Consider the following 44,491-nt stretch of genomic DNA (forward strand, 5'->3'; position numbering starts at 1 on the left):
CAAACGCTCTCCTAAAGGCGCAGCGAAAATGGGCCCCTAAAACCCCTTGATCAAAACGGATACTTTAGGTTCTTGTTCTTATGCATGTCGTTACCGCAAAACCGCTGCACACTTTTGCGCGACATGCATTAGGCGACGCGTGGTTGCGCCGGCCTGGGCTTGAGCGCGGTGGCGAGCACGATGCCGGCGACGATGAAGGCAGCGCCGACCAGATCGTAATCGTGCAAGCCCTCGCCGAGCAGCAGATAGGCGAGTATGGCGACGAACACCGTCTGCAGATAGAGCAGCATGCTCGCGCGGCTTGCGCCAAGCGTTTCCACGCTTTTGTTGTAGAGATAGTACATCAAGGCGCCGCCGGGGCCGGCCAGATAGGCGAGCGCCAGCACGCTGTCGACGTCCATGGTGGAGCGTTCGTCGATGAACAATTCCCAGAGATGGAAAGGCAGAGCGACCAGCGCGCCGGCGCCGAGCAGCAGCACGACCATCGGCAACAGTTCGATGCCGAATTTGGCACGGCGCAACAGAACGGTGTAGAGGCCCCAGCAGAAAGCGCTGCCGACGATCCACAATTCGCCGATGTTGAACTTGAGTTGCAGCAGCGCCGTCAGGTTGCCGCGCGCGACGATGAAAACCATCCCGGCCAGCGCAACAACCGCGCCAAGCGACTTCCACAGCCCGAGCGGCTCGCCAAGCACGAAACGGGCGAGCACCATCGTCATCACGGGCGACAGCGCCATGATGATGCCGGCCGTGGTGGCGTCGGTGTCGTTGAGGCCATGGTAGATCATGCCCTGGCACAGCGTTAGGCCGATTGCGCCGACGGCGACGACCTCCACGGCGCGCGTTCGCAAAAGCCCGATCATCGCCTCGTGATGACGGTGCACGATCGGCAGCAGGATGGCGCAAGCCAGCGCCAGCCGCCAGAAGCAGAGCCCCCAGGGCGGCATCTCGGGCGCCACCCATTTGGCCGCGATATAGACCCCGGCCGAAAGCAGCCAGCACAGCACGGCGGCCGGATAGCCGGTCATCGAGGATATGGGACTGACGGTTGGTTGCGCTGCTGGATGCGCTATCGGCACTGCCTGCATGTCACGCCCTCCCCCTTCGATGACGTCAGCCCGAGGGGGTAATATAGCCTGTGGCGATGGGGCGTGCATCCGTTTTGAGATGGTGGAGGTCGGAAGGGGACCGTGGCCGCTGCCGTGTGTGTCTTTCGGTGGAGTGCGAAGGTTCGTTTCCTTCAGGGGATGCGATGGCCGGAAAGGGGCCGACTGGAGACCGTCCGCTTCTGGATAGCGATTGCAAGAAAGTGGACTTACGTGTGATTTGGGGACACGCGGCGGCTACGGTTCAATCGTCCAGCCGGCTGGGAAAGACGCAGATAGGCACTATTCCCCACGCTATGGCCATCTCAGGCGCCCCCATAACTTCCCGGCAGGATATTCGGAAATTCAGGCGGCCTTTTCCACCTCGGCAGTGCCGCGGCGTAACATGAGTTTCTCGACTTCGATCATATGTTCGGTTCCCCAGGCGCAGAGCGGTTTTAAGGCTTCGGCGAGAGTCTGACCGAACGCAGTAAGGGAATATTCGACTTTCGGCGGAATCTCCTTGAAGTCGAGCCGATCGACGATTCCATCAGCCTCAAGTTCCTTGAGTTGCTGGATGAGCATCTTGTCACTGACATTGCCGATGGCGCGCCTCAGGTCACCATAACGTCGGGCTTCGTGGGCAAGGTGGAACAGGATCAAGGGCTTCCACTTGCCACCAATGGCAGCCAACGCCGCGTCCAGGCCGCAGATGAAGCCAGTTGTCGCCATTTCGTAGCTCCAATTAGTGCTCGTCAGAAGATACTTACTAAAAGGTGCATACTGGAAGAAAGGAAAGCAAGCCTCTAAGTCGAAGCGGTCATCATTTTCCAGGAGATAGAGATGGGCAGGCTTGAAGGTAAGATCGCCGTCATAACCGGTGGCAACAGTGGCATCGGTCTGGCCACCGCCAAACGGTTTGTGGCGGAAGGCGCCGAGGTTTTTGTTACCGGTCGTCGTCAGGAGGAACTGGACAGGGCGGTGCAGGAGATCGGTTCCGGAGTGATAGCGGTGCAGGGCGACGTTGCGCGCCTGGATGATCTTGATCGGCTGTTCGACGGGGTGCGTTCTAAGAGCGGACGAATAGACGTTCTCTTCGCCAATGCCGGGCTCGGAACGCTGGCTGCGCTTGGCGCTATCGACGAAGCATCGTTCGATTTAACGTTCGATGTCAACGTCAAAGGAACGCTGTTCACGGTGCAAAAGGCGCTGCCGCTTATGCGGGCCGGCGGATCCATCATCCTCACCGGCTCGACCACCGGCTCGACGGGAACACCTGCATTCAGCGTCTACAGCGCAAGCAAGGCTGCAATCCGCAATTTTGCCCGAAGCTGGGCGCTAGACCTAAGGGGGGCAGGTATCCGCGTGAACGTACTCTCTCCCGGCGCCACTGAGACGCCTGGCCTCAAGGGCCTGGCAAAGGCCGAAGAGAGGACGCGTTGATGGAGGGTTTTGCCACGCAAATACCGCTCGGTCGTGTCGGGCGCCCCGAGGAGACGGCGGCTGTGGCGCTCTTCCTTGCCTCGGACGAGAGTAGCTTCATGACCGGTAGCGAGGTCTTCGTTGACGGCGGAGCCGCACAAGTTTGACGGCCGATCGAACCTCGGCCTCGAGCTTTCTTGCTCGGGGCCATTCTCCGTTCCGCTACAATGCGTTGACGGACCGGCGGGATTCGAATGCGTACACCGAACAAGGGCTGGCACTTGGATGCCCCATAAGCAACGTCAGCTTTTGAAAGTTGGACAATGCAGCTTTGATGTCCGACGTTAGGCGCAAAGCTGCCGTCAACATCTCGGCAGACGTAGGTCGACTTTGCGTCCCCCTACCTCTCCTCCACAATCCGCAAATACGCCGCCGTGACAAACAGCACGATCAGGCCGAACAGTATCCGCCTTGCTCCTTCCGGCATCTGCAAAATGGTCAGCAGCGTCGTCAGCACGGTCAGGATCAAGGCGCCGATGATGGTGCCGGTGTAGCCGCCGCGGCCGCCGAAGATCGAGGTGCCGCCGATCACGGCCGCCGCTACCGAAGGCAGCACCAGCGGTTCGGCGAGCGACAGCGACGGCGCCTTGATCAGGCCGATATAGAGCAGGCCGGTGATCCCGGCGAGCACGCTGGAGATGACGTAGAGGGCGGTGATCACCTGCCAGTACTGCACGCCCGACAGGCGCGTCGCGCGCTCATTGTCGCCGACGGCGTAGAGCAGGCGGCCGAAACCGGTGCGGCTCAAGGTGAAGACGATGAGGGCGGCCAGCGGCACGAACAGGAGCAGCGCGTTGGGAAAGCCATAGGTTACGCCGGTGCCGAGCCAGGCGAGGAAGTCGGGGATTTTCGCGCCCGAGGCAATCACCGTGCGCTGGTAGACCTGCAGGCAGCCGGTGCCGATCAGGCTGGTGCCCAGCGTCATGATCAGCGGATGGACGCGAAAGACGCCGACGCCGATGCCGTTGACCAGGCCGATCAGCACCGCCGGCATCATCGCCAGCAGGAAGGCCACCGCCGGGTCCTGGTTGACGACTTGCGTGGCCATGATGAAGGCGCTCATCGTCGCCACCGTGCCGACCGAGAGATCGATGCCGCCGGTCAGCATGGTCATGGTCTGGCAGCCGGCGAGGATCGCCAGCGGTATGGCGAATTTGATGGTGTTGGCGATCCAGCGCTCGTTGACGATGCCGGGGCGCAGGATCTGCAGGATCACCACCAGGATGATCAGCAGGATGATCAGCGGGATCAGCGGCCGGTCGGCCATGAAGCGCTTTACGCGGCGGCCGAAGGGGACGGGGGTGATGGCGGTGGTGCTCATGGGGCGGCTCGCGATTGGGGTGGCGCGATGCGTCTTTCCCTTCTCCCCTTGTGGGAGAAGGTGGATCGGCGCGCAGCGCCGAGACGGATGAGGGGTGCTGGACGGAACGAGGCGTCGGTGTTTTCTGGAACACCCCTCATCCGACCTCGCTTCGCGAGGCCACCTTCCCCCACAAGGGGGGAAGGAAGAAGGGCATGCCGATGCACTCCCATCATTGCCGCCCCCGCATCGTAATAAACGCGCCGAACATCACCACGGCGACCATGATGGCGCCCTCGATGATGGCGGTGACGTTGGGGTCGATGGCGAGCAACGTCAGGTCCGTGCGCACCAGCCGCAGCACGAAGACGGCGACGATGGGCCCGAGCAGGCCGCCCTTGCCGCCGCCGAGCGCTACACCGCCCAGGACCACGGCCGCGACGCTGGCGAGTAGATAGGGGCCGGGGATGGGCGCGCCGATGCCGGTGCTCATGGTCAGCGCCAGCCCGCCAAAAGCAGCGAACAGGCCGGACAGCGCATAGGCGATGATGCGGGTGCGCGCCACCGGCACGCCGCTGCGGAACGCCGCCAGTTCGCTCGAGCCGATGGCGTAGATGGAGAGGCCGAGCTTTGAGCGCCGCAGCGGTATCCAGATGATGCACAGGCAAATGATCAGCACCAGCAGCGCCTTCGGCAGCCAGGCATCGATGGCGTCGGGCAGGCCAGGTATCGGCACGGTGCCTGATATCAGGCCCTTCAGCCATTCGGCGACCGCGCCGCCGGGCGCATCGAGCACCAGCAAGGCCGCACCCTGCAGGACGAAGAGAGTGGCCAGCGTCACGACGATGTCGGGCACGCGGGTGACGACGATGAGGATGCCGTTGACGGCGCCGAGGACAAAACCCATGGCCAGCACGAAGGGCACGACGAACAGTGCGTATTCCTCGCTGGCGCCGTTCATCATCGAGGCGGCGGTGACGCTGGTCAGCGCCATCATGGCGGCGACCGACAGGTCGATGCCGCCGGCGATGACGACCACGGTCTGGGCGGCCACGGCGAAGGCGTAGGGCAAGACGGCGCGCGCGAGCGAGCCGAAATCACTGCTGCCATAGCCAGGCTGGATCAGCTTGGTGATGATGAACAGGATGATGAGGAGCGCGAACAGGCCGGCGACCCAGCCCTGGCGGCGCAAGAGATGGTTCATGGCGTCGCCCCCGGTATGGTCGAATCCGAAGAGCTTGATGTCGGGTCGGCAAGGATGCCGACATCCGCCTTGGCGCCGCGCGGCAGGCCGTAGGCGGCGCGCATCAGCGCCGGCTCGTCGGCCTCCTCGACCGGGAAGATGTCGACAACGCGGCCGCCGAAGATGACGATGACGCGGTCGCAGACGCGCTGCACTTCCTCCAGCTCGGAGGTGTAGAACAGCACCGACTTGCCGTTGCCGGCGAGCTCGCGCAGCAATTTGTAGATCTCCTGCTTGGTGCCGACATCGATGCCGCGCGTCGGGTCGAAGCACAGGATGGTGCGGGCATCCGCCGCGATCCAGCGGGCGATGGTCACCTTCTGCTGGTTGCCGCCGGACAGGCGCTGCACCTCGCCTTGCGCACGGGTGTCGATCTGCAGCCGCTCGATGGCGCTGACCACCTTGGCGCGCTCCTGGCGCATGTTAATAGGCCCCCAGTTGCGCAAGGCGGCGCTGAAAGGCAGCGCGATGTTCTCGCGCACCGAGCGCTGCATGGCGAGCGCCTCGGCGCGGTCGCCCGGCACATAGGCGAGACCGGCGCGGATGGCGTCGATCGGGTGAGAGAATTTCACCGGCTGGCCGTCGACCTCGATGGTGCCGCCCGATGGCCGGATCGAGCCGGCAAGGGCTGAAAACAGCTCGTCCTGGCCCTGGCCTTCGAGCGCCACGACGCCGGCGACTTCACCGTCAGCGAGATCGAACGAGACATCGTTGAGCTTGGCGCCGACGCGCAGATTGCGCACGCCGAGGCGCGGGCGGGCAGGGGCAGGCGCTGCCTTCTGGCTGGCGGTGCGGGCGGCGACATGGGTCTTGACGATGCGGGCGCCCAGCATCAGCTCGACGATCTTTTCCTCCACACCCGGCACGATGTCGACGACGCCGACGGTCTCGCCGTCGCGCAGCACCGTGGCGCGGTCGCACAGCGCCGAGATTTCGACGAAGCGGTGGGAGATGAAGATCACGGCCCGGCCGCTGTCGCCCTGGCGGCGCACGACCTCCAGCACCTTTTCGGCAAGGTTGGCGGGAAGGGCTGCCGTCATCTCGTCAAGCAGCAGCACGTCGGGCTCGACGGCCAGCGCGCGCGCCAGGTCGAGCACGCGCAGCACGGCCAGCGGGATGTCGCGCGCGGTGTCGCGGATGTCGAGGTCGGGAATGCCGAGCTCGCGCACCCAGGCGCGGAACGGCTCGACCGGCGTGCCGGTCAGGCGCAGATTGGAGAGCACGTCGAGATCGGGGATCAGCGACGGCTCCTGGTATACGGGCAGCAGGCCAGCGCGGCGCGCGGCGGCAGGCGAACGCACGTCGCGGGCCTCGCCGCGGATCAGGATGCGCCCGGCATCGGCGCGGATGGCGCCGGTGAGGATCTTGACCAGCGTCGACTTGCCGGCGCCATTGGCGCCCATCAGCGCGTGAACCTCGCCCGGCAGGACGGAGAGCGACGCGTTGCGCAGCGCTGCGACCGCGCCGTAATTCTTGGCGACGCCAGAGGCGTCGAGGAGGGGGTTGGTGGTCAAATCTTGCGGTTCTCGTTTCATGCAGTCGAACAATTAGGAATGTCGGCGCTGCCCCTCACTGTCCTGCCGGACATCTCTCCCCGTAAACGGGGAGAGAGAGCTGGCCGCAACGCCGGTGACAAGCCCCCTCTCCCCGTCTCTATACGGGGAGAGGATGCCGGAAGGCAGGTGAGGGGCAGCGCCGACGGACGGTCCGAAGCCCAGCCTTACTCGCCCGGGCCCTTGCAGGCCACGATCTGCTCCTTGGTATACGTCGTCCAGTCCGGGATAGAGATGGAGACCGGCCATTCCGGGCTGAGCGACGGATCGGCCGCGGCCTTCAGCTTGGCCTTGCCTTCGTCGGTGGCGTTCTCCCAGAGCTGCGGCTCGACCAGCACGGTCTGCTGCGCCGGCTTCTTGCCGTCGAGGATCTGCAGCGCCAGCGTCACGCCGGCGCCACCGATCGAGCCGGGGTTGGTGACCGCGGCGCCGACGAGATCCTTGACCGAGGTCAGCTGGCCGACGAAGCCGGCATTGTCGGCGCCGACCACCGGCACCAGCGGCGCCTGCGATTCGACCAGCGCGTCGACGATGACGTTGTCGATGCCGGACGTCCACACGCCGTTGAACGGCGTGCCGGTGGCGAGGAAGGACAGCATCTGCTGCTTGGCCTGGTCCTGCTGCCAGCCGGTGAAGACTTCCTGGGCGACCTTCACGTCGGGGAATTCGGCCAACGCCTTCTTGAAGCCCTTGTCGCGGTCGGAGTCGGCGGAAGCGCCGGCGGCGCCGCGCATGTAGAACACCTCGCCCTTGCCGCCCATCTGCTGGAACAGCCATTTGGCGCCGAGATAGGCATATTGCTCCTGGTTGTTGGAGATGATGTAAGCCGACGGTTCGGTGACCGCCTGGTCGACGGCGACGACGACGATGCCGGCCTTGGTGGCTTCTTCCAGGCCAGCCTTGATGCCGGCCGGATCGGCCGGGTTGACGACGATGGCGTCGACCTTGGCGCTGATCAGGTTGCGGATATCCTCGAGCTGGCCCGCCGCGTCGGTGTTGCGGTGCGCGATGTTCAACTTGGCGACCTCGCCGGAGGCCAGTGCCTGCGCCTTCATGGCGCAGACCATCTCCTCGCGCCAGCCATTGCCCTGCACTGTGTTGGAGATGCCGATCGTGTATTTGCCCTCGGCGGACGAGGCGCCCACCGATGCCAGGAAGGCCGCGCCGGCAAGTAGCGGAATAGTGGGCAGCGGGACCATTGTCAGGTATTTCTTCATTTCAGACTTCCTCCACTTTGTTTTCAGTTTCAGGGCCTGATCCTGTCGAGCTGCGACAGGATCAAAGCCAAGCTCTTTGCGCCGTCATTTGACGAAGGGGCGCAGCACGTCGCGGGCGAGCAGGAAACCCCGCTTGACCTTGTCGTCGCTGCCTTCAAACCGCCGGTCCTCGTGCTCGATGATGATGGGTCCGTCATAACCGGCCCGGTAGAGGCCGGAGAAGATGACATTCCAGTCGACATCGCCGAGCCCCGGCATGCGCGGCACCTGCCAGCCTATGCCAGCCGAAAGAATTCCGCGCTCATACAACCCATCATGATCAATCATCAGGTCCTTGGCGTGGGCATGCAGCATGTAGGGTCCGAACTCCCTGATGAAGCGGGCCTGGTCGATCATCTGCCAGACCAGATGCGACGGGTCGAAGTTCATGCCGACATCGCCGCCCCAAGCTTCGAGAATGCGGCGCCAGATCTGTGGCGAATAGGCGATGTTGTGGCCGCCCGGCCATTCGTCATAGCTGAAGATCATCGGGCAGTTCTCGAAGGCGAGCTTGACGCCATGGTCGCGCGCATGGGCAACGATGGCGGGCCAGACCTTGAGCGCTTCCTCCCAATTGACGTCGACGGTTTTGGAAGCATCGCCGCCGCAGAAGGTGTTGACGACAGGCACGCCCATATTGGCGGCCAGCACGATCACCTTCTTCAGATGGCCGATGACCGCCTCGCGATGCGCGGCATCCGGGTGCAGCGGATTGGGATAATAGCCGAGGCCGGAGACGGTGAGGTTCTTTTCCGCCAACGAGGCGACGATTTCCCTGGCCTGCTCCGGGGACGTCGAAGCCGCGTCGATATGGCTGGTGCCGGCATAGCGCCGGCTGGCGCCGGACGATTTCGGCCAGCAGGCGATCTCCAGCGCCTCGAAGCCGACCGAGCTCGACCAGTCGGCGACCTCGCCAAGTGGCGTCTCCGCGAATGGTGCGGTGAGCAGTCCAAGCTTCATTTTGCCTCCCCTGGCCGCGAATTCACGACCTATCCTACTATGCCGATTGTACCGGCCGCTTCAACCTGTGGCTGTCGCCTTGTTCCAGATTGCGCTTGACGGCTGCCATCGGGCCGTCCGAAAGCAGTCCGTCAAGCGCTGATGTGACGCCCCTGCGGAACGCATCGTTCGCGGCAAGGCGCGGGTCGAAAATGGTGTCGATGGCAAGGATGCCGGCCGCCAGCGCTTGCGGGTCACGGCCGGTTGCGTCGGCTATATCAGCGATCTTACCGGCATAGGGGTCCGACACCGGCCAGCGCTTGCCGAACCGTGCCGAAGCCTGGATCAGATAGGCCATCCAGCCGGCGACCGGCACCGATAGCAGCGCGATGCTGTCGCCCTTCGCCAGGCGGTCGCGGATCGGGTTGAGCAGGCGCTGCACGATCTTCTGCGACCCGTCGGTGGCGATCTGGTGATTGCGGTGGCGGATTGCGGTGTTGCGCAGGCGCCCGAGGCTCTGCTCGACATAGGCCAGCGGCTCCACGCCCGGCACCGGCATCAGGGTCGGCAGCGTCTCCTCGACCAGCATGCGGCGAACGAAATCGGCGAGCAGCGGGTCGGCGATCGCGTCAAAGGTGTGTTCAAGGCCGGCCAGCACGCCGAGCGTGGCCAGCGTGGTCTGGGCGCCGTTCAGCACCCGCATCTTGAGGTGCTCGAAGGGCGTGACGTCGCCGACGAAGCTTGCGCCGACCAGATCCCAGCGCGGCACGCGGCCGGCGAACTTCTGCTCGATCACCCATTGCCGGAACGGCTCGCCGACGACGACGGCGGCGTCGTGATAGCCGAAACGCTGCGCCACCAGTTCGATGTCGGCCGGCGTGGTCGCCGGCGCAATGCGGTCGACCATGGCCGAGGGAAAGGCGACATTGGCCGATATCCAGTCGCCCAGGCCGTTGTCGCGCCGGCTGGCAAGGGCCTGCACGACATTTTCCAGGATGACGCCGTTGGTCGGGATGTTGTCGCAGGAGAGCAGCGTCACCGGACGCCCGTGCGAGGCCATGCGCAGCTCCAGCGCCCGCGCCAGTATGCCGGGCACGCTGCGCGGCGTCCGGGGGTTGGCGAGATCGTGGACGATATCGGGATGGTCGAGGTCGAGCGCGCCGCTCGAGGGAATGTGGCAATAGCCTTTTTCGGTCACCGTCATGGTCACCAGTTCGATATCCGGCGAGGAAAGCACCTCGAGCGCCGGTGCAGTACTGTCCTGGCTGTCGACGACCCTGACGATGCTGCCGATGACGCGCGGCTCGACCTGATTGTCTTGCCGGATCAGGCGCGTGTAGAGGCCGCCTTGCTGGCCCAGCGTCTCGGCGAGATGAGGCGGGCGGATGTTGATGCCGATCACGCCCCAGGAATCCAAACGGTGGGACAAGAGATCGTCGGTGTATTCTGCCTGATGGCAGCGGTGGAAGGCGCCGACGCCGAGATGCGCCATGCCAGGCGCAAGCGCAGCCCGGTCGTAGGATGGTTTCTGGACGGCGAGAGGAAGCCGGCTAAGCAATTGCGGGCCGAGCGTTTCGAGCGGTGCGGCAGCGACCCTCACCGGTTCGCTCCCACGACCCATTGCTCCTGGTCGATCAGCGCGCCGGTCATCGGTCCGGAGGCGTCGGAAAGCAGGAAGACGGCAAGGTTCGCCACCTCTTGCGCCGCCAGCAGGCGGCCAAAGGGCTGCGAGGCGTTGGCGGCGTCGAGCCAGCCGGGGCCGAGCCCAAGCGTCTCGCCCTGCATTTTGCGTTCGGCCGGCGTGTCGGTCCAGCCGACATTGATGCCGTTGACGCGGATGCGGTCGAAGCGGTGCGCGTTGGCGGCATTCCTGGTCAGCGTGGCGAGCGCGCCCTTGGTGGCGGAATAGACGGCCAGTTCCGGCGACCCGCAATGCGCGTTGATCGACAGGATGTTGACGATGGCGCCGCCTTGCCCGCGCTTGACCATATCGGCGATGGCCGCCTGCATCAGGAAGAAAGGGGCGCGGGCATTGACGGCGAAAAGGGAAGCCCAATCGTCGAGATCGGCATCGAGGAACGAAGCGCGGTCGGTGAGGCCGGCGGCGTTGACCAGCCCGTCGATGCGCCCGAAGCGGGCAATGCAGGCTTCCGCCAGCCGCATCGGGGCAGCAGGGTCGGCAAGCTCGGCGGCGGCAAAGGCGGTCGGCGTGCCGATGGCGGAAAGCTGAGCCGCGGCCTCCGCGCCGCGCTGTTCGTCGCGGCCGGTGATCAGCAGGCCGCCAGCGCCGCAACGCGCAAGCTCATCGGCGATCGCGCGGCCGATGCCTTGCGTGGCGCCGGTAACCAGCACCACCTTGTCGTTGAGCTGAAGCTCCATTCCTCCTCCCGGAACAAAGTTTCTATTTTTCTAGATATGGAACGATAGTTCCCGTTAGTCAATTATGCCAGTGACGATTTCAAGCGGCGCGCCGCGCGACCACGCCGTGCACGAGCGCCATGCCGACGGCGAGCGAGGCGGCCAGCGATCGGAAGCCGGCGAAATCCTGCTCGACCACTTCCAGCCAGGTGTCCGAGAGCTTTACCAAGGGAGAAAACGTGCTGTCGGTGATGGTGACGATGCGCGCCTTGCGCTCATGGGCGACCGCGACCAGATCCGGCGTGATCGAATTGTAGGGGCTGAAGGAGACCGCCAGCACCGCGTCGCGCGTGCCGATGCAGCCGACCTGGTCAAGCGCGGTGGAGCCGACATTGTCGACCAGCACATTGCGCACGCCCTGCTGCGACAAAGTGAGCGAGAGATAGGTGGTGACGGGAAAGGCGCGCTTGGAGCCGATCACGTAGATAAGCTCGGCCATCGCCAGGTGATCGACCATGCGCTCGAAACTGGCGATGTCGAAGCCCTTGTCGATGCGGCCGAGCGAGGCCTGCGAGGCGTCGACCAGGCCGTTCAGGAAATGCAGATTGGCGTTGGGTTCGGTGGCGGCCTGTTCCTGCCCGTCGCGCGTCCGTCCTTCGGGCCAGGAGCCCTTGACGTGGTCCTTGAACAGGCCCTGGAAATCGGAAAAGCCGGCATAGCCGAAGATCTGGGCGAAGCGCACCAGCGTCGAGGGCTGCACGCCCGCCTGCTCGGCGACCTGGGCGATGGTGCCCAGAGCGACATCGCTCGGATGCTGCCAGAGGAAGATGGCGACCTGGCGCAGGCGCTTTGGAAAATGCACCGTGCCGGACGACAGCACGGCGCGCAGTTCCTCGTAGGTCTGCGGTTTGGTGTAGCCGAGCGCGGCCAGCGAGCGGCCGCGTTTGCCGGTTGCCGCCTCGTCGGTAATGGATCGTCCTGGTGACTTGCTTGCCCCACTCATAATTTCAGGCTAGCGCGATACAATCGTTTTACAATATGGAAACTGGAAATCCTGTTCGAAAATGGTATGCCTGCCAACGTCGTCATCCTAGAGCGAAGCAGGAGCGGAGCTCCGTCGCGGAGACTTCAGGATGACGAAGCGACAGGTGGAGGAGCTTGAAAATGGTCTACGCAACAGCCGACGGATCGATGCGCCAGCGCTTGCGGGTCGGCATGGTCGGCGGCGGCCGCAATGCCTTCATCGGCGCCGTTCACCGGCTCGCCATGCGGCTCGATGACCAGATCGCGCTGGTTGCCGGTGCGCTGTCTTCCGATCCTGAAAACGCGGCCGCGTCCGCTGAAGAGATCGGCATAGCTCAGGATCGAAGCTATGCCGACTATCATGCGATGGCGCGGGCTGAGGCGGCGCGGCCGGACGGCATCGAAGCCGTCGTCATCGTGACGCCCAACCATCTGCACGCGCCGATCGCCACCGCCTTTCTCGAAGCCGGGATCGACGTCATCTGCGACAAGCCGCTGTCGACGACGCTGGCGGAGGCGCGAGCACTGGTGGCGCTGGCGCGGGCGAAAAACCGCAAATTCGTCGTCACGCTCAACAACACCGGCTATGCCATGGTCCGCCAGGCGCGCGAGATGGTGGCGGCGGGCGAACTCGGCCGCATCGTTTCGGTGCACGCCGCCTATATCCAGGACTGGTTGACCCTGCCGATCGACGCGCAAGGCCAGAAGCAGGCGGAATGGCGCACCGACCCGGCGCGGGCCGGGCAATCGGCGGTGCTGGCCGACATCGGCGTGCATGCCTTCAACCTGGCGAGTTTTATCTCGGGCTGCGAGGCCGAGGCGGTTTCGGCCGATCTGTTCACCGCGGTGCCGGGGCGGCGGCTCGACGACAATGCGCATGTGCTGGTGCGCTGGACGGGTGGGGCGCGCGGCACCATCCTGGCCAGCCAGACATCGCCCGGCCACTACAATGATCTCTCCGTGCGCATCTATGGCGACAGAGCCGGGCTCGAATGGTCTGGCGCGCGGCCGGAGGAATTGCGTTTCTCCCGATATGGCGAGGAAACGCGCACGCTGGTGCGCGGCGGCCATGGCTCGACCGAGGCGAGCCGGCGGGTGTCGCGCATGCCGGCAGCCCACCCCGAGGGCTATATCGAGGCCTTTGCCAATTTCTACCGCGATGCCGCCGACATCATCCGCGCCCATCGCTCGGGCGGCGTGGTCGATCCGGCGCAGGCCGCCCAGGTGCCCGACGTCGTCGACGGCGCGCGCGGCGTAAAGTTCGTCGCGGCAGCCGTCGCCTCAAGTTCCGCCGGCGGGACCTGGACTCCTGCCTTGTTTTCCTGAGTGTGTGGCCCCAATTGCTTTAAGCGCTATCTTTCATCTGTTTGACCGATGCGCCGTGCCGTTTGGGAAGTGAAATATACAGCCAGTAAGTGCGGCCATGGGCAAGTCTCTTGGGCCCGATCTTTTTTGGATGAAAGACTGACAAACCTTGTCGCATGTAGGATCACCTATCATCACAGCAAGAATTGCTTTTCTGGCCATCTTGGCTGTCGTCCTCCTGCTGACCCTTTCACCAGGGTGGCTTTTGCAGATGCTTGGCATCGCCATCAGCCTTGGTCATGACAAACTCAATCACGTCGCTGCGTTTGCCGTGTTGGCGACCATCGGATTTTTTGCCTGGCCGGACCACAGGGCAAAGCTGACTGTGCTCCTCGTGCTGACCGCCGCCGCGATCGAGGTTCTTCAAGGCTTGCAACCGATTGGACGCTACCGGGATGGCTGGGACTGGGCTGCCGGCTGCGTCGGCATGGCGTGTGGGTTGCAAATCGCGAACTGGACCAGGAATTTCACCGGCGCCCTGAGATACGACAAGCGAACATCCCTGTAGCTTCAGGCGCGGCACAACAATTTTCTCGTGAAGCTGTGCGGGTTGACTCGACTGTCCCGTTGCCTACGTAACCGGGTGGGCGATGGGGCAGAACGCAAATCCGATATCGGCAATGACACTTCTGCGCTTTCGAAAGCTTGCCCTTCTTCTGCCGGCGGGCATGTCAATCCTGTCTTCCTGTGTTATCCCCGACGATACGTCGGGCATCGCGAAGGTGGACGCCACCACGGCGGCGGCCCGCAAGGAGATGGTCGGCCTCAGCGAGGCCGACGTGCGCATGTGCGCGGGCTTTCCGACCGCTACCGCCGGCGCCGGCCAGTCGAGCCAGATCTGGACCTATCAGCGCGTGGTGCAGCGTGGCAATCTCAGTATCGTGGTGCCGACCTTGGCCGTGGGTGCGATCCCTGCGGTCGGAGGGTCCGTCAATGTCGCTCCCGGCGGCTATTGCAATACGCAGATTCGCATGGTCGACGGCCGCGTCGCCGAGGTCGCCTATGCCGGCGACAACAATTTGCCGAACAGCGTCGATGCGCTCTGCGTCAGTACGGTGGATGCCTGCGTGGCCTATGCGCGCCAGCGCAATCACAGGGCGACAGCCGTCTCCAGGTGAGCGGAGTGAAGTCAATTTAACTCAAAGCCGCGAAGACTGATGGTTCTGGGAAGATCCGCTGGTGGAGCTGAGGAGGATCGAACTCCTGACCTCGTCATTGCGAACGACGCGCTCTCCCAGCTGAGCTACAGCCCCGTCCAGCGGATGGCGCATTTATCGGGCGCGGCGGTTTGCTGTCAAGGCTGGGTTTTGCGCAAACGGCCTCGTTTCAGCCGTCGATGCGGCATGCGGCGGAAGCCGGCTCTTGCCGGTTTGGCGCGCAATGGCTACATGTCGGCAACAATTGGAGACCGGCATGATCGCCCTTATTCAAACCATCGTCATGGCGCTTGACCTTTATTGGTGGATTATCATCGCCTCGGCGATTTTTTCCTGGCTCTACGCCTTCAACGTCGTCAACTCGCGCAACCAGTTCGTCGGTAGCGTCGGCAACATGCTCTTCAGGCTGACCGAGCCGGCGTTGCGACCGATCCGCCGTTTCATGCCCGACCTCGGCGGCATCGACATCTCGCCGATCATCCTGCTGCTGATCCTGTTCTTCATCCGGCAGTTCCTGCTCACCACGGTGTTGTCGCTAGTCGTCTGAGCCGTTCGATGAGCGCGCCGTTTCGCACGCGTAACGACGGCGTCGACCTGTTCGTCCGGCTGACGCCAAAAGCGGCGATGGACAGGCTGGAAGGCATCGAGATTTCGGCGGACGGGCGAAGCCACCTCAAGGCCCGCGTCCGCGCCGTGCCGGAAAACGGCGCCGCCAATCAAGCGCTCGAGAGACTGGTCGCCAAGGCGCTGGGCGTGCCGGCCTCGGCCGTCTCGATCATCGCCGGTGGCACTGCACGGCTGAAGACACTGCGCATTTCCGGTGATGCGGCGGCGCTGGCGAGAAGCATTGAGCTGTTCGGCAGCGTCTGAGACGCCTCATTCCTTGCGCACCCCTCTGTCCTGCCCGTCCTCCGCAGCAACTGCGGAGGGTGGACCGGACATCTCCCCCTCAAGTGGGGAGATTGGCAGCTGCGCTGCTCAGACCAGCCCGCGCTTGACCATCATCGCTTCGGGTGACGGCATCTTGCCGCGGAAGGCGGTGTAGAGCTCCTCCGGATCCTTCGAGCCGCCAGCGGCGTAGATGTTCTTGCGCAGCCGCTCGGCCAGCGCCGGGTTGAACGGGTCGCCCGTCTCCTCGAAGGCGGCGAAGGCGTCGGCGTCGAGCACCTCCGACCACATGTAGGAATAGTAGCCTGCCGAATAGCCGTCACCGGAAAAGACATGGCCGAAATGCGGGGTGCGATGGCGCATGGCGATGGTGTCGGGCATGTCGAGTTTTTCAAGCGTTTCGGCTTCGAAACGAAGCGGCTGTTCCGGGGAATCCGGTCGCGCGTGATAGGCCATGTCGACCAGCGCCGAGGCGGTGAACTCGACCGTGGCAAAGCCTGCGCCGAAGGTGCGTGTTGCCAGCATCTTGTCGAGCAGGGCCTTCGGCATCGGCTTGCCGGTGTCGACATGCAGCGCGTGCTTTTCCAGCACCGCCGGCACCGTCAGCCAATGCTCGTAGAGCTGCGAGGGCAGTTCGACGAAGTCGCGGCTGACCGAGGTGCCCGACACCGACGGCCAGGTGACGTCGGTCAGCATGCCGTGCAGCGCGTGGCCGAACTCGTGGAACAGCGTCTTTGCCTCGTCGACCGACAGCAGCGCGGCCTCGCTGGCCGGCGGCTTGGCGAAGTTCATGATATTGTAGATGACAGGCTTCGAGCCATCGCCGAGCTTATAGCCGGACTTCAGCGCGCTCATCCAGGCGCCGGAGCGCTTTGATGGCCGAGCGAAATAGTCGGCAAGAAACAGGCCGCGTTCGCTGCCGTCGGCATTTTTCACCACGAAGACGCGCGCGTCCGGATGCCAGGCGGCGATGCCCTTCTTCTCCTCGAAGGTGATGCCGAACAGCCGTGTCGCCACGTCGAAGCAGGCCTCGATGATGCGGTCGAGCTGCAAATATGGCTTCAGTTCGGCCTCGTCGAAGGCGAATTTCTCGGCGCGCAATTTTTCCTGATAGAAGCGCCAGTCCCAAGCGGCGAATTTTTCGTTGCTGCCGGCCGCGGTCGCCAGACGCTGCAATTGCGTCTGATCGGAAGCTGCCTTTTCCAAGGCCTTTTCCCACACCGGATCGAGCAGCGTATGCACGGCCTTCGGTGTCTTGGCCATGGTGTCGTCAAGCTTCAAGGCGGCGAAGGAGGCGTAGCCGAGCAACTTCGCCTTTTCGGCGCGCAGCCGCAGCATGTCGCGCACAACTTCGGTGTTGTCGGTGGCGCCGCCGTTCTGGCCGCGCATGGTGAAGGCGCGATAGGCGGTTTCGCGCAGGTCGCGGCGCTCGGAGAAGGTCGTGAACGGCTCGTAGATCGAGCGCGAGAGCGTGACGGCATAGCGGCCTTTCTGGCCGCGCATCTCGGCCGCCTCGGCCATCGCGCTTTTCAGGAAATCCGGCAGGCCGGCAAGGTCGGCCTCGTCGAGGAACAACGCCCAGTCGCGCTCGTCGGCCAGCACGTTCTGGCCGAAAGTGGTGCCGAGCGACGACAATTCCTCATTGATCGCCGCCAGCCGCTTCTTGCCGTCGGCGTCGAGTTTTGCGCCGGAGCGGACAAAGCTCTTCCAGGTCTTTTCCAGCACACGCAGCGTCTCGGCGTCGAGCTTCAGGCTTTCGCGGCGCTGGTAGAGGTCGTCGATGCGGGCAAACAGCCGCTCGTTCATCGAGATCGCCGAGAAATGCCTGGACATTTTTGGCGAAATCTCGCGCTCCAGCGCCTGGATCGCCTCGTTGGTGTGGGCGCCAGCCCGGCACCAGAAGATCGACGAGACATGGTCGAGCGCCTCGCCGGCGAGTTCAAGCGCCGCCAGCGTGTTCTCTATCGTCGGTGTCCCGGCATTGCCCGATATCGCCTCGATCTCGGCCTCGTGCGCCTTCAGCGCCGCGTCGAAGACCGGCGAAAAATCGCCGTCGCCGATGCGGGCGAAATCAGGCAGGCCGAGCGGCCCTTGCCATGCGGTCAGCGGATGAGCGGCGAGGTCGACGGCTTTTGGCGACGGCATGGGCAATCTTTCGCTGATTGGCGGGGAGGCAAAGTCGTCACCGATGTAGGGCGCGGGCTCGCGGCGCGCAACAGCGCAGCGGGCCAATGATCCGGTCAGTAGCCGTCGCAGTTTTCCGCGATCGCCGCCTGCGAACTGGCGGTGATGCGGTGATCGGTCACCGAGAAGGTCTCCTGCATCAGCATGTCGTTGTTGGGAAAGTCGTAGCAGGCGATCACCGTGGTGACGCCGCCCTCGGTCTTTTCGATCCGGTGCCGGATCGCAGCACCCGCGACGGCGCCCTGCCAATCGTCGATCGAGGCGATGAATTCCTGCTTGTTTTGCACGACGCCGAGGTCATCGAGTTTAATGCGGACGTCTTCGGCAAGCAGGTCCGACAATTCGGTGCGATCGGCGACCAGAAGCGCGGAATACCAGCGGCCGATGATCGCGCTATCGTCGGCGCGGGCGGAAATGGCACAAAACAGCAGCGCTGCCAGAGCAAAAGCGACCGAACGGCAATCCCGTATCATATGCTGCCTCCTATGCCATCTCCAGCCGCTCGAAATCGCCGGTGTCCTTGTTCATTACCCAGAGCTCGCCGGTCGAGATGTCGAACCAGGCGCCGTGCAGCGACAGCCGTCCCTTGCCCTCCAGGATCGAAACACAAGGGAAGGTTCTGAGATTGGCGATCGAGTAGCGGATCGAGATGCGTTCGAGCGCGGTCTGGCGCTCCGTCGCCGTCATGAAGGTGCTGGACGACACGGTCTCGGCCGCCGGCGCGATCAGGCTCATCCATTTGCCGATGAAGTCGCCGGGCGAGAGCGGCGCGGAATTGGGGTCGAGCGCGGCGCGAATGCCGCCGCAGCGGCCATGGCCCATGACGACGATGTTCTTGACCTTCAGGCTCTGCACGGCGAATTCGAGTGCCGCGGACGTCGAATGGAATTCTCCATCCGGCGCATAGGGCGGCACCAGATTGCCGACATTGCGCAGCACGAAGAGCTCGCCCGGGCCGGCGTCGAAGATCGCTTCGGGGGCCGAGCGTGAATCGCAGCAGGCGACGATCATCGTTTCCGGCGCCTGACCTTCGCGGGCGAGGTCGCGGTAGCGCCCGCTTTCGGTGGGATAGCGGCCGCTCATGAAATTGCGGTAGCCGGTGAGAAGGTGTTCGGGGAGGTGAGGCATGGGCGGCGTCTGGACCCTTTCCGGGTTGGATGCGGCGCGGCCTGTCGATATTCAGGTGAGGCCGGCCTGCGGAGGGCACGGACTGACCTGAATCTCGACAGACCTAACTCTGGGAGAAGGCTCTAACGGCAAAAGGCCGTCGCGAGCAATGCCGAATTGCGGATGGCTCCGTCGCAATTGCGATGCGATGCGCATGGCTTGGCCTTGTTTGATGCATGTCACCCAAAGTCGCCGCGCACCCTCGGATCAAGCCCGAGGGCATGCTTTTGGGTGACATGCCTTACGCCCAGATGGCGACAGGAATGCCGAAACGATCGGAAAGCGGCGGATCCGGAGACGGTCTTGCCTCGCCATTGGCGATGCGAGCTGCAATCAGCATCATCACTGCGGCGTCGAGGAAATCGTCGGCCGCCGCACCGCGTGGCGGCGCCCGGTCTAGAAAAGCCTTGTCATAGCCATGCCGGCAAAGCAGCGCCTTGCGCTCCGCCATGCCGGCCGGATTGACCGCGCCCTTGATCTTTTTCGGCAAGCCCATGGCCCTGTCGCCGTTCAGCCGGCAGAAGGCGACTTCAGGGTGCGATTCAAAGACGCGGCCGCGCAACTCCGGCCGTGCGATCAGCAAGGCATCGATCTCGCGGATTTGGCAAAGATGCCGAAGGCCTGGATCGAAACGCCGCGCGGTGGATCGGAACTTGCCTTGGCCACCGCGCTTGCCCGGCGATGCGCGGCATACCAGGCCTCGACCGTGGTGAAGTCATCCGTGTCGGCATAGAGCGCGGCGCGCGAGGGAATGGCAAAGACACTGGATTGCCTGTTGCCAAGCAATGGTCGCACCAGCGCTTCCGGCCCGCGCCCCCCTTTTCGCGAAAAATCCGGCAGGCCGATCGGCATGTCGACGGCTACGAGCGCGTCAGGAGGCAAAGTGTCAAGCAGTGCCGCGAAGCTCGAAAAGACATCGACCGAAAATGACGCACCGGGGTTCCGAGGTGTCGAACCGGGATTACGAGGTGTCGAATCGAGGTTACGAGGTGTCGAACCGGCATCGCGGTGGACGGCGATCCAGCCGGCCTTGCAGCCGTCGACGCCGACGAGGACGGGGCTGCCGTCCGAAGTCACGCCCTTTTGTCCCGCTCCGGATGCAGGAGGTGGCGAAGCTGCACCATCGCCATCGGGTGCGACAGGCTCTGGGCATCGGTTTCGAGCTGCAATTCGTCGCCGCCGCGCTTGGCCGTGCGCGCCAGGATCTCGTAGACGGCCGCCGTGGTCGACTGCAGAGCCTTGATCGCCGGTTGCCCGGACAGGATGCGGGCGAGATAGACGGCCGCCGTCAGGTCGCCCAGCCCGTTGGGCGGCTTGTCGATGAGGCGATGTTCGGCAAGCAGCGCCTGGCGGCCGTCGAGCAGCAAATTGCCGGTGCCGCCCGCCATCATCGACGGTGCCGAAGTGACCAGCATGGTCGACGGCCCGGCATGAAGAGCGGCCGCCATGACCGATTTCAGGTCAGGAAGCTGGGCTCCCGCCATCCATTCCAGCTCATAGCGGTTGGGTGTGGCGATGTCGGCGATCGGCATCAGCCTATCGCGCAAGGCGATGGCGGTTGTTTCAGGCACGTAGGGGCCACCCTTGTCGCCCATCACCGGGTCGCAGATGTAGACGGCATCCGGCGTCCTGGCCCTAACGGCGCCGACCAGCGCGGCGACGGCGTCGGCCTGGCCGGCCTCGCCGAGGTAACCTGACAGCACCGCGCCGACTTCGCCCAGCCATGGCGCGCCTTCGAGATCGGCCAACAGCGCCTTGAACTGGTCGAGCGGCGGAACGATGCGGGTCGCCCTGCCATGGCCCGGGTGCCAGGGCAGGATGACGGTCGGTACCGCCCATACCGGGAAGCCCAGCGTCTCCAGCGCAAAGACGGCGGCGCGGTTGCCGACCGAGCCGCGCGCGACATGGCTGGAGATGACGATGACCGCGCGCGGCGCGTCGCTTTGTTTGGTGCTCACGGGATTCCTAACTTCGGGTGACGAAATACACGAGCCAGACCAACAGGCCGATGGCGATCAGCAACCCCAGCGTCCGCCCGATGCGGGTACCCCAATATTCGATCGGGTCCGACCGGTCGGCGTCCGCTGCCGCGACGTGATCGCGCGCGCCCTTCGCGGTCCGCGCGATGAACGAGGTGCCGCTGGGGTCGGTCTCGCGCGCTACGCGCTCGATAATGCGGCGCGATTCGCTGTCGTTGTCCTGGCGCTCCGCCATTGCGATATCCTGGGCAATGCCCTGTTTTCTCGGCGACCTTAACCCGTTCGCCCGGCCAATCACAGGGCCTGGCGACGAATGATAAGAACCAGTAGCGCTTCCCGGCCCCGGTCATTTTCTTACGCTCGGATTGTGGTAATGCTTCGCGTGCAAATCCTACCGAGGGACATAACCATGTTTGCCCAACGCCTTTCTTCACCGCTCGCTTTCCGTAGCCTGCCAGCCTTCCTGATGATGGCGATCATGCTGCCGCTGCTCGCCGGCTGCGGCTACAACACCATCCCGACGGCGGAGGAAAACGCCAAGGCCGCATGGAGCGAGGTGCTGAACCAGTACCAGCGCCGCGCCGATCTCATCCCCAATCTGGTCGAGACCGTCAAGGGCTACGCCTCGCACGAAAAGGATACGCTCGACGCCGTGGTGGAAGCGCGCGCCAAGGCGACGCAGGTGACAGTGACGCCGGAAACGCTGAGCAATCCGGAAGCCGTCAAGAAATTCCAGGACAGCCAGGCCGGGCTGACCAGCGCGCTGTCGCGGCTGCTGGCGGTGGTGGAGAATTATCCGGACCTCAAGGCAAACCAGAATTTCCTGGCCCTGCAGGCGCAGCTCGAAGGCACCGAAAACCGCATCGCGGTGGCCCGCCGCGACTATATCCAGGCGGTGAGGGAGTACAATCTGACGCTGCGGACCTTCCCGTCGATCATCTGGGCGACCTTGTGGTTCCGCGGCAACCAGCCGTTCGCCAACTTCACCATCGAGGAAGACAAGATGCAGACGCCGAAAGTCGATTTCGGCACCAACACGACGCAGGGCGGGTGATCGGCGTTAGAGAGCCCGGTACTGTTGTCCTTGTGCTCTGTCACACCCCCCTCTGTCCTGCCGGACATCTCCCCCGCAAGGGGGGAAATTGGCAGTTCTGCTTCTTTCGCCAATTTTCTGCGTTGCAGAAGGGCTGCCGGCGGTGATGGCATCCAATCTCCCCCCTTGCGGGGGAGATGCCAAGTGGTGGCAAAGAGGGCAGGACAGAGGGGGGTGGGACGGAACTCCGGCCTGACCGTTCTGCTCGCCTTCCTAAGCTTTCTCCTCCTCCCTCTGGTCGCTCTCGCCGCCGACCTGCCGGCCCTGACAGGACGGGTCGTAGACAACGCCGGTATCATCGATGCCGCGACCAAGGCGGAACTGACCCAGAAACTCGCCGCCTTCGAAGCCAAGGGTTCCGACCAGATCGTGGTGGCCACCATTCCCAGCCTCGACGGCGAGGAGATCGAGCCCTACGCCAACCGGCTGTTCCGGTTCTGGAAACTCGGCCAGGCGAAGGAGAACAATGGCGTCCTGCTTCTGGTGGCGCCGAACGACCGCAAGATGCGCATCGAGGTCGGCTACGGGCTGGAAGGCACGCTGACCGACTTGCACACCAAGCTGATCATCGAAAACGACATGGTGCCGGCTTTCCGCGCCGGGGATTTCTCCGGCGGCATAGCCAAGGCCGTCGACGATATGGTGATGGTTCTGGAAGGCAATCCCGAGGAACTGGAAGCGCGCGGCGAGCGCAACCAGCAGGCGCCATTCAACACTGACGATCTTTTCTTTACGGTGTTCATAAGTATCTGGGCGATCATCTTTTTCGGCAGCATCGCCGCCTCCATCCTGCCGCCGATCTTTGGCCAGAAGATCGGTCCCGGCCGCTATCGCTGGCTGGGCATGACCTTCGAGCCGAGCCGGCGATCTTCCCGTGGCGGCTGGTCGTCGGGAAGTTCCGGCGGAGGCTGGTCGTCGGGCTCGAGCGGTGGCGGCTTTTCCGGCGGCGGTGGCTCGTCAGGCGGCGGCGGCTCCTCGGGGAGTTGGTGAGATCATGACAGAACGCGTTCTGCCAGCCTCCAGCCGCTTCACCGCCACGATCGGCGCTGCCTTGACGGCCACGGCGGTGCTGCTGCTTGTCTGCTTCGCGGCGCTTGCCGCCGAATTGCCGGTACTGACCGGCAGGGTCGTGGATGACGCCGGCATCATCGATGCCGCGACAAAGGCGGAACTGACCCAGAAACTCGCCGCCTTCGAGGCAAAAGGTTCCGACCAGATCGTGGTGGCCACCATTCCCAGCCTCGACGGCCAGGAGATCGAACCCTACGCCAACCGGCTGTTCCGCTTCTGGAAGCTCGGCCAGGCGAAGGAAAACAATGGCGTCCTGCTTCTGGTGGCGCCGAACGATCGCAAGATGCGCATCGAGGTCGGCTACGGGCTGGAAGGCACGCTGACCGACCTGCACACCAAGCTGATCATCGAAAACGACATGGTGCCGGCTTTCCGCGCCGGCGACTTCTCCGGCGGCATAGCCAAGGCCGTCGACGACATGGTGATGGTGCTGGAAGGCAATCCCGAGGAGCTGGAAGCGCGCGGCAAGCGCAATCCGGCCGACGACAGTTCCGTCGATCCCATCGTCACGCTGTTCATCATCCTGTGGGCGACGATGTTCCTCGGCGGCCTGGCGATGGCATTCCTGCCGCCGATCTTCGGCACCAAGCTGTCGCCCGGCGTGTATAAATGGCTGGGCATGACGTTCCGCTATGGCCAAAGATCGGGCTACACGCGCAGGGGCGGCGGTGTCTGGACAACGGGCACTTCATCCGGCGGTGGCTGGTCGTCGGGAAGTTCCGGTGGCGGCTGGTCGTCGGGCGGCGGCGGATTTTCAGGCGGCGGCGGCTCGTCCGGCGGCGGCGGTTCTTCAGGAAGCTGGTGAGACAGAAGATGGCAACACGACCGATCAGCCCCGAGGATCATGACCGCATCGCCGCGGCGATCCGCGCCGCCGAGACAAAGACCGACGGCGAAATCTACTGCGTGGTGGCGCATGCCAGCGACAGCTATTTCTTCCCGGCCGCCTTTATCGCGACGCTCGCCATGCTCATCGTCAGCCTCGCCGTCGCCTACGGGCTGGAGGCCTGGTGGCTGTCGATTCGCCTGCCGCATTTCGTGCTCGCCCAGCTTCTGGCTCTGGCCAGCGTGCTCGTCCTGCTGTGGGCGCTGCCCGGCCTGCGCATCCATCTGGTGCCGCGCCGGCTGCGCTACCAGGCCGCGCACGCCAATGCGGTCAAGCAGTTCCTTGCCCGCAACGTTCACCGCACCACGTCGCGAACCGGCGTGCTGATCTTCGTGTCGATCGCGGAACACTACGCCGAGGTGGTCGCCGACGCCGGCATTGACGCCCAAGTCGGCCAGCATGTCTGGGACGGCGTCGTCCGCGATTTAACCGCGCATGCCGGCGACGACCGCCTCGCCGATGGATTCGTCAAGGCGATAGAATCGGTGGGCGTGGTGCTGGCCGAGCATTTTCCGGTCTCGGCCGGCGGCAGCAACGAGCTGGACGACCATCTGGTCGAAATTTAATGAGAGCGTTTGGAAACTCTACTCTGGCGGCCATCTGATGGCGTTTTCTGCGCTTCCGGTGCTCACGTACTTAAGTACGCTCCGCTCCGGTTCTCGAAACCACCACCATATGACTCACCAGAGCGAATTTCGAAACGGTCTCTAGTCCGTTCAAAGCACGCCCTGACACCGTCCCCCACGGTGTGCGATCACCTGTGTGAAAGCATGGCGGCCTGCTGACCGGACTCTTTGCAATCGGGCGATGCGGGTTTATGGTTAACAAATCATGAACACGCTGAGCATCGACATCAGGAAAGCCGAACCGCGCGACGCAGGCGCGATCGCCGACGTGCACCAGCAGGCCTGGAACGGCGCCTATGCCGGCATCATTCCGCATCGCACGCTGACATCGATGATCAACCGCCGCGGCGCCGACTGGTGGGCGAATGCCATCCGCCGCGCCGCCACCGTGCTGGTCGTCGAGATCGGCGGCAAGATCGCCGGCTACGCCACGATCGGCAAAAACCGGGCGCGCGAGCTCCGGCAGCAGGGCGAGATCTACGAACTTTACCTGCGCCCCGAATATCAGGGCATCGGCCTCGGCAGCCGGCTGTTCTCGGCCGCGCGGGCGCGACTGGCCGACCATGGCCTGAAAGGCATGGTGGTGTGGGCGCTGGAGGACAACCAGAACGCGCTCGCCTTCTATGCCGGCGCCGGTGGCCGCGACGTCGCCGAAGGCGTCGAGATCTTCGAGCAGAAGGCGCTGAAGAAGGTCGCTTTCGTCTGGGAATGACACCAACTTCGTCATCCTAGGGCGAAGCAGAGCGAAGCGACGCGGAGACCCTAGGATCCATGCCGTAACGTCTGAGCGCGGTGACGGCCCGGAATCTCTAGCCAGGGCCGCTGGACCTACCCCGTTCTGTGCCGCTGCATTCTTCGAGCGCCGTCGCGGCATGGATCCTAGGGTCTGCGCTTCGCTCCGCCCTAGGATGACGAAGTAGGGGGCAGCACTATTGCCGCATTGCACCATGCGCCTTGGCCCGCTATCGGTCTCCAAATCGAGAGAGGGACCAAAGCCATGCGTATCGAAGCCATAGCCACCGGTAAGAACCCGCCCGAGGACGTCAACGTCATCATCGAAGTGCCGATCGGCGGCGAGCCGATCAAATACGAGATGGACAAGGAGGCCGGCACGCTGTTCGTCGACCGCTTCCTGCACACCTCAATGCGATACCCCGGCAATTACGGTTTCGTGCCGCACACGCTGTCGGGCGATGGCGACCCGATCGACGTGCTGGTCTGCAACACGCGCGCGCTGGTGCCGGGTTGCGTCATCAATGTGCGGCCGATCGGTGTGCTGGTGATGGAGGACAATGCCGGCCAGGACGAGAAGGTGATCGCGGTGCCGTCGCCCAAGCTGACGCTGCGCTACGAGAACGTCACCGAATACACCCAACTGCCCGATATCACGCGCGACCAGGTGCAGCACTTCTTCGAGCACTACAAGGATCTCGAACCCGGCAAATGGGTCAAGATCGAGGGCTGGCACGATTCCAAATTTGCCAAGAAGATGATCGTCGAGGCGATCGAGCGAGCGAAGAAAAACAAATAGGTCCCTCAGCTTCGCCGAAATGCGCGGTGGACCAGAATTCCTGCGCTGTTGCGGCGCTCTGACGCCACGGCATGAATCCTGGGGTCTGCGCTGCGCCGCTGCGCTCGTCGCTCCGCCCCAGGATTGACGAAGTCAGTTGTCGACGCGGCCGAAAGCGGGTACGTCGCCGACCGTCACGCGCATGTCCTTGCCGCAGGCAAAACTGGGCGCCTTCTCGTCGGCGAGCTTGCGCGCTTCGTCGTTGGCCGCCGGATTGCCGGTGGCCAGCACCAGTCCGACCGTGCAGCCATCATACTTCTCCGGCTGGGAGACCTTGGCGACGACCAGCACCTCGGTCGATTTGCTCTCGTCCTCGGGATTGCTGATCGAGCGGCGGTGGATGACCGCGAAGGGCACGGCACGGTCACCATTCGTCTCGATGCGCCATTCGAGCCTGGGGCCAGCCGAATTGAAGCCGACGAAGCTTTCCCACACCGTCGTCATGTCGCTGGAGGGGAAACCGTAGAACAACGATTCGCGCGCATCGTCGTAAGCGATCAGCACGGGGTAGCCGCGATAGCCAGAACAGGTGAGGCTCGCCCAGTCGCCGTCGCCTTCCTCGGCCTGCGCATAGGTCACGCAGTCCTTCTTCGAGTCGAGATCGGTATAGGCGCTGGATATGTCGCCGGCCTGAGCGGCATTGCAGAAGCCGGCGAAGGCGAGCGGGATCAAAAGAGCACGCATGCGGACATCTCCGTTGCTGACATCGCCGTTTGCGGCTTGCCGCAGCGTATCGTCAAATTTCGCAGCCGTCAGGGTGCTCCGGCCGATCTGGTAAACGGAACGCTATTTCTTCAAGCTCGCGTCGATCAAGAGATCGGCGTTGCGGGCGACCGATTGCGCCGGCCCGCCGAGCCCGAACAACTGGCCGCTGATATAGGCGCCCTCGATCAGAAGCAGCAGCCCATCGCCCAGCATGTCGGGGTCGGCGGCGCCCATCGCGCCGGCCATGGCGCGCAGGCGGCGGCGCAATTCCTGCTTGTTGGCCTCGCTCACAAGGCGGGCCGGATGGCCGTGTTCGGGATATTCGACCGCCGCATTGGTCATGCCGCAACCGCGATAACCGGGCTTTTGCGTGCGCTTGCTGATCCGGGTCAGGAAGGCGGCGATCTGCGCGCGCGGATTGCCGGGATGGGCGTTGACCGCATCGTCGAAGCGGTCCCAGAATTCGAGGTCGTATTGCCGCAGATAGGAGGCGGCCAGTTCGTCCTTGGAGGGAAAGCTGCGGTAGAGGCTGGGCTTGGTGACGCCGGCGCGCTTGACGATCTCATCAACGCCGATCGCCCGGATGCCCTGCCGGTAGAACAGGTCGCGCGCCACACGCAGGATCTTCTCGCCGGCACGAGGGGGCGTCACTTCATCTGGATTGATGGTTGGTTCAATGCTTTTCATGGTCGATAGGACGTGGCCTGCTTGACGTGTTACCGATCGGTACGTATACGTCTGGGCAATTGCAACGTACCGGTCAGTAACATGATAGCTCAATCCCGTCGATTTGGCCAGCGCTACGCTTTTGTCGTGGTCGGCGTCATCTTTCTCTGCCTGCTGATCGCGGCCGGCCTGCGCTCGGCGCCCTCCGTGATGATGCTGCCGCTGGAGGAGAGCTTTGGCTGGCGGCGCGACGTCGTTTCTCTGGCCGCGGCCGTCGGCATCTTCCTCTACGGCCTGACCGGGCCGTTCGCAGCGGCGCTGATGGAGCGGATCGGGCTGCGCCGCACGTTGCTTGCAGCCCTTTTGCTGATGTCGACATCGACCGCGCTCAGCCTGTTGATGACCAAGCCGTGGCACCTGCTTCTGACCTGGGGCGTGTTTTCCGGCGTCGGTTCGGGCGCTGTCGCCACCGTGCTTGGCGCCACCATCGTCAACCGCTGGTTCAAGACCAATCGCGGCCTGGTGATGGGACTGATGTCGGCCTCCAGCGCCACCGGCCTGCTGGTCTTCCTGCCGATGCTCGCGTCGCTGGCGCAATCGGGCGGCTGGAAGCCGGTCGCCATCGCCATCGCGGTCGCCACCGCCGCTCTCGTGCCGCTGGTGTGGCTGCTGGTGCCGGAACGCCCGGCTTCGATCGGCATGGTGCGCTACGGCGCGGAGGCCGACGACGTGCCGCCGGTTCCGCCGGCCGCGCAAGGCAATTTCCTCGCGCACACGCTCAATACGCTGCGGCGCGCCGCCGGCACCCGCGTGTTCTGGTATCTGTTCGCCACCTTCTTCGTCTGCGGCTTCACCACCAACGGACTGGTCGGCACGCATCTGATCGCCTTTTGCGGCGACATGGGCATCGGCGAGGTGCAGGCCGCCGGCCTGCTGTCGATGATGGGCATATTCGACCTGATCGGCACGACGCTGTCGGGCTGGCTTACCGACCGCTTCGACCCGCGCAAGCTGCTCGGCGTCTATTACGCGATCCGCGGCCTGTCGCTGATCTATCTACCGTATTCCGGTTTCTCGGCGACGAGCCTGATTATCTTCGCCGTGCTCTACGGGCTGGACTGGATCGCCACCGTGCCGCCGACGCTACGGCTCTCCAACGAGGCGTTCGGCGACCGCAGCGGGCCGATCGTCTTCGGCTGGATCGTCGCCGGCCATCAGGTCGGGGCGGCAACCGCCGCCTTCTTCGGCGGCACCATGCGCGAGCTGCAAGGCAATTACGAGCTGGCCTTCATGATCGCCGGCATGACGGCCATCGCGGCGGCCTGTATCTCGCTCCTGATCAACACCAGTAAGCCGGCGTTCGACCCGGAACCGCAAGCTGCCTGAGGGAGCGTCGGTTGAGCGCTAATCTCCCCCCTTGAGGGGGAGATGGCCGCGAAGCGGCCAGAGGGGGTCGGTTCGACCGGGTTCGGCTCTTTATCGCAGACGCAGGAGGTCGGGGCTCCATGCGAGACGACCCCTCTGTCGCCTTCGGCGACATCTCCCCCTCGAGGGGGGAGATTGCTCGCCTGTCGATTGTAACGAAACCTTCATGGTTTCGAGATGCGGCTGAAACATTGAGGCTGGAGCTTGGCGGCGACATTCAAAGCCATCCAGGAGACAGCCATGAACAAGATTTCACGTCGTGCTTTCGTCACGTCCGCGAGCGCCGCCGGCCTCGTCGGCGTCTCGGGGCTTGCGCTTCCCTATTATTCCCGCGCCAACCAGCGGCCGGCCTTCACCCACGGCGTCCAGTCCGGCGATATCGATGAAACCAGCGGCATGGTATGGACGCGCACTGATCGGCCGTCGCGCGTCATGTTCGAGGTCTCGTCGACAGAGAATTTCGCCAATGCCACCCGTCTTGCGCCGCTCGATACCTCGCCGGCGAGCGATTACACGGTGAAGCGGCTGCTCACCGACCTCGCCGCCGACCAGGACATCTTCTATCGCATGGTCGCCGCCGATCTCGCCGACATCAACGCCGTCTCCGAACCGATCGTCGGCCGCTTCCGCACGGCGCCGGCCTCGAAGCGCGATATCCGATTTGCCTGGTCGGGCGACACCGCTGGCCAGGGCTGGGGTATCGACGAGACCGGCATGAAGACCTACGCCACGATCGGCAAGCACACGCCCGATTTCTTCCTGCACTCCGGCGACACGATCTATGCCGACGGCGCGATGAAGGACGAGGTCGATTTGCCCGGTGGCGGCAAGTGGAAGAACGTGGTTCTGATCGATGGCAAGCGCAAGGTGGCCGAGACGCTGGAGGAATACCGGGACCAGTGGAAATACAACATGATGGACAGGAACGTGCTGGGCCTCAGCGCCATCTGTCCGACCTTCTACCAGTGGGACGATCATGAGGTGCTGAACAACTGGTCGGATTCCAAGGATCTCAGCGCTGACGACCGCTACAGCGAAAAATCCATCCATGTGCTGGCGGCCCGCGCGGCGCGCGCCTTTCATGAGATGACAACGATCCGCTACGAGCCATCGGAACCCGGCCGCGTCTATCGCAAAATCGCCTATGGGCCGCTGCTCGACGTGTTCTTCCTCGACATGCGCTCCTATCGCGGTCCCAACGGTCCGGCCATGCAGGAGACGATGACGCCGCAATCGCGCATACTCGGCGAGCAGCAGACCAAATGGCTGAAGCGCGAACTGGCGAGCTCCAAGGCAACCTGGAAGATCATCGCCGCCGACATGCCGCTCGGCCTCGTCGTGTGGGATGACGGCGCCAAGAAGGTCGGGGCCGAAGCGGTCAGCAATGGCGATAATGGTGCGCCAAAGGGTCGCGAGCTCGAGATCGCCGATCTTCTGCGCTACATCAAGAATGCCGGCATCGACAACACCGTCTGGCTGACCGCCGACGTGCATTACACCGCGGCGCACTACTACAATCCCGACAAGGCGCAGTTCCAGGATTTCAACCCGTTCTGGGAGTTCGTCTCCGGCCCGATCCATGCCGGCACGTTCGGCCCCAATGATTTCGACATGACCTTCGGGCCGGAGCTGAAATTCATCAAGGCGCCGACCGCCGAACAGGGCCAGAACCTGCCGCCGTCGGCCGGCCTGCAGTTCTTCGGCCTCGTCGACATCAACGGCGCCACCGAACAGATGACGGTGCGGCTGATGGATCGCGACGACAACGAGCTCTACAAGGTGACGCTCGATCCGGTGCGGTCGGCGTGAGGCACCCCCCTCTGTCCTGCCGCACATCTTCCTCGCAGGGGCAGGGCAATTGCATATGGATTTTTTGCGAAGAGGACCCCACCCTAACCCTCCCCACAAGGGGGAGGGAACGCTGCCGCGCGCCTTTACTTCCCTGTTTGGCGTCGAAAGAGAGGCATTTTGCTGAGGTTAGCGCCACGGAAGTCTCCCTCCCCCTTGTGGGGAGGGTTAGGGTGGGGGTACATCGTAGAGCGAAAGCCTTGGCTTTTCATCCGCGATTGCCCTGCCCTCGAGGGTGAGATGCCCGGCTCAGTGTGACCGCGACGTCACTACGCTCTTGCTAGTCGGGATAGCAGACGGTCGGGATCTTCGGCCAGACCGCGCTGTCGCAGCCGGCGGCCTGCTGCTTCTGCTTGAAGGAGGCACTCACCGGTCCGGTCACCACCGGGTCGACGCCATAGGGGGCGTCGGCGAAAAGCTCCTCGGCCGTCTGTGTGTCGGACTTCAGGCCAGCGCCCGCATCCTTGACCGTCGCGGCCGACTGCGCGGCACCTGCCGCGAGAATCACGGCGAGAGCTGCCCATGCCAGGACCGGACGCAATCTGCTGAGGGGATCGATCATGAAAACTGAACTGCCCGGAGCCGGCAAGGTTCCGCCTTGGTTAACAAAAAACATTTGACACGAAGAGGCTTAAGAATTGGTGACCAGATATTTGGGTATCGGCATCCTCTTTCGCAAATGCGAAAAACCCTGTATGAGCCGCGCAACTGAAAGAGGCGGCGCCTTTTGGCCTGCTGCCTGCAACGCTCCCGAGACCAAAACATGAAACTCCGCAATATCGCGATCATCGCGCACGTCGACCATGGAAAAACCACCCTCGTCGACCAGCTTTTGAAGCAGTCCGGCTCCTTCCGCGACAACCAGCGCGTCGCCGAACGCGCCATGGATTCCAACGACCTCGAAAAGGAACGCGGCATTACCATCCTGGCCAAGGCGACCTCGGTCGACTGGAAGGACACCCGCATCAACATCGTCGACACCCCCGGCCACGCCGATTTCGGCGGTGAGGTCGAGCGCATCCTGTCGATGGTGGATTCGGCCATCGTGCTGGTCGACGCCGCCGAAGGGCCGATGCCGCAGACCAAATTCGTCGTCGGCAAGGCGCTCAAGGTCGGCCTGAAGCCGATCGTCGTCATCAACAAGATCGACCGTCCCGACGCCCGCCATGTCGAGGTGGTCAACGAGGTGTTCGACCTGTTTGCCGCACTCGACGCCACCGACGAGCAGCTCGACTTTCCGATCCTCTATGGCTCGGGCCGCGACGGCTGGGTATCGGAAAACCCCGAAGGTCCGAAGGACCAGGGCCTGGCGCCGCTGTTCGACCTCGTCATCAAGCATGTGCCGGCGCCGACCGTGCATCCCGGCCCGTTCCGCATGATCGGCACCATCCTGGAAGCCAATCCGTTCCTCGGGCGCATCATCACCGGCCGCATCGAGAGCGGCACGCTGAAATCCAATCAGGCGGTCAAGGTGCTGCACCATGACGGCACCCAGATCGAAACCGGCCGCGTCTCGAAGATCCTCGCCTTCCGCGGGCTCGAGCGGCAGCCGATCGACGAAGCGCAGGCAGGTGATATCGTCGCCATCGCCGGCCTGTCGAAAGGCACGGTCGCCGACACGTTCTGCGACCCGGCGGTGAGCGAGCCGCTGCATGCGCAGCCGATCGATCCGCCGACCGTGACCATGTCCTTCCTCGTCAACGATTCGCCGCTGGCCGGCACCGAAGGCGACAAGGTGACCAGCCGCGTCATCCGCGACCGCCTACTGCGCGAGGCCGAAGGCAATGTCGCGCTGAAGATCGAGGAATCGCCGGACAAGGATTCGTTCTTCGTCTCCGGCCGCGGCGAATTGCAGCTTGCCGTGCTGATCGAGACGATGCGCCGCGAGGGCTTCGAGATCGCCGTGTCGCGGCCGCGTGTCGTCATGCAGAAGGGCGACAATGGCGAATTGCTAGAGCCGGTCGAGGAAGTCGTCATCGACGTCGACGAGGAGCATGCCGGCGTCGTCGTGCAGAAAATGTCGGAGCGCAAGGCCGAGATGGTCGAGTTGCGTCCGTCCGGCGGCAACCGTCAGCGCATCGTCTTCCACGCGCCGACGCGCGGCCTGATCGGCTACCAGTCGGAACTCTTGACCGATACGCGCGGCACCGCCGTGATGAACCGGCTGTTCCATGCCTATCAGCCCTACAAGGGCGAATTGCCCGGCCGCACCAATGGCGTGCTGATCTCTAACGAGCAGGGCGAGTCGGTGGCTTACGCCATGTGGAACCTGGAAGACCGCGGCCCGATGGTCATCGATCCGGGCGTCAAGGTCTATCAGGGCATGATCATCGGCATCCATAGCCGCGACAACGATCTCGAAGTGAACGTGCTGAAGGGCAAGAAGCTCACCAACATCCGTGCCGCCGGCAAGGACGAAGCGGTGAAGCTGACGCCGCCGATCCGCATGACGCTGGAGCGGGCGCTGGCCTGGATCCAGGACGACGAACTGGTCGAGGTGACGCCGAAGACCATCCGGCTGCGCAAGCTCTATCTCGACCCGAATGAGCGCAAGCGCTTCGAGAAGTCGGCGAAAGTTGTCGGCGCGGCTTAGGCGGTTCGGTCTGATCCACGTTCACGTCGCCGCCGACGACGTCGACGCGGCCGAGGTTTGACCAGCTGGCTCCCGAAGAGGGCTGATCCAGATCGATTTTACCTCACCGAAGGAGGTCTTCGGGAGGCAGAGTTCTCTGCGAGCTGCAGGGGTGCCAAATCGCCGCCGATCGGATATCCTTCGCTCTCTGATGCTCGAAGGCACTGCCATGCACCTCACCTCTCTGTTGATCTTCGCCGCCGCCCTTTTCGTCGCTGCCGGCTCACCCGGCCCTTCGATCGCAGCGCTTGTCGCACGCGTCATCTCAAAAGGCTTTCGCGGCGTGTTCCCGTTCCTGCTCGCCATGTGGATCGGCGAGGGCATCTGGCTGTCGCTGGCGGTGTTCGGCCTGGCGGTGGTGGCGCAGACGTTTCACCTCGCTTTCGTCGTGGTGAAGTGGGTCGGCGTCGCCTATCTCGCATACCTTGCCTGGAAGATGTGGACGGCACCTGTCGAGGCGCGCGAGGGCGAGATGCCACGCGAAGATTCGCCGGCGAAATTGTTCTTGGCTGGCATGGCGGTGACGCTCGGCAACCCCAAGATCATGATGTTTTACCTGGCGCTGTTGCCGACCATCATCGACCTCGCCTCGGTCAGCCTCGTCGGCTGGATCGAGCTGACGGCGACGATGGCGGTGGTCCTCATCGCCATCGATCTCGCCTGGGTGCTGGCGGCGTCGCAGGCGCGAAAACTGCTGCGGAGCAAACGGGCGATGAAGATCGCCAACCGCGTCAGCGCCGGCACCATGGCAGGCGCCGCGGCGGCGATCGCGGCGCGGTCCTGAGCACGATCCCGAACCTTGGTTCGGAAAGATCATGCTCAAACAAACGGCGCGTCACATCATTTCGACGATCGGCGCGATCTCGACGCTGAAACCCGGGTCCGTCAGGATCGGGCAATCCTTGGCCTTGGCGACGGCATCGTCGATGTCTTTGGCTTCGATGATCGTATAGCCGGCGGTCGGATTGCTGCCGCCATTGTCCTCGACCTTGCCGCCGGGCAGCACGGTCTTCGACATGCCGACCGGATTGCCGCCGTCGACAACGGCCGAGCCGAGCTTGGCGTACCAGCCGGTCCAGGCATCCATTGCTGCTTTTCGCTCGGCCTCGTCGGTCGGCATCTTGCCCGAGCCATGATAGACGTAGAGAAATTTCGCCACGTTCTCCTCCCTGATCAGCGGCATCGAACCGGCACGCGGTCATGCCGCATGCCGATCATCGGGCCAAACCGGCCAACAAGCAACGAGAATGCGAAACAGCTAATATAGGGCGCGGCTGGTTCGCAACCGCGATGCCTCACCGCGTTTATGCATGTCGTTATCGCAAAACCGCTGCACACTTTTGCGCGACATGCATTAATTGGGCAGCACGCCGGCAGTCGGTGCCGTTGCACTCTTCGGCGGCTGCGGTCCGCCCGGATAGAAATTCGCGGCCGGGTTATCCTGCATGAAGTCATAGGCGACCATGCCGAGCGGGCGTTTCGGCCGCTCCGCCGCCGGCTGATGCCAGGGGATCACCTTGCGCAGCGCCGCCAGCGCCGCCGTCGGCGCCTCGCCGAACTTTCGCTCCGGCTTTTGCGCCTTGCGCAGCTCCATCCAGTAGCTCGCTGTCAACAGGTCCTGCGCCACCAGATGAAACGACACGTTGACGGCTTCGCGGGCACGCGTCGTCTTGATGCGGGTCTGCGCCTCCAGATCCTCGACGGTGGCGACGATGGCTTGTCCGGCGGGTGTCACCGGCGTGCCGCGGTCGGCAAGGTCCTGCCACAGGTCGGTCGGCAGGTAGCCGTCGAAGGTCGGGATGTCCTTGCGCTGGTCGGCGCTCAGCACATCGGCGGGCTTGATCACCGTGAAGAAGGGATTGCGAAAGCGCTCGATACGCTGGGCCACGGCGACGCCCAGATTAGTCAAGGCAAGCGTGAAGGCCTCGACCTGGTTGGCCAGGGGATAGGGGTCCCAATTGGCGTTGGAGAAGATGAAGCCGGACTTGCCGTTACTCAGCTTCCCGCCCTTGATGTAGTATTGCATGAATTGCGGCGTGCTCAATTCCGGCGAACTTTGCGGCGTCAGGCCGGGCAATATGGCCGGATTGTGATCCGATGAATTGATCGACAAAAGCACGGAATCGCGCAGATCGGCCCAGGCCTGCCATGCCGAGCCCTGGCGCTGGCTGGACGCCCGCATGCTTTCAGGATCCTGGATGATGCGGGCCGCGTCCTCGTCGAAGAGATAGCTGCCCTTGATCATGTCCATGATGCGGGCCGCATCCCAGGTCAGCCATGGATACGGTCGCATCGATTGCACCGGCACGGAGATCGGCGTGACGCTGGAATTCATGCCGTTGAGGCCCATGGCGTAGCTCAGATCGGTCCATTCCAGCAGCTTTTGCGCATCCTCGACAAGCAGCACTGCCTGCGCCTGCGCATAGGCGTTGGTGCTGATCAGTGCTGCCTGGTCGGCGGCGAAGGGTTCGAGCGGCTTCAGCCCGGCCTCGGCAAGCGCCTGCGCCGCCGGCATGCGGAGACCGCGAAAATAGGCCTCGCCCTCGCCAACCATGGCGGCGCCGATATTGCCCAACGTCGCAAGGTCGCCTTCGCCCAGCGTCCCGCGTGATTGCACGACCGGCGTCACGCGCTTGTTCAGCATGTCGACGAGGCTGTGGGTCAGTTGCGGGCTTGCCGCTTCGTAGGACATGGTGTTGGCGCGGATCGCCATGATGGCGCGCACCAGCGCTTCCTCCTGTAGCTCCGGCCCATAGCCGCGTGTCACGCCGCCCTTGAAGCGGGCCAGCTGCTGGTCCTTGAGAAGCTTGGTGTTTTCCGGCGTCGTCGGGTCGCCGGAGAAGATAACGGTCTCGCGCTGGTCGCCGGCGCCGCGGTTGAACCAGTAGATGGTGACACCTTCAGCCGCGCCCTCCAGCAGCAGGCCATAGGCATCCGCCGAACGTTGCAAGGCCTCGGGGCTGAGCTCGACCTTGGCGCCATTGCGAGCGATGTCGATGACCTGGTCGATAGTCAGGTCATGGCCGGTCAGCGTTACCGTCTTGCCGGCAGCGGTTTCGGCGATCGGCTGGTAGGTGGTGGTCGCCTCGAAGGCGAGGGCGGGGGTTGCGAAGAGCGCCACCGTCACGGTCAGGGCGCAGAGAGAGATTTTGGCAATTCGTTCCAGCATAAGGGGCTCCCTTTGTCGAAACAGGGCTTCGGGTCACGAGTTTCACCCCCTGGAAATTTTGTTTCCTGGAAAACTAGCTGTCAGCGTCCGCCTGTCAAACGATTGTTGCCCCAGGACCGATAGTGGAGCCAATCTGGCCCTATCGCGCCATGGCGCCCGGGCCATCTGGCCTTCCCAAAGCTAGACTTTGTCCAACAGGTCCATACTATCGGAGGTGCCCACTTTCCAGCCGGCGAAACATCCCAAGACGCCGCAAGTGGAGCATCGACACCCGACATAAAGCCAGCGAACGCCACCACGTGCCGGGTAAATGGAAAACCCGACGCCGACATTTGCGGTTTCGGAATCGCATTCGATACACATCCAGCGTTCCGGCTGGGACTCGTCCCAAAATTGTTCACTGTCGCAGATGAGATGCTCGGATCCGCAGACCGTGCATGTTCGTCGCGCCACGCCTTCGTCGTCGTCGGCATCTAGAAGAAACGACGTGGAGCCGCATTTGCATCGGGCGAGTCTGAATTCGTTGACCTCAGATCCTTCGGAGGCATACGCTTCCAGGTAATCGGCGATGTCGGTGGGCTCGTTGCCAACCCACCACTTGCCTGAGGTGTCGATGGTCATGACTCACCGCGCCATGGCGTGGTATTCGTCGTTCGGCCGCATGTCGATTGCCGCCGCCACTCGGTTCGACATGTTGAAGAAGGCGGCGGTCGAGGCGATGTCCCAGATGTCGCGGTCGGAAAAGCCGGCCTCGCGAAGTGCGGCCCGATCAGCCTCGACGATCCTGGCCGGCTCCTCGGTCAGCTTGACCGCGAATTCGAGCATGACCTTTTGCCTCGGGGAAAGATCGGCGGCGCGGAAATTCATCGCCATCATCTCGCCGAAGGCCGGGTCGCCGGAAAGCTGGCGCACCGCTGCGCCATGGGCGACCAGGCAATAGTAGCAGTGGTTGATGGAGGAGACGGCGACCGCGATCATCTCGCGCTCCAGCTTCGACAGGCCGGAATCGCCCAGCATCAAATCATTGTACATGTCGGTGAAGGCGCGCAGTTTTTTCTCGTCGAAGGCGTAGGCTTTGAGAACATTCGGAACGAGGCCTAGCTTCTCCTCGCATTTGGCGAAATAGGCCTTGGTCGCATCGCTCAGTTCCGCCTGCGCGAGGTCAAGCGCCGTAATTCTGCCTGTCATGGACACGCCTCCTCATCATTCATCCGTGATCTGCGCCGATTTCCGACATTTCGTCGCAAGCCGTCAAACCTTTGTCGCCAAATACCGGTCATCTGCTACCATAGTTGCAAAAGCATGTGACGGGAGGGACTTCGCATCATGGCCAGCGTGAAAGCCGCAAGCCAGCCAAAAAAGACAGCTACTGTGAGGGGAGGCGCGGTAAAGGCGAGCGAACGACAAGGCAGCCTAGGCGACTATCTCTTGGCCCGCGCGCCTGCCGAAGACGTCGCTGCCTACGGCGCCGCCGACCTCGAACGCGCCGCCGATCTCGCCAGGCGCGCCGTCGCCAGACATAAGAAAGGCGATTGCGTTGTCGCCATCGACGTCGATTCCGGCGTCGTGCGCCAAGGCCGGCCGATGACGATCATCACCGTCGTCAATGACAACATGCCATTCCTGTTCGATTCCATCCTCGGCGAGATCACCGACAGCGCCGGCGAACCGCTGCTGGTTACTCATCCGGTCATCGTCGTCAGGCATGGCAAGGGCGGCGTCGAGGAAATCCTCGGCGATGGCGGCTTCGCCAAGGGTGATCCCAGCCATGACCGGCTGAGCGTCATCCACGTCCATATCGGCCGCCTTCCGGTCGAGCAGGCCGAAGCTCTGGCCGGGCGATTGAAGAAGCTTCTGGGCCAGGTGCGCGCCGCGGTCACCGACTGGAAGCCGATGCTGGCGCGGCTCGACCAGGCGATCCACGAATTCCGCTATGCGCCGGTGCCGCTCGACAAGGCCAGCGTCACCGAGGCGATCGCCTTCCTCGAATGGCTGCGCGACGACAATTTCACCTTCCTCGGCATGCGCGAGTTCAAATACACCGGTGGCGAAAAGAGCGGCACGCTGGAACGCTCGGAGAAGCCCGGCCTCGGCATACTGTCCGATCCGGACGTGCTGGTGCTCAGGCGCGGCACCGAAGCGGTGACGACGACGCCGGAAATCCGGGCCTTCCTGCACGGGCCGGAACCGCTGATCGTCACCAAGGCCAACGCCAAGTCTTCCGTCCACCGCCGCATCTATCTCGATTACATCGGCATCAAGACCTACACCGCCAAGGGCGCGCTTGCCGGCGAATTGCGCATCGTCGGCCTGTTCACCTCGACTGCCTACACGCGTTCGGTGATGAAGATTCCCTATCTCAGGTCGAAGGCCGAGACCATCATCGCCAAGTCCGGTTTCAATCCCGGCGACCATTCCGGCAAGGCGCTTACCAATGTGCTGGAAAGCTATCCGCGCGACGAATTGTTCCAGGTTCCCGTGCCAGTCCTTCGCAAGCATGCCGAAGCCATATTGGGGCTGGTCGAGCGGCCGCGCGTCAGGGCGCTGGTGCGCGCCGACCAGTTCGACCGTTTCGTCTCCATCCTCGTCTTCGTGCCGCGCGACCGCTACGACAGCGTCGTGCGCGAGAAGATCGGGGCCTACCTGAAGACGGCGTTCGAAGGCCGGCTGTCGGCCTACTATCCAGCCTTCCCCGAAGGCGGCCTGGCGCGCGTCCACTTCATCATCGGCCGTTCCGGCGGCAAGACGCCAAAGATCGAGCAGGCCACCATCGAGGCGGCAATCCGCGACATCGTGCGCACCTGGGACGACGCGCTGCGTCAAGCAGCCGCTGAGACCGGCGCCGAGGCGGCGCTCACAGCCATCGCCTCGCGTTTCTCGGAAAGCTACCGCGACAGTTTCCCGCCGGCGGTGGCGCTGGCCGACGCCAGGCGCATCGCCGGGATCGATGCCGGCAATCCGATCGCCATCGACTATTACCGCCATGCCGACCAGAAGCCACATCAGGCCGCGCTCAAGATCTATCACCACGGCGAGCCGGTGGCGCTGTCCAGGCGGGTGCCGGTGCTGGAAAACATCGGCTTCCGCGTCATCAGCGAGCGCACCTTCGAGGTCGGCGACGATCGCTCGGGCATGATCCATAGTGATCAGCCGGGCATGATCCATAGTGATCAGCCGGGCATGATCCATAGGGATCAGCCCGGCATGGTCTTCATCCACGACATGGAGCTTGAAAACAGCTACGGCAAGCCGATCGACCTCAGCGACAGCGGTGCATTGTTCGAGGACGCGTTCCTGTCGGTATGGCGCGGCGACATCGACAATGACGGCTATAACGGGCTTGCCCAGACCGCCGGCCTGTGGTCGGGCGAAGTCACCATCCTGCGCGCTTATGGCCGCTATCTGCAGCAGGCGGGGATCCCGCAGAGCCAGGATTTCATCGCGGCAGCACTCAACCGCTATCCCGACATCGCGCGCGGCTTGCATGCGCTGTTCGTCGCCCGTCTTGGGCCGACGGCCGAGGGCGAAGGCGCGGTGGCGGCCAGGCATCTCAAGGCCAAGATCAAGGATGCTCTGGAAGAGGTGCCCAACATCGATGACGACACCATCATCCGCCGCTATCTCAATCTGATCGAAGCCTCGCTGCGCACCAATCATTTCGTTGCCGATACGAAGGCAAAGGGCCAGTCGCTGGCGATCAAGCTCGACTCGCAGGCGGTCGACGGCCTGCCGGCGCCGCGGCCGTGGCGCGAGATCTTCGTCTACGGTTCCGAGGTCGAGGGCGTGCATCTGCGCTTCGGCCCGGTTGCGCGCGGCGGCTTGCGCTGGTCGGACCGCGCCCAGGACTACCGCACCGAGGTGCTCGGCCTGGTCAAGGCGCAGCAGGTCAAGAACGCGGTGATCGTGCCGGTCGGCGCCAAGGGCGGTTTCTACCCGAAGAAACTGCCAATGAGCGCCGGCCGCGACGCCATCTTCGAAGCCGGCACCTCGGCCTACAAGAACTTTGTATCGAGCCTGTTGTCGATCACCGACAATATCGGCCTGGACGGCGTCATCCCACCGGCCGGCGTGGTCAGGCGCGACCAGGACGATCCCTATTTCGTCGTCGCCGCCGACAAGGGCACGGCGACTTTCTCCGACACCGCCAATGCGATCAGCGAAAAGCATGGCTTCTGGCTCGACGACGCCTTTGCCAGCGGCGGCTCGGCCGGCTACGACCACAAGAAAATGGGCATCACTGCCAAGGGCGCATGGGAAGCGGTGAAGCGGCATTTCCGCGAGATGAACCGCGACATCCAGACCTCGCCCTTCACCGTCGTCGGCGTCGGCGACATGTCGGGCGACGTGTTCGGCAACGGCATGCTCCTATCACCACAGACAAGGCTGATCGCCGCCTTCGACCATCGCGACATCTTCATCGACCCCGATCCTGACGTGGCGGCCTCGATGGCCGAGCGCAAACGCATGTTCGATCTGTCGCGTTCGAGCTGGCAGGACTACGACAAGACCAAGCTGTCGGAAGGCGGCGTCATCGTCTCGCGCAGCCAGAAATCGATCACGCTGCCGCCGGCCGCGGCCGCCGCGATCGGCCTGGCCAAGACGACCGCCTCGCCCGTCGAGATCATGAGCGCCATCCTCAAGGCGCCGGTCGACCTTCTGTGGTTCGGCGGCATCGGCACGTATCTGCGGGCATCGACCGAAACCAACGCGGATGCCGGCGACCGCGCCAACGACGCCATTCGAGTGACCGCGCTCGACGTGCGCGCCAAGGTCATCGGCGAGGGCGCCAATCTCGGCGCGACGCAACGCGCCCGCATCGAGTTCGGGCTGGCTGGCGGCCGCTGCAATTCGGACGCCATAGACAATTCGGGCGGCGTCAACTGCTCCGACGTCGAGGTCAACATCAAGATCGCGCTGGCCTCGGCCATGCGCAAGGGCGCGCTGACGCGGCCTGTGCGCAACAAATTGCTGGCCGAGATGACCGATGAGGTCGGCTCGCTGGTTTTGTCCAACAATTACCAGCAGACATTGGCGCTGTCGGTTGCCCGCAAGCGTGGCCTGGCCGACATTGCGCACCAGAGTCGCTTCATGACGGCGCTGGAAGCGCGCGGGCTGCTCGACCGCGCCGTCGAGACGCTGCCGTCTCCCGCGGCCCTTGCCGAGCGCGAGGCGCGCGGCGAACCGCTGACCAGGGCCGAGCTCGGCGTGCTGCTCGCCTATGCCAAGATCGTTCTGTTCTCCGACATCGTCGCCAGCGACGTGCCCGACGATCCGCATTTCGACAGCGACCTGATGGGCTATTTCCCCGATCGCATGGCCAAGAAATATGCGGCCGAGATCCACGACCATCGCCTGCGCCGCGAGATCATCGCCCGTGTCGTGGCCAACGATCTGGTCAATCGCGGCGGCCCCTCCTTCGTCAACCGGCTGCAGGAAGCAACCGGACGCGCGGCGGCCGACGTGGTGCGGACCTTCGCGGTTGTCCGCGACGGTTTTGCGCTGCCGGCGCTCTACCGGGAGATCGACGCGCTCGACAACCAGATCGACGGCCAGGCGCAACTCGACCTCTACCAGTCCATTAGCCGGCTTATCTATGTGACCAGCGGCTGGTACCTGAAGAACGATGCCGGCACAGCTGGGCTCGGCCAGCGGATCGCCGAGTTGCAGGAGGCGCGCAAGGCGCTCGAACCGAAGCTCATTTCGCTGCTGCCCGCCTATTCGCGCGAACGGATCGAGGAGCGGCGGCACAGCCTGTTCAAGGGCGGCGCGCCGGAAAGGCTGGCCGAAAAACTGGCGCTAAGCGAGGTGGGGGAACTCATCCCCGACATCGCTCTGGCGTCACGGATGGCGAATGCCGACATCGTTGCCACCGCGAAGGCGTTTTTCGCGGTCAGCGATGCCTTCCGCATCCCACGTGTCGAGGAAGCGGCGCGCTCGATCTCGCCGTCGGACTATTACGATCAATTGGCGCTCTCGCGCGCCACCGACACGATCGGCGCAGCCAGGCGCGGGATCGCGGTGGCCGCGCTCACCGGCCACGCCAAGGCGGCGGACCCGGTGGCGGCATGGCTGGAGGCCGGGGGCGAGCGCGTGGCGCGCATCCGCGAGCGGCTGCAGGCGCTGACCGAAGGCGGCGAGATCACGGTGTCCAGGCTGTCGGTGGCGTCAGGGCTGATGAGCGACTTGGCGGGGATGTGACGGTCCTCCACATCGCCGGAGATCGCCGGTGAAAACTACGCTATAGAGCAAAGCGGCGCCCTGCTTCGGGCGCCGCTTTCAGGAGGGGACATGGCCGAGTTAGCAGTGCAGCGGACGTCGAGGCGCGGCATCTGGGGCTGGATGCTGTTCGACTGGGCGGCGCAGCCGTTCTTCACGGTCATCACCACCTTCATCTTCGGGCCCTACTTCGTCTCGCGCATGGCGAGCGACCCGGAGACGGGCCAGGCGGCCTGGGGCTACGGCATCGCCGCTGCGGGATTGGTCATCGCCGTGCTGTCGCCCATCCTCGGCTCGATCGCCGACCAGACCGGGCCGCGCAAGCCATGGATAGCATTCTTCGCCTCGATCAAGATCATCAGTCTTTGCCTGCTATGGTTCGCCGCGCCCGGCTCGAACCTTTTCCTGGTCGTGATGTTCTTCTCGCTCGCCTCTGTGGCGGCGGAATTCTCCACGGTCTTCAACGACTCGATGATGCCGCGGCTGGTGCCGAAGAGCGAGATCGGCCATGTCTCCAACATGGCCTGGGGCCTTGGTTATCTCGGCGGCATGATCGCGCTGATCTTCGTCGTCACCTGTTTGGCGGGCTCGCCGGAAACCGGCAAGACGATCATCGGCATTGACCCGCTCTTCGGCCTCGACCCGAAGCTCGGCGAGGATGCGAGAGCCACCGGACCGCTGTCGGCCGGATGGTATTTCCTGTTCATCCTGCCAATGTTCTTCTTCACGCCCGATGCCATAAAAGGCCTTCCGATCGGGCCAGCGGTGCGCGAAGGTCTGTCGGAATTGAAGTCGACGCTGGCCGAGGCGCGCCAGCGCAGCGGCATCTTCCGCTTTCTCATTGCCCGCATGATCTATCAGGACGGCGTCAATGCGCTACTGGCGCTGGGCGGCACATTTGCGGCAGCGATGTTCCACTGGTCGATCACCGAGATCGGCATGTTCGGCATCATCCTCAATGTTGTCGCCATCGTCGGTTGTCTGATTGCCGCGCGCCTCGATACGGCGCTCGGCTCCAAGACCATCGTGATGATCTCGCTCGTCCTGCTCAGCATCGCCACGATCGGTATCGTCTCGACCGGCCCAGGCTATACGCTGTTCGGTGCCTGGATCATGCCCGAAACGGATAGCGGCGGCCTGTTCGGCACAGCGGCGGAAAAAGCCTATATCTTCTACGGCCTGCTGATCGGACTGGCCTTCGGGCCGGTGCAGGCATCGTCGCGCTCCTACATGGCGCGCAGCGTCACCGCCGCGGAGTCGGGCCGCTATTTCGGCATCTACGCGCTGGCCGGGCGGGCGACAAGTTTCGCCGCGCCTTTCATGGTGGCGACGATCACCCTGGCCAGTGGCTCGGCAAGGCTCGGCATGGCAGCGATCGTGCTGTTCCTCGGCGTCGGCATAGCGATCCTGCTCCGCACGCCATATCCGGCGGACCAGCCGGTGGAGTGAGCTTACCCTCCCCCTCGTGGGGAGGGTCGATCCGCGAAGCGGAGCGGGGTGGGGGCGGCGCGGGGGGCCCCCCCCCCCCCCCCCCCGAAGGTGGGGGGAAGTGGTTGGAGGGGCCCACCCCCCACCCGGGGGGGGGGAGCGCCGAAAGAGCCCGGG

39 protein-coding genes, 1 tRNA gene and 2 pseudogenes are annotated in these 44,491 nt (G+C 64.0%); 18 read left to right on the top strand and 24 right to left on the bottom strand.

Features of this window, described 5'->3' with window-relative positions:
* Positions 1-128: 128 nt before the first annotated feature.
* Together AC0L2H_RS30440 and AC0L2H_RS30445 are read right to left on the bottom strand one after the other, a co-directional pair.
* Positions 129-1,088, bottom strand: a complete 960-nt coding sequence (locus AC0L2H_RS30440) for a DMT family transporter (RefSeq protein WP_473593469.1) — start codon at positions 1,086-1,088, stop codon at positions 129-131.
* Between the two features lie 363 nt (positions 1,089-1,451).
* Positions 1,452-1,817 carry a winged helix-turn-helix transcriptional regulator gene (locus tag AC0L2H_RS30445; RefSeq protein WP_473593470.1) on the bottom strand — a complete coding sequence of 122 codons (366 nt, stop codon included), beginning with the start codon at positions 1,815-1,817 and terminating at the stop codon, positions 1,452-1,454.
* A 111-nt stretch (positions 1,818-1,928) separates the two neighbouring features.
* Here AC0L2H_RS30445 and AC0L2H_RS30450 point away from each other — a divergent pair.
* Positions 1,929-2,674 (top strand): annotated as a pseudogene (locus tag AC0L2H_RS30450) (SDR family NAD(P)-dependent oxidoreductase).
* 233 nt (positions 2,675-2,907) lie between these two features.
* Here AC0L2H_RS30450 and AC0L2H_RS30455 read toward each other — a convergent pair.
* From AC0L2H_RS30455 to AC0L2H_RS30490, 8 genes are all read right to left on the bottom strand, one after another.
* Positions 2,908-3,888 carry an ABC transporter permease gene (locus AC0L2H_RS30455; RefSeq protein ID WP_473593471.1) on the bottom strand — a complete coding sequence of 327 codons (981 nt, stop codon included), beginning with the start codon at positions 3,886-3,888 and terminating at the stop codon, positions 2,908-2,910.
* Positions 3,889-4,099: 211 nt separating this feature from the next.
* The gene (locus AC0L2H_RS30460; protein WP_473593472.1) at positions 4,100-5,071 is read right to left on the bottom strand and encodes an ABC transporter permease; all 972 of its coding nucleotides are present in this window, start codon (positions 5,069-5,071) and stop codon (positions 4,100-4,102) included.
* The gene (locus AC0L2H_RS30465) at positions 5,068-6,624 is read right to left on the bottom strand and encodes a sugar ABC transporter ATP-binding protein (RefSeq protein WP_473593473.1); all 1,557 of its coding nucleotides are present in this window, start codon (positions 6,622-6,624) and stop codon (positions 5,068-5,070) included. The genes AC0L2H_RS30460 and AC0L2H_RS30465 overlap by 4 nt, the downstream gene beginning before the upstream one ends.
* 206 nt (positions 6,625-6,830) lie before the next feature.
* Entirely contained in the window at positions 6,831-7,880 is a 1,050-nt protein-coding gene (locus AC0L2H_RS30470; protein WP_473593474.1) for an ABC transporter substrate-binding protein, read from the bottom strand.
* Between the two features lie 84 nt (positions 7,881-7,964).
* On the bottom strand, positions 7,965-8,879 hold the full coding sequence (locus tag AC0L2H_RS30475) for a sugar phosphate isomerase/epimerase family protein (RefSeq protein ID WP_473593475.1): 915 nt from the start codon (positions 8,877-8,879) through the stop codon (positions 7,965-7,967).
* Positions 8,880-8,916: 37 nt separating this feature from the next.
* Positions 8,917-10,458 (bottom strand): mannitol dehydrogenase family protein, encoded by a 1,542-nt coding sequence (locus tag AC0L2H_RS30480; protein ID WP_473593476.1) that lies wholly within the window; start codon positions 10,456-10,458, stop codon positions 8,917-8,919.
* Entirely contained in the window at positions 10,455-11,237 is a 783-nt protein-coding gene (locus AC0L2H_RS30485) for an SDR family oxidoreductase (protein ID WP_473593477.1), read from the bottom strand. The genes AC0L2H_RS30480 and AC0L2H_RS30485 overlap by 4 nt, the downstream gene beginning before the upstream one ends.
* A gap of 79 nt (positions 11,238-11,316) precedes the next feature.
* Positions 11,317-12,219, bottom strand: a complete 903-nt coding sequence (locus tag AC0L2H_RS30490) for a MurR/RpiR family transcriptional regulator (RefSeq protein ID WP_473593478.1) — start codon at positions 12,217-12,219, stop codon at positions 11,317-11,319.
* A gap of 161 nt (positions 12,220-12,380) precedes the next feature.
* Between AC0L2H_RS30490 and AC0L2H_RS30495 the strand changes: the two genes are divergently transcribed.
* From AC0L2H_RS30495 to AC0L2H_RS30505, 3 genes are all read left to right on the top strand, one after another.
* Entirely contained in the window at positions 12,381-13,565 is a 1,185-nt protein-coding gene (locus AC0L2H_RS30495) for a Gfo/Idh/MocA family protein (protein WP_473593479.1), read from the top strand.
* A gap of 250 nt (positions 13,566-13,815) precedes the next feature.
* A complete protein-coding gene (locus tag AC0L2H_RS30500; RefSeq protein WP_473593480.1) occupies positions 13,816-14,112 on the top strand; it encodes a VanZ family protein in 297 nt (98 codons plus the stop codon).
* A 112-nt stretch (positions 14,113-14,224) separates the two neighbouring features.
* Entirely contained in the window at positions 14,225-14,722 is a 498-nt protein-coding gene (locus AC0L2H_RS30505; protein ID WP_473593481.1) for a hypothetical protein, read from the top strand.
* Positions 14,723-14,781: 59 nt separating this feature from the next.
* Here AC0L2H_RS30505 and AC0L2H_RS30510 read toward each other — a convergent pair.
* Positions 14,782-14,857: transfer RNA gene (locus tag AC0L2H_RS30510), tRNA-Ala, on the bottom strand.
* Between the two features lie 160 nt (positions 14,858-15,017).
* Here AC0L2H_RS30510 and AC0L2H_RS30515 point away from each other — a divergent pair.
* Both AC0L2H_RS30515 and AC0L2H_RS30520 read left to right on the top strand, forming a co-directional pair.
* Entirely contained in the window at positions 15,018-15,308 is a 291-nt protein-coding gene (locus tag AC0L2H_RS30515; protein ID WP_107651412.1) for a YggT family protein, read from the top strand.
* An 8-nt stretch (positions 15,309-15,316) separates the two neighbouring features.
* Positions 15,317-15,631: a DUF167 family protein gene (locus AC0L2H_RS30520; RefSeq protein ID WP_473593482.1), complete on the top strand. Its 315-nt coding sequence runs from the start codon at positions 15,317-15,319 to the stop codon at positions 15,629-15,631.
* A gap of 108 nt (positions 15,632-15,739) precedes the next feature.
* Here the strand turns inward: AC0L2H_RS30520 and AC0L2H_RS30525 are convergent, their stop codons facing one another.
* From AC0L2H_RS30525 to AC0L2H_RS30550, 6 genes and pseudogenes are all read right to left on the bottom strand, one after another.
* Positions 15,740-17,794 (bottom strand): M3 family metallopeptidase, encoded by a 2,055-nt coding sequence (locus AC0L2H_RS30525; RefSeq protein WP_473593483.1) that lies wholly within the window; start codon positions 17,792-17,794, stop codon positions 15,740-15,742.
* A 95-nt stretch (positions 17,795-17,889) separates the two neighbouring features.
* Positions 17,890-18,306, bottom strand: a complete 417-nt coding sequence (locus tag AC0L2H_RS30530; protein WP_473593484.1) for a nuclear transport factor 2 family protein — start codon at positions 18,304-18,306, stop codon at positions 17,890-17,892.
* Between the two features lie 10 nt (positions 18,307-18,316).
* Positions 18,317-18,961: a carbonic anhydrase gene (locus AC0L2H_RS30535; RefSeq protein ID WP_473593485.1), complete on the bottom strand. Its 645-nt coding sequence runs from the start codon at positions 18,959-18,961 to the stop codon at positions 18,317-18,319.
* Positions 18,962-19,241: 280 nt separating this feature from the next.
* Positions 19,242-20,077 (bottom strand): annotated as a pseudogene (locus tag AC0L2H_RS30540) (DUF429 domain-containing protein).
* Complete coding sequence (gene pdxY, locus AC0L2H_RS30545) at positions 20,074-20,958, bottom strand: pyridoxal kinase PdxY (protein ID WP_473593486.1); 885 nt, start codon at positions 20,956-20,958, stop codon at positions 20,074-20,076. Before pdxY ends, AC0L2H_RS30540 begins: the two are co-directional and overlap by 4 nt.
* A gap of 7 nt (positions 20,959-20,965) precedes the next feature.
* Positions 20,966-21,214: a hypothetical protein gene (locus tag AC0L2H_RS30550; RefSeq protein ID WP_107651388.1), complete on the bottom strand. Its 249-nt coding sequence runs from the start codon at positions 21,212-21,214 to the stop codon at positions 20,966-20,968.
* 174 nt (positions 21,215-21,388) lie between these two features.
* Here AC0L2H_RS30550 and AC0L2H_RS30555 point away from each other — a divergent pair, with 174 nt between their 5' ends.
* The 6 genes from AC0L2H_RS30555 (at position 21,389) to ppa (ending at position 26,186) form a co-directional block, all read left to right on the top strand.
* On the top strand, positions 21,389-22,033 hold the full coding sequence (locus tag AC0L2H_RS30555) for a LemA family protein (protein WP_473593487.1): 645 nt from the start codon (positions 21,389-21,391) through the stop codon (positions 22,031-22,033).
* Between the two features lie 213 nt (positions 22,034-22,246).
* Entirely contained in the window at positions 22,247-23,062 is an 816-nt protein-coding gene (locus tag AC0L2H_RS30560; protein ID WP_473593503.1) for a TPM domain-containing protein, read from the top strand.
* 4 nt (positions 23,063-23,066) lie between these two features.
* A complete protein-coding gene (locus tag AC0L2H_RS30565) occupies positions 23,067-23,948 on the top strand; it encodes a TPM domain-containing protein (RefSeq protein ID WP_473593488.1) in 882 nt (293 codons plus the stop codon).
* Between the two features lie 8 nt (positions 23,949-23,956).
* Positions 23,957-24,595, top strand: coding sequence for a TPM domain-containing protein (locus AC0L2H_RS30570; RefSeq protein WP_473593489.1), 639 nt, complete (start codon positions 23,957-23,959; stop codon positions 24,593-24,595).
* Positions 24,596-24,860: 265 nt separating this feature from the next.
* A complete protein-coding gene (locus tag AC0L2H_RS30575) occupies positions 24,861-25,367 on the top strand; it encodes a GNAT family N-acetyltransferase (protein ID WP_097575898.1) in 507 nt (168 codons plus the stop codon).
* A 285-nt stretch (positions 25,368-25,652) separates the two neighbouring features.
* Positions 25,653-26,186 carry an inorganic diphosphatase gene (ppa, locus tag AC0L2H_RS30580; protein ID WP_107651384.1) on the top strand — a complete coding sequence of 178 codons (534 nt, stop codon included), beginning with the start codon at positions 25,653-25,655 and terminating at the stop codon, positions 26,184-26,186.
* 132 nt (positions 26,187-26,318) lie between these two features.
* Here the strand turns inward: ppa and AC0L2H_RS30585 are convergent, their stop codons facing one another.
* A complete protein-coding gene (locus AC0L2H_RS30585; protein WP_473593490.1) occupies positions 26,319-26,909 on the bottom strand; it encodes a hypothetical protein in 591 nt (196 codons plus the stop codon).
* A 102-nt stretch (positions 26,910-27,011) separates the two neighbouring features.
* Entirely contained in the window at positions 27,012-27,617 is a 606-nt protein-coding gene (locus AC0L2H_RS30590) for a TetR/AcrR family transcriptional regulator (RefSeq protein ID WP_473593491.1), read from the bottom strand.
* Positions 27,618-27,698: 81 nt separating this feature from the next.
* Between AC0L2H_RS30590 and AC0L2H_RS30595 the strand changes: the two genes are divergently transcribed.
* Both AC0L2H_RS30595 and AC0L2H_RS30600 read left to right on the top strand, forming a co-directional pair.
* A complete protein-coding gene (locus AC0L2H_RS30595) occupies positions 27,699-28,982 on the top strand; it encodes an MFS transporter (protein WP_473593492.1) in 1,284 nt (427 codons plus the stop codon).
* A 279-nt stretch (positions 28,983-29,261) separates the two neighbouring features.
* A complete protein-coding gene (locus AC0L2H_RS30600; RefSeq protein WP_473593493.1) occupies positions 29,262-30,830 on the top strand; it encodes an alkaline phosphatase D family protein in 1,569 nt (522 codons plus the stop codon).
* 319 nt (positions 30,831-31,149) lie between these two features.
* Here the strand turns inward: AC0L2H_RS30600 and AC0L2H_RS30605 are convergent, their stop codons facing one another.
* Positions 31,150-31,431 carry a hypothetical protein gene (locus AC0L2H_RS30605; RefSeq protein WP_473593494.1) on the bottom strand — a complete coding sequence of 94 codons (282 nt, stop codon included), beginning with the start codon at positions 31,429-31,431 and terminating at the stop codon, positions 31,150-31,152.
* Positions 31,432-31,632: 201 nt separating this feature from the next.
* Between AC0L2H_RS30605 and typA the strand changes: the two genes are divergently transcribed.
* Both typA and AC0L2H_RS30615 read left to right on the top strand, forming a co-directional pair.
* Positions 31,633-33,462 carry a translational GTPase TypA gene (typA, locus tag AC0L2H_RS30610; RefSeq protein WP_473593495.1) on the top strand — a complete coding sequence of 610 codons (1,830 nt, stop codon included), beginning with the start codon at positions 31,633-31,635 and terminating at the stop codon, positions 33,460-33,462.
* A 208-nt stretch (positions 33,463-33,670) separates the two neighbouring features.
* Positions 33,671-34,285 (top strand): LysE family translocator, encoded by a 615-nt coding sequence (locus AC0L2H_RS30615; protein ID WP_473593496.1) that lies wholly within the window; start codon positions 33,671-33,673, stop codon positions 34,283-34,285.
* A 51-nt stretch (positions 34,286-34,336) separates the two neighbouring features.
* Here AC0L2H_RS30615 and AC0L2H_RS30620 read toward each other — a convergent pair whose 3' ends face one another.
* The 4 genes from AC0L2H_RS30620 to AC0L2H_RS30635 form a co-directional block, all read right to left on the bottom strand.
* Positions 34,337-34,660 carry a YciI family protein gene (locus AC0L2H_RS30620; RefSeq protein WP_473593497.1) on the bottom strand — a complete coding sequence of 108 codons (324 nt, stop codon included), beginning with the start codon at positions 34,658-34,660 and terminating at the stop codon, positions 34,337-34,339.
* 195 nt (positions 34,661-34,855) lie between these two features.
* The gene (locus tag AC0L2H_RS30625) at positions 34,856-36,670 is read right to left on the bottom strand and encodes an aromatic amino acid ammonia-lyase (RefSeq protein WP_473593498.1); all 1,815 of its coding nucleotides are present in this window, start codon (positions 36,668-36,670) and stop codon (positions 34,856-34,858) included.
* A gap of 180 nt (positions 36,671-36,850) precedes the next feature.
* Positions 36,851-37,291 (bottom strand): hypothetical protein, encoded by a 441-nt coding sequence (locus AC0L2H_RS30630; RefSeq protein ID WP_473593499.1) that lies wholly within the window; start codon positions 37,289-37,291, stop codon positions 36,851-36,853.
* A 3-nt stretch (positions 37,292-37,294) separates the two neighbouring features.
* Positions 37,295-37,858, bottom strand: a complete 564-nt coding sequence (locus AC0L2H_RS30635) for a peroxidase-related enzyme (RefSeq protein ID WP_473593500.1) — start codon at positions 37,856-37,858, stop codon at positions 37,295-37,297.
* A gap of 138 nt (positions 37,859-37,996) precedes the next feature.
* On the opposite strand from AC0L2H_RS30635, the gene AC0L2H_RS30640 reads away from it, so the two are divergent.
* Together AC0L2H_RS30640 and AC0L2H_RS30645 are read left to right on the top strand one after the other, a co-directional pair.
* Positions 37,997-42,868, top strand: coding sequence for an NAD-glutamate dehydrogenase (locus AC0L2H_RS30640; RefSeq protein ID WP_473593501.1), 4,872 nt, complete (start codon positions 37,997-37,999; stop codon positions 42,866-42,868).
* A gap of 90 nt (positions 42,869-42,958) precedes the next feature.
* Positions 42,959-44,335, top strand: coding sequence for an MFS transporter (locus AC0L2H_RS30645; RefSeq protein WP_473593502.1), 1,377 nt, complete (start codon positions 42,959-42,961; stop codon positions 44,333-44,335).
* Positions 44,336-44,491: the final 156 nt, after the last annotated feature.

The organism is Mesorhizobium sp. WSM4871, from assembly GCF_055811295.1.

Coding starts and splice junctions, on each gene's coding strand:
- AC0L2H_RS30495 (WP_473593479.1), top strand. CDS start 12,381: ATGGTCTACGCAACAGCCGACGGATCGATGCGCCAGCGCTTGCGGGTC.
- AC0L2H_RS30585 (WP_473593490.1), bottom strand. CDS start 26,909: ATGCGTGCTCTTTTGATCCCGCTCGCCTTCGCCGGCTTCTGCAATGCC.
- AC0L2H_RS30575 (WP_097575898.1), top strand. CDS start 24,861: ATGAACACGCTGAGCATCGACATCAGGAAAGCCGAACCGCGCGACGCA.
- AC0L2H_RS30605 (WP_473593494.1), bottom strand. CDS start 31,431: ATGATCGATCCCCTCAGCAGATTGCGTCCGGTCCTGGCATGGGCAGCT.
- AC0L2H_RS30550 (WP_107651388.1), bottom strand. CDS start 21,214: ATGGCGGAGCGCCAGGACAACGACAGCGAATCGCGCCGCATTATCGAG.
- AC0L2H_RS30440 (WP_473593469.1), bottom strand. CDS start 1,088: ATGCAGGCAGTGCCGATAGCGCATCCAGCAGCGCAACCAACCGTCAGT.
- AC0L2H_RS30460 (WP_473593472.1), bottom strand. CDS start 5,071: ATGAACCATCTCTTGCGCCGCCAGGGCTGGGTCGCCGGCCTGTTCGCG.
- AC0L2H_RS30640 (WP_473593501.1), top strand. CDS start 37,997: ATGGCCAGCGTGAAAGCCGCAAGCCAGCCAAAAAAGACAGCTACTGTG.
- AC0L2H_RS30455 (WP_473593471.1), bottom strand. CDS start 3,888: ATGAGCACCACCGCCATCACCCCCGTCCCCTTCGGCCGCCGCGTAAAG.
- AC0L2H_RS30525 (WP_473593483.1), bottom strand. CDS start 17,794: ATGCCGTCGCCAAAAGCCGTCGACCTCGCCGCTCATCCGCTGACCGCA.
- AC0L2H_RS30625 (WP_473593498.1), bottom strand. CDS start 36,670: ATGCTGGAACGAATTGCCAAAATCTCTCTCTGCGCCCTGACCGTGACG.
- AC0L2H_RS30530 (WP_473593484.1), bottom strand. CDS start 18,306: ATGATACGGGATTGCCGTTCGGTCGCTTTTGCTCTGGCAGCGCTGCTG.
- AC0L2H_RS30535 (WP_473593485.1), bottom strand. CDS start 18,961: ATGCCTCACCTCCCCGAACACCTTCTCACCGGCTACCGCAATTTCATG.
- AC0L2H_RS30615 (WP_473593496.1), top strand. CDS start 33,671: ATGCACCTCACCTCTCTGTTGATCTTCGCCGCCGCCCTTTTCGTCGCT.
- AC0L2H_RS30490 (WP_473593478.1), bottom strand. CDS start 12,219: ATGAGTGGGGCAAGCAAGTCACCAGGACGATCCATTACCGACGAGGCG.
- AC0L2H_RS30475 (WP_473593475.1), bottom strand. CDS start 8,879: ATGAAGCTTGGACTGCTCACCGCACCATTCGCGGAGACGCCACTTGGC.
- AC0L2H_RS30565 (WP_473593488.1), top strand. CDS start 23,067: ATGACAGAACGCGTTCTGCCAGCCTCCAGCCGCTTCACCGCCACGATC.
- AC0L2H_RS30570 (WP_473593489.1), top strand. CDS start 23,957: ATGGCAACACGACCGATCAGCCCCGAGGATCATGACCGCATCGCCGCG.
- AC0L2H_RS30635 (WP_473593500.1), bottom strand. CDS start 37,858: ATGACAGGCAGAATTACGGCGCTTGACCTCGCGCAGGCGGAACTGAGC.
- AC0L2H_RS30555 (WP_473593487.1), top strand. CDS start 21,389: ATGTTTGCCCAACGCCTTTCTTCACCGCTCGCTTTCCGTAGCCTGCCA.
- AC0L2H_RS30590 (WP_473593491.1), bottom strand. CDS start 27,617: ATGAAAAGCATTGAACCAACCATCAATCCAGATGAAGTGACGCCCCCT.
- AC0L2H_RS30630 (WP_473593499.1), bottom strand. CDS start 37,291: ATGACCATCGACACCTCAGGCAAGTGGTGGGTTGGCAACGAGCCCACC.
- AC0L2H_RS30600 (WP_473593493.1), top strand. CDS start 29,262: ATGAACAAGATTTCACGTCGTGCTTTCGTCACGTCCGCGAGCGCCGCC.
- AC0L2H_RS30485 (WP_473593477.1), bottom strand. CDS start 11,237: ATGGAGCTTCAGCTCAACGACAAGGTGGTGCTGGTTACCGGCGCCACG.
- AC0L2H_RS30515 (WP_107651412.1), top strand. CDS start 15,018: ATGATCGCCCTTATTCAAACCATCGTCATGGCGCTTGACCTTTATTGG.
- typA (WP_473593495.1), top strand. CDS start 31,633: ATGAAACTCCGCAATATCGCGATCATCGCGCACGTCGACCATGGAAAA.
- AC0L2H_RS30470 (WP_473593474.1), bottom strand. CDS start 7,880: ATGAAGAAATACCTGACAATGGTCCCGCTGCCCACTATTCCGCTACTT.
- AC0L2H_RS30500 (WP_473593480.1), top strand. CDS start 13,816: ATGCTTGGCATCGCCATCAGCCTTGGTCATGACAAACTCAATCACGTC.
- AC0L2H_RS30645 (WP_473593502.1), top strand. CDS start 42,959: ATGGCCGAGTTAGCAGTGCAGCGGACGTCGAGGCGCGGCATCTGGGGC.
- AC0L2H_RS30595 (WP_473593492.1), top strand. CDS start 27,699: ATGATAGCTCAATCCCGTCGATTTGGCCAGCGCTACGCTTTTGTCGTG.
- ppa (WP_107651384.1), top strand. CDS start 25,653: ATGCGTATCGAAGCCATAGCCACCGGTAAGAACCCGCCCGAGGACGTC.
- AC0L2H_RS30505 (WP_473593481.1), top strand. CDS start 14,225: ATGACACTTCTGCGCTTTCGAAAGCTTGCCCTTCTTCTGCCGGCGGGC.
- AC0L2H_RS30520 (WP_473593482.1), top strand. CDS start 15,317: ATGAGCGCGCCGTTTCGCACGCGTAACGACGGCGTCGACCTGTTCGTC.
- AC0L2H_RS30445 (WP_473593470.1), bottom strand. CDS start 1,817: ATGGCGACAACTGGCTTCATCTGCGGCCTGGACGCGGCGTTGGCTGCC.